Below are 57,671 nucleotides of genomic sequence, written 5' to 3'. Positions count from 1 at the left end.
CGTAACAAACATAAGAAAAGGAATGAGAATAACGAGATTGTTTATCTTAAATAAGACACAAAATTCAATTTTCTGAAGAAGAAAGTATTATAAGCTGTATGGTCGCGTGAGGGATAAGAGCAAACTGCCGAAGCAGTGCGGATAGCCCGACAGCATCCCGATAAAAAGGGGTGTAAACGCAAAGAATATTACCCTTTTTATCGGGATGGTGGCACGCCCAAATGATTTTAAATTTTTTAGGTGTTATTGACTTAAATAATTTTCGATGTAAGTATTCAGTGTTTTTCGCTCTTCGGTTGTGGCATCATTATCCATATCACTATGATTAACAGCTGTGAATTGAACCGTCATTCCGTATTTTTTTTGTTCTTGTTCTGTAGGCAAAACACCTTTGTCTGCGTCATAGTTTTTTGAGCGCAGTGTATATATTTTTGGACTATGAACTCTTGGGAGAGGCATTCTTCGGTTATCCATTGTTATGATCTTGTAAACTAATTTAGGATGTTTTGTGGCAAATAAAGCTGTCATGTCTCCACCATTAGAATGCCCAATCAAAGCAAGATGTTTGAAGTCTAAATCCGGTTTTGTTTTTTTGAATTCATTTAGTACAAACAGAATGTTTTCAGAGCCTCTTTCCCAGTTTGGTCTTCTGGTAATTTTAAAATCTCCTTCCATTGGAAGAAGATCATCCGTTGGCAATTCATGTTGAATACTGATAACAAAATATCCTTTAGAGGCCAAATTCTCTGTTAAATAGGAATATATTTTATTGTCTCCGCCCTTGTTCTCGCCATATCCGTGGCTGAAAATTACGATACGCTGATTAATTATTTTGCTTTCTGTTTTTTGGTGATAAATAGCGACAGGGATTTTTCGGTTTCGTGATGGGTCAAACAATTCTAAACTATCCATTTGAACGGGATAAATTGTATTTGAAATTTGAGTGTTAGATTTCTTGTTTCCGGAACAGCTTGCAAATAATAAGACGAGAAACAGTTTAAAATAGAGTTTGCTCATTTTTGGAGTGTTTTTTATAATTATCAAACCCGACAGATTTTCAAAACCTGTCGGGTGTATTTTGTTTTTCAATTTGAAATTTGAAACCTGAAACTAATTTTTAGTGAGGAAGCTTGTCTTTTATCAAACCGTAAACCCATGTTCCGGCAATGGCACTTACTAAAGTTACGACAATCACTGTTGCGCCTGTACCAATTTGAGCGAACAATGGTCCAGGACATGCGCCGGTAATCGCCCAGCCAAAACCGAATAATAGTCCTCCGTAGATTTGTCCTTTGTTGAACGTTTTGGGTTGGATTTCGATTTTTTCGCCCTGAAGTGTTTTGATATTGAATTTTTTAATCAATTGCACTGATAGTAATCCGACAGCAACGGCACTTCCGATTACGCCATACATAAAGAAAGATTCCAGGTTGAACATTTCCTGAATGCGGAACCAGCTGATGATTTCGGCTTTTACGAATACAATGCCGAAAAAGATACCAACAATTAAATACTTTAGATTTCCGAATGCGGATTCGTTTTGCTGACTTGCGTTGATTCCTTCGCTGTCTGTATTTTTATTTTCTAAACTCATTTTTAAAATTTTAAAGTGAAAGAATATATGGTAATATCAATAATGCCATTATAAAACCGCCAATCATAAAACAGATAGTTGCGACTAATGAAGGCCATTGCAGGTTTGATAATCCCATAATTGCGTGTCCGCTCGTGCATCCGCCGGCATATCGTGTTCCGAAGCCTACTAAAAATCCCCCAACAACAATCATGATGAATCCGCGAAGCGTTAACAGACTTTCCCAGGAAAATAATTGTGCCGGTACTAAACCGGTGTGGTCTGTGATTCCGTAAGTGGCTAATTTGGCTGACAATTCGGGTGTGATGACAACAGCATTTGGATTGGATAGGAAGTACGCACCAATAACGCCGCCAAGAAAAATTCCGAGTACGAAAAATAAATTCCAGCTTTCTTTTTTCCAGTCGTATTTAAAAAAAGGAATATTGGCGGGAATACACATTGCACAGATATGGCGCAATGACGAACTGATTCCGAAAGATTTATTTCCGATAATTAATAAAATTGGAACAGTTAATCCAATCAGCGGGCCTGCAACATACCAAGGCCAAGGTTCTTTTATAATTTCAAGTGTACTCATGTTTTATTGTAAAAATTAAAGTTTTTTTTCACCATATAAGTGATATAAGTAATTATAAGTTGGAGCTTAATTGCCGAGCTTATATTAGCTCATGTAAGCGTTTATGTTTTTTTACCATATAAGTGATGTAAGTAAATATAAGTTGGAGTTTAATTGTCGAACTTATATTAGCTCATGTAAGCGTTTATGTTTTTTTACCATATAAGTTATGTAAGTAATTATAAGTTGGAGTTTAATTGTCGAACTTATATTGGCTCATGTAAGCGTTTATGTTTTTTTACCATATAAGTGATGTAAGTAAATATAAGTTGGAGTTTAATTGTCGAACTTATATTAGCTCATGTAAGCGTTTATGTTTTTTTACCATATAAGTGATGTAAGTAATTATAAGTTGGAGTTTAATTGTCGAACTTATATTGGCTCATGTAAGCGTTTATGTTTTTTTACCATATAAGTGATATAAGTAAATATAAGTAGGAGTTTAAATTGCACCGAATTATATAAGTTCATATTAATTTATAGGGTAAGATTATGTTTTTTTCTATATCCAACTTCATTTAGTAATTACAGTTAGGTTTTACAACGCACCGAAATTAAATGAACTTATATCACTTATATGGTAAAATTAGCTCATAAGCGTTTATGTTTTTTTTCACCATATAAGTGATGTAAGTAACTATAAGTTTGATTTTAGATTGAGCCGAACTTATATGAACTCATATAAATTTAACTAGTTTATAGTTAAACCGCACAGAAATTAAATGAACTTATATCACTTATATGGTAAAAAAAATCAATGTTTACGCTTTCAAAATCTTACTTTGACAAACGAAATCTGATTTTGGAATATCCGTTTTTGCAATCGCTCCAAATCCGCCCTCAATTTCGGTAAAATTTCTGAAACCTCTCGCTTGTAAAATCGAAGCGGCGATCATACTTCTGTAGCCTCCTGCGCAATGTAGGTAAAAATGCTCATTCGGATCAATGTCTTTTACCCAGTCATTAATATAGGCCAGAGGTTTGCTGTACGCATCTTCGATATGTTCGGCTTCGTATTCGGTTTCTTTGCGAATATCGATTATTTTGTCTTTTTGAATGTTTACTTCGCCTGCAAATTGTTCAGCTGAAATTCGGTTTACATAATCTGTTTCCAGACCTGCTTTTTCCCAGGCTTCAAAACCACCTTTCAAATGTCCAATGATTGTATCAAAACCTACACGGCTTAGACGGGTTACGGTTTCTTCTTCCGTGCCAACTTCGGTAACTAGAATAATCGGCTGTTTTACATTGGCAATTAAAGTGCCAACCCAGGGAGCAAAATCACCATTGATTCCGATATTAATAGATTGAGGAATAAATCCTTTACAGAAATCAGCAGCGGTTCTTGTATCCAGAATCAATGCTCCGGTTTCTTCAACAACAGCTTCAAAATCTTTTACATCAATCTCTTTCAATCCATTATGTAAAACCGATTCAAAGGTTTCGTATCCTTGTTTGTTCATGGCTACGTTCATGCTGAAGTAGGCCGGAGGAGGCAATAAGCCATCCGTAACTTCTTTGATGAATTCGGCTTCAGTCATATCGGCGCGCAACGCATAATTGGTAACTTTTTGATTCCCGATAGTCGAAACCGTTTCTTTACTCATGTTTTTCCCGCAGGCGCTTCCGGCACCGTGCGCAGGATAGACGATTACATCATCAGCCAAAGTCATGATTTTGTCTCTTAACGAATGAAATAGAATCCCTGCTAATTCATCCTGTGTCATTCCGGCTGCTTTCTGAGCCAGATCAGGACGGCCGACATCGCCAATAAATAAAGTATCTCCGGAGAAAATAGCGTGATCTTTTCCGTTGGCATCGATCAATAAATACGTTGTGCTTTCCATCGTGTGCCCAGGTGTATGCAGTGCTTTTATTGTAATATCTCCAATTTTAAACTCCTGTTCGTCTTTGGCAATAATACAGTCAAATTCGGGTTTAGCATTTGTTCCGTAAACGATTGGCGCTCCGGTTTCTTTGCTCAAATCAACGTGTCCCGAAACGAAATCGGCATGGAAATGTGTTTCAAAGATATATTTGAGTTTTACGTCATCGCGTTCTAAGCGATCCAGATAAGGCTGAATTTCCCTAAGCGGATCAATAATCGCAGCTTCTCCGTTTGAGGTAATATAGTAAGCACCTTGTGCGAGGCATCCGGTGTAAATTTGTTCGATTTTCATAATTTGGTAATAATAATGGGATAACAAAGGTAGTTTTGTTTTTTCTTAAAATACGTGACTAATGTTACAGAAATTTGTTTTTTCCAAAAAAAATGTTTGGTGGTTTTTACCATATAAGTGATATAAGTAATTGTAAGTTGGGGTTTAAATCGTGCTGAAATGATATGAACTCATATATATGCGCAAAAACTAAAATGAACTTATATCACTTATATGGTGAAAAAATAAATCTGCGTAATTTTACAATTCTACAAAAATCATAAATATGAACACACAAGACTTATTGGATCAAATCGCTTTTATAAAAGAGATTGATAAAGTAAAATACATTCAGCGTAAAACAAAATTGTTTAACAGCGATCGTTGTGAAAATGATGCTGAACACAGCTGGCATCTGGCTTTGATGGCAATTGTACTGGCAGAACATTCCAATGAATCAATAGATGTTTTGAAAGTCGTAAAAATGGTTCTGATACATGATATTGTGGAGATTGATGCCGGTGATGTTTTTATTTACGATACCGTAAAAAATCATTCGAATACTGATGAAGAACGATTGGCTGCAAATCGAATTTTTGGTTTATTTCCAAAAAATCAGGCCGAAGAACTAATTGCAATCTGGGAAGAATTTGAAGCAGGAGAAACCAATGAAGCTAAATTTGCAAAAGCGATGGACAGATTGGAACCTTTATTACAGAACACTTCTAACGATGGCGGAACATGGAAAGAATTTGGTGTAAATTATCAAAAGGTTTACGAAAAAAAGAGCATCATAAAAGAAGGCTCGAAAACCTTGTGGAATTACGCTGAAGGATTGATAGATGAAAGTGTTGAAAAAGGGATTTTGAAGAAAGATTAATTTTTTTTAGCACAATGTTGTCATTTCGAACGAAGAGAGAAATCACATCAGAAACTCCACAAAGAATATCTTCGAATCTTTGTAGAATCCCGCGTGCGATTTCTCCTCCGTCGAAATGACAAACTTTGGCGAAATATCCACAAAAATTAAAATGAACTTATATCACTTATATGGTTTAAAACTTTACAAATAAACTGGTTTTACAGGACAGCAATTCGGGTTTTAATGGGTAAATTTGTGGAACTTCATAAACAAATTACCTTATGGAAGAAATGCTCTTTTATGACCGAATGCAATTCGCCTTCACCATTACTTTTCATTATCTTTTTCCACAGCTTACAATGGGTCTTTCGCTGATCATTGTCTACTTCAAGTGGAAATATCTCAAAACCAGTAACGAACAATACAATCACGCCACCCATTTCTGGATGAAGATTTTTGCCCTGAATTTTGCAATGGGGGTTGTAACCGGAATTCCGATGGAGTTTCAGTTTGGGACCAACTGGGCAAAATTCTCCGAATTGACAGGAGGTATCATAGGTCAGACGCTGGCTATGGAAGGCATGTTTTCGTTCTTTCTAGAATCTTCTTTTTTGGGAATCTTTTTATTTGGAGAAAAACTTCTCGGACATAAATGGCATTTTGTAACCGGAGTATTAATCATGATTGGATCCTGGGCAAGCGGTTACTTAATTATCGCCACACATTCGTGGATGCAGAATCCGGTGGGTTACGAAATTCTGGAAAACGGAAAATTTGTACTGACGAATTTTAAAGCCTTGTTCTTAAATCCGTGGCTTTGGCCTTCTTATTTACACAATCAGGCGGCATCTTTGGTGACAAGTTCCTTTGTTGTGGCGGGAATTGGCGCTTTTTATATTTTGAGTCGGAAAAATGTTTCTTTTGGAAAACTATTTCTGAAAACAGGAGTCATTTTCGGATTGATTTCGAGTCTTTTTGTAGCAGTTCCAACGGGAGATTTACTGGCTAAAAATGTAGTGAAATATCAGCCTGTGACTTTTGCCGCTATGGAAGGAATTTTTCACACAGAAGAAAAAGGCTCTGAAATTGTTTTAATCGGACAGCCCGATGTAAAAGACAAAAAACTGGACAATAAAATCGCCGTTCCTAATATTTTAAGTTTCCTTACCTATGGAAATTGGAATCAGGAAATTCAGGGCTTGGATCAGTTTGAAGAAGACCTGCATCCGACCAATATTTCAGGATTGTATTATGCGTATCATATTATGGTAGGACTCGGAACCGTATTTATCGGTTTGATGGTCATCTCGCTTTTTCAGTTAATCAGAGGAAAATTATTTGAAACCAAATGGCTTTTGTGGTCGCTGATGTTTATGATGCCGTTTCCGTACATAGCGAATACAACAGGCTGGTACACGGCAGAATTAGGAAGACAGCCTTGGCTGGTTTATAATTTAATGCGCACTGCATCGGGTGCTTCGCCAACGGTTTCTTCGGGAAATACCTTGTTTACATTATTGGGTTTTATAGGTTTATACCTTTTGCTCGGAATGCTGTTTTTGCTTTTGATTGGAAAAATTATCAATAAAGGACCGCATCATGTGGAACTTTCAACAGAAAAAATATAAGTATGGAATTTTTTTGGTACGTAGTTTTAATGGGGATTTTGGCCGTTTATATAGTGTTAGACGGTTACGATTTTGGAGCAGGAATTATTCATTTGTTTTTTGCCAATACAGAAAAAGATAAAAAAGCAATTACAAACGCCATTGGTCCGTTTTGGGATGCCAATGAAGTTTGGATTATCGCTGCCGGAGGAGTTTTGTTTTTTGCTTTTCCGACTTTATATGCTTCCTCTTTCAGCGGATTTTACCTGCCTTTGATTATGATTTTATGGCTGTTGATTTTCCGTGCGATTGGACTTGAAATGCGCGGACAGGTACACAATCACATGTGGGAGGCGATTTGGGACAAAGCTTTTGGAATTGCAAGTTTGCTTTTAGCTTTATTCTTCGGAATTGCTTTGGGGAATATCGTTCGCGGTGTAAACCTCGGAATGGTTCAAAATGGCGTTTCAACCCAGGAAGCACATTATTTCTTCCTGCCGTTATGGAATCCGACTTTTAGCCCACAGGCAAATGAATTGGGAATTATTGACTGGTTTACTTTGTTTTTGGGAATTGTAAGTGTTGTGGCTTTAACGATTCACGGTGCCAATTGGATTATTTTTAAAACGAATTCATCTTTGAATCCGAAGCTTAAAAATGTAGTTTTTAAACTGAATATCGTTTTATTGATTTTAGTTTTTATCTCCTTACAAATCTGGCATTTTATCGAACCGGAACCGTTTCATAATTTTATTGAAACTCCAATTCTTTGGTTTTTTCCACTACTGACTTTTGTTGGAATTATAGGATTGTTCAAAGTGCGTTCGTACCAAAAAGATGGCTTCGGATTTTTATTTTCTTCGTTGTTTTTAGTGGGCGGATTTGCCTCAACAGCTGTTTCGATTTTCCCGAATGTTTTGCCTTCAACAAATAAAGTGAATCCATCTTTGACTATCTACAATACAGCTGCCGGAGAATACGGATTGAATGCGGGATTGAACTGGTTTTTTATTGCGTTGTTTTTGGTAATTGTTTATTTTATTATACAGTATCGTGTGTTCAGCGGGAAGATGGATGATGTTGGGTATGGGGAGCATTAGAGATTTCGGCACTTTATTTGCTAAATAAACTATTTATTTTTCAACCAAAACAACTGAAGGGGTATGAGTTTTAAATTACTGAAAAAACTAACTTTGCTTAGTTTAATTGTACTATTGTTGCCTTTTTTTCAGACTTGTTCGGATAAAGAATTAATGAAGAATTCTTTGTTGAAAAATAGCCCGTTGTCAGAAGTTGTTAAAACAAAATCTATACATCAGGATTCTGTTTTAGTAATAATTGATAGTGATTCTAATACAAAAGAATTTCAGTATACATTCAATGAACTTAAGAAAAAAAAACAAGAAACTGTCAATCGATTTTTAAGTTTAAGAGATGAAGCTACAATGAATGGTTATCAATTAGGGATTCAATTTGTACAAAATTTGGAAAGCAATAACTTTTTGGATTCTATAAATGTTCTGGATTTACCATTTTTTCTAATTTTGATAATAACATGCTTACTAATATATTTTTCATTTAAAAAGAAAACGAAAGCTTTACTTATTTTGAGCGTATTAAATTTGCTTCTGTTAGTTGGATATTTATTAATGTATTTTAGTACGGGTTTTTTTGAGGATATTAATCAGGTTAAATTTGGATATTATTTGTTTGTAATAAATTCTATTCTTATAATTATAGAATCTTATAAAATAAGAAATATAAAACACTTCTTATAATTCGGCAATCTTCTTAATGACTATTTTTTCTATAGTTTCAGGTTTTATTCTTCTTGTAATAATCCTGAAATCAGATGTTGTTCGACGAATTTGGCCGATAATTTACGCTTTGTAAAGACTACTATAAATTAACCCGGTTTATTAAACTGCAGGCACGCAAAGAAAATGAAACAGGTGCCGGTTGTCTGAGAGCTGATTTATATGTTCTTTTCATAAATTCAGAACAATAAAAATCCCATGGACAGGTTTCAGACTGAAAAGATGTTGTCAAAGAGAAAACTTTTGCATATCCATAATCTTTGCAAAAAATGAAAAGGATATCTAGGATAAATACAATTTGTACTAGCATTTTTCCTAAGGATTTAATTACAACTGTCAGTTATATTCTATAATTTGAGTTGTAAGAAAAAAAAGAAGTTAATGCTTAATATTGCATATCTAAGAATTTTTCCTGAAGATTCCTAAAGGAAGATTTTTACGCAAACCTTTATTTTCTTATTATTATGTTCATTACTATTTTTACCGACAAGATTAATTTTTACTACAAATCTAAAAATTGGCAGTACCATTTAGATGAAATTAAAGAACTTGGACTGCTCAAAAAAAAGAAAAAATATTTTCTTGAAAACGGTGCCTTTATTGCCGTAACTGCCGTAGCTTATTATTGTATGATTTTTACAGACCTAATAGATTTATACTACATTATTCCGACCCTTATATGTTATGCTTTTATTATAGTCGCAAGATTTGATAACCCTTCAGAATTTGTATATTTCGTATTTGTAAAAGATATTTACAGAAAAGAAATAAAAATAAAAATTACACCAAAAGACCGTGTTCTGATAGGCAAACAGATAGATCATTATCTGGATCTTCAGTTTGAAAGAAATATAAAAAAGACTGCTTAAATAAAAGAATCAAAAATGTATTTATTTGGAATTTTCCATTATGATTTAGTTTTCATAATGGCTGCTTTAATGTATGGTTGTTTTATTACCAGCAGAAAAAAATAATAATGAAAAACTGTGTTATTGTCCCTGAAAAATCCAGTTTTAGAATACCCTAAATAAAGTATAGTTATGCTGTTAAAAAGTTTAATAGCGGGCTGTTTTAGCTATACCTGACCCCAAATCGAAAAAATATGGCCACAACAACAACAACAATTAAAAACAAGATTAAAAACATTAGAGAGTTAAAAAATTACACTCAGGAATATATGGCAGAAAAACTAGGCGTAACTCAGGCAGGCTATAGTAAAATAGAAAAAGGAAAAACTTCTTTGAGTTACGAAAAACTGGTCGAAATAGGACGGATTCTTGATGTGAGTGTTGAAGATATCATCAGTTTTGATTACGACAGATATTTTAATAATTTTAATAGAATCACAGGTAATAACAATGGCAGTATTTTGATTAACACAGAAAATACTTCTACATTAAAAGAACTTTATGAAGACAAAATCAGATTGTTAGAAAAGCTTTTAAGCAGGACAGAAATTGAACTTGGACGATACAAAGAAAAATTTGGGGAAATTTGATGTAACTCCAATTGAAATGCGTTCTGTTTTAGCCCAAATTTACTTTTGGGCTAAAGTTTTTTTAGATGCTGAAAAATGCAATTATACCTTAAGGGTGCGTTAGGAATAAGAAAGTTGTTCTTTTTCTTGTTTCTTTAGTAAGGAAAAAATATAAGTGGATACCCGGTCGCGGGTAACACTCAAAATATACAAAACCGTTTGATGTTTAGGGAATTAAAAGGTGTTTTAGTTTCATCTTTGTCAAAGTATAGAACTCTGACAAAGACTACTCTACAAGTGAAACTAATTCAAAATATTCAAATGAAAAATTTGCGCAAAATGCGTGAAACTATTAAAGTTTAAAATAAAATTTCTTTGGTAATAATATAAATTCCCATTACGAGTACAAACCAGCCAAAAAGCGGTTTTAGTTTAGCACCGTCAATTTTTTTAGAAAGCTGACTTCCAATTACCATTCCGAGGAGAGCCATGGCTGAAACGCTTAATAAAAAAGTATAGTTTATAGTTGTTCCGATGTATAAATCGCCTGCAAAACCAATAGAGGAATTGATAGTGATAATCAATAATGAGGTTCCAACGGCCTGTTTCATGGGTAATTTGGCAAAAAATAAAAGGGCAGGAATTATTAGAAATCCTCCGCCGGCTCCCAGAAATCCGGTCACGATTCCAACTACAAAGCCAATCAGGCTTAATTGCGGATAATTGGTTTCGGAGTTTTTTATTTCGGGCTGGTCTTTTTTAATCATGGAAATCGCTGCAGTAATCATCAAAATTGAAAAGACAATCATAATCAGGAAATCTTTTGAAACCGAATAAGAGGCTATACAAAATAGGGTGGCTGCAATTTGAGGAAAAATAACTTCACGAATCAGTAAAATAGAAATCACTGAAGGAATCGCAAAGTATAATGCCGATTTGAGTTTCAGGTTGCCCATTTTGTAATGGTTGTAACTTCCTGACATAGCCGTTATCCCAACAATAAATAATGAATATGAAGTAGCCTGTTCCGGATTTACCTTAAACAAATAAACAAGAATAGGAATGGTCAATATCGATCCGCCACCGCCAATTAAGCCCAGCGAAATTCCGATAATGATTGAGGCAAAATACCCAAAATATTCCATTGCATTTGTTTTGATGCAAAGGTGGTTTGCAAATTAGAAATCTACAGTAACATTTATCACAGAAGAAGATTTTTTACCACAGATTAAAAAGATTTTGGTATTACTAGATCTGTATCTCGGTTCTAGCGGAATTGAGAATCTATAAAGCATTTAGACTTCGCTCAATGTGACAAAATATAGTTCATGCTAATTCGTGAAATTTGTTTTTAATAGCTCAATTTGGTTTCGGTTTAGTTTTACCAGACCACGCTGTTCCATTTTTTTGAGCAATCTTGAAACGACTTCTCTTGAGGTATTGAGTTCTGTTGCGATTTCCTGATGTGAAAGTTTAACTTCAGAACAGCCACAAGAGTCAGAATGTCTTTTGAGGTAAAATTCCAAACGTTCGTCCATAGAACGGAAAGCAATATTGTCAACTACTTCCAGTACTTCTTCAAAACGGCTTCTGTAAGTTTCGATTACAAATTCGTACCAGGAGCGGTGTTCCATCATCCATTTATCCATCATTTGCAGCGGTATCATCATGACCGAAACGTCTTCGGTTACTTTAGCCATAATCTGGCTTTTTTCGCTTTTTGCTGTACAAATCATCGAAATGGCGCAGGCCTGTCCCGGCTGTAAATAGTACATTAAAAACTCACCACCATCTTCGCCTTCACGATAGATTTTAATTTTTCCTTTGGTAATTAAAACGGTATTTTTAATATACTGTCCGGTTCGCATCAAGATTGTTCCGGCCTTAAAATCTTGTGCGCTCCCGTTTTCTTCAATGGTAGCAATCAGTTCGGGTGAGAAATTTGGAAAGAGGGTTTTTAATGAAGACTGCATGGATGATATTTAAAAATAAACGATACTATTTTAATTTTTTAAATTTTCGTCTTTTCTTCCAGTTGGAAAAAATAAAATCTTAATGTTTTGTTATTACAGATTTTATCAAAAACAAACTAAAATTTATAATTGTTTGCAAAGATAACAGATTTGAATGGTATAAATTATCAGAAAACTATTTTTAAGAGAAGAAAATTTAAAATGACAAAATCCTATTTTCTATCGATTTTATAGACCATTTTTTTAAAAATAGTGAGTAAATTTGTAAAAGACTAACAATTTTACGTTCTCTAAAACGTTTTCTGAGAATAATAATCGAAATCGTATTTTGTACGTATTTTATTTAGTTAAAACCTTTAATTTTACAAAAAACACAATACTATGAATTTATCACAAGAAGATTGGGTTGCTCAGTTTCAGGCTGACGAAAATGCAGTAATACTTGACGTAAGAACTCAAGACGAATTTAACGACGGCTACATTGAAAATGCTGTAAACATCGACATCAATAAAGGTCAGGCTTTTATTTATGAAATAGAAGAGTTAGACAAAAATAAAAATTACTATGTGTATTGCCGATCAGGAGCAAGAAGCGCAAAAGCATGTCAGATTATGAATGAATTAGGTTTTGAAAATGCCTATAATCTGCTTGGCGGTATCCTGGATTGGGAAGGTGATACCGTAAACCCATAAAAAAGTGAAAGAGGCGGTAAAGCCTCTTTTTTCTTTTAAAAACAATTAAATAACCAAACTAAAAATTACCAGATTATGAGTTTTATACCCGAAGAATATCAAATTAAAACCCTTATAAATCAAGATACTTATCTTGTAAACGGAGAATTAAAACAGTGGACAGGACAGACAACACCTGTGTTTTCTACTATTTCTTCTACTGAAAAATACGCACCAACATTATTAGGATCTATTCCCTTCATGGCCGAAAAAGAAGCTGCTGAGGTTGTTGAAGCTGCCAATGCCGCTTACAATAAAGGACAAGGTTTATGGCCAACTATGAAAGTGGTTGACCGTATTAAATGTATGGAGAATTTTGTAAAACAAATGAAGGAAACCCGCGAAGAAGTGGTAAAACTTTTGATGTGGGAAATTGGAAAAAACCTTGGAGATTCGCAAAAAGAATTTGACAGAACGGTAGAATATATTCAGGATACGATTGACAGTTACAAAGAATTAAACAGACGCAGTTCTCACTTTTCGAAAGTACAGGGAGTAAACGCAATGATTCGTCGTGGGCCTCTTGGAGTAGTGCTGTGTCTTGGACCATATAATTATCCCCTTAACGAGACGTTTTCATTATTGATTCCTGCCTTGATTATGGGGAATGCAGTAATTTTTAAACCTGCCAAACACGGTGTTTTGTGTATTTCTCCATTGTTGGAAGCTTTCAGAAGCAGTTTTCCAAAAGGAGTTATCAATATCGTGTACGGAAGAGGCCGTGAAATTGCTTCTCCAATCATGAAATCTGGAAAAATTGATGTTCTGGCTCTAATTGGAAACAGTAAATCTGCAATTGCTTTACAGGATCAGCACCCAAATAAAAACAGACTGCGTTTGATTTTAGGTCTTGAGGCTAAAAACCCTGCCATCATTTTACCGGATGCCGATTTGGATTTGGCTATTCAGGAATGTATTACAGGATCGTTGTCTTTCAATGGTCAGCGTTGTACGGCTTTAAAAGTGTTGTACGTACATGAATCAATTGCTGAAGAATTTAATAAGCGTTTTTCTGAAAAAGTAGATGCTTTGGTATTCGGAAATCCATGGGAAAAAGGAGCTTCTTTGACTCCGCTTCCTGAAGCAGAAAAACCTGCTTATATTCAGGGATTAATTGATGATGCAACAAGCAAAGGAGCAAAAATTATCAATGAAAAAGGAGGAAAGCATTCTGAAAATTATATTTTTCCGGCAGTTTTATTCCCAGTAAATAAAGAGATGAGAGTGTATCATGAAGAGCAGTTTGGTCCGGTTGTTCCAATTATTTCTTTCAAAGATATTAATGAACCTCTTGAAGATATGGCCGAATCAAATTACGGGCAGCAGGTAAGTTTGTTTGGAAAAAACATCAAAACACTGGCACCGCTTATTGATGCTTTGGTGAATTTAGTGTGCCGAGTAAACTTAAACAGTTCTTGCCAGAGAGGTCCTGATGCGTTCCCGTTTACAGGCCGTAAAGATTCTGCTGTAGGAACATTGAGTATTCCGGATGCCTTGCGTTCGTTCTCAATCCGTACGTTCGTGGCTTCAAAAGATATTGACTACAATAATGAAATCCTTCAGGAATTATTAAACAGTAAAGAATCTAATTTCATCAATACCGATTATATTCTATAATTTTTAAGGTTATATATTAATTTTCAAAACCGTCTTTTTCTTTTAGAATCAGACGGTTTTTTTATTTTGCAGGTATTTAAATAATAGTCTGTTTTTTGTCACATTGAGCGGAGTCGAAATGCACAGATGGCTCTCGACTCTGCTATCTATGACGTTTTTATTAAAAAATAGTTCTCGATACAAATTTTCTGAAAAAGCTATTGCATTTTCAGAAAATTCACTCGAACTGACGAGAGGTTGCAATGTCATCTTATATTGATTTTTTTTCTAAAAAAATTAAACCTCGAATTGACAATACTATAAAAACTCAAAAAAAGTGTGTAGTGTTCCGTAAAGTGTGTAATAAATATACACCTTGAATTTAGGTAAATGTTCTAATGCCTTAAGAATCAGTTTTAAAAACTAATGGCACAAGCCTTGCTAAATCAGGATTATAATGATTTTCTCAAATAGAATATACAAACGGAGGAAATTATAAATAAAAGCCATTTAGTTAGAAAATAGATAATACGACCTATAATGAAAAGCGAGACCATTACTTCAGAACAATTTTACGCCTCAACACTTAGTGAAGCCCATAACAATGAACTTACCGTAAAAAGTTCGATTTTTAATTTTCAGAATAAATCAAAAAACAAAAACGAAAAAACCTCAAGTTTATTAGGTATTACTGTTATAATAATGAGTTTTATGTTAATGCTGACAGGAGCCTTTTTTGTATATGAATTTCAGTCTGACTTCGATCAGTTTCATATTGAGAGAATCAATTCTTCATGGGGTTACCCATTTCTGATTTTGACGATTTTATTGTTTTTCTTTCAAACCGGTGTTTTTTTATATAATGTTTACCTGTATTTTCGCTACAAACCAATGGAATCTGTTACAGACGATTTATTGCCAGCCTGTACCGTAATTGTTCCTGCTTATAATGAAGGAAAACTGGTTTGGGATACCTTATTGAGTCTTGCAGAAAGTGATTTTCCTGAACAAAAAATGCAATTACTGGCTATTGATGACGGAAGCAAGGATGATACTTGGTATTGGATGCAGCAGGCGAAAATAAAACTGGGCGATCGTCTTACGATTTTTCAACAGCCGGAAAACAAAGGAAAACGTCATGCTCTGTATCGTGGATTTGAACTTGGTACAGGAGAAATTTTTGTAACGGTTGACAGTGATTCAATTGTAAAAAAAGATACTTTACGAAATTTAGTTACACCATTTGTTCTTGATGAAAAATGTGGTGCAGTAGCAGGAAACGTTCATGTTTTGAACAATAAAAAAGCGATACTGCCAAAAATGCTGAATGTGAGTTTTGTAATGAGTTTTGAATTCGTGCGCTCGGCAGAAAGTATGTTAGGTTCTGTTCTTTGCACACCAGGAGCAGCGGCAGCGTATAGAAAAACTGCTGTTTTTGGATGTCTTGACGAATGGATCAACCAGACTTTTATGGGTGAACCGTCTGATATTGGCGAAGACCGAGCGATGACCAATATGATATTAAAACAGGGATTTCGCGTTTTGTTTCAAAAAAATGCAGTTGTATTAACAAGTGTTCCTGAACAATACACGGGTTTGTACAAAATGTTTATCAGGTGGGGAAGGAGCAATGTGCGTGAGAATATCATGATGGCGCAATATGTTTTCAAGGATTTTAGAAATGAATCTAAGTTTGGCGCCAGACTTTTGTTTATGAATCAATCGCTTAGAATCCTGCTTACGATTCCATTTTTACTTTTTATGTTTTTCCTTATAGCCACTCATCCGTTACTGTTTTTAAGTTCAACATTTTTAGGTATATTGATTGTATCGAGTTTCCCGGTTTTGTTCTACGCAAAAAGATATAGTTTATCAGAAGCTTTTTGGGCGTATTCATATAGTATTTTTTACACTTTTACACTATTCTGGATTGCTCCATACGCATTGGTTACAGCAAATAAAAGAGGCTGGCTGACCAGAGGTTTATCTTAAGCTAAATATTAGGTAAAAATAAAGTAAATTAGAGCCGTTTGTTTCCTATTGATTCAGACGGTTTTTTATTTCTTAAAATGATTATCAAACAAGTTAAAACATCAGAAACCTGGCAAGTCAGGCACGAAGTCATGTGGCCGGATCAGCCTTTTGAATTTGTTCAGTTAGAAGAAGATAATTCAGGCTTACATTTTGGTGTTTTTATAGATGAAAAATTGGTTTCAATTGTATCCTGTTTTATTTCAGATAATGAAATGCAGTTTAGAAAACTTGCTGTTTTACCCGAATATCAAGGTCGTGGAATAGCTTCTGAATTGCTGAATTATATTTTTGAATTGGCCAGAAAAAAAGAATTAAGAAGAATCTGGTGTAATGCAAGAACCAATAAAAAATCTTTTTATGAAAAGCTGGGAATGAAGGATACTTTTCAAATTTTTAGTAAGGCAGGTCAGGAATTTACAATAATGGAGATTTGTATGTGATTTTTAAAGTGTGAAAAAAATCTTAATTGGATGCAAATTTTAGAACAGGTCAATTAAATATGTTAATTTAACCACAGACAAATTAATAATTTAGTTTCCTATGGAGAATTCAAAAATTAAAGCTTTTATACCACTTTTATATCTTGTTTGGTCCGATGATCTTTTAACCCAAAAAGAGTTTACAACCCTGCGTGAATTTATTACTTCTCTAACGCTGCTTTCTTCGGAAGAACAGCAATACCTCCTTTCTAAAGTAGATATTTCTAACCCGCCTTCGCGAAATGAACTCACTCAATGGAAATTGGATATTGAGAGAAGCATTAAGGATACTTCGTCTATAAAATCGATTTTTGATATCGCCACAGCACTTTCAGATAAAAACCTGGATATTTCGTCATTGGAATCCGATTTTACAAAACTTGAAAATGATCTGGGAGTTTTGGGAGAAGAATTAATTCAGAATTTCAAAACCAAAGGTGATTTCCTTACCGCTACAACTAAAACTACCGATAATTTTGATATTTTGAAATTAACTGAAATTCTTGATGGAGGACAGGCTGCTATTATCAAAAAAGTAAAATCGGTTATTTCGAGACCTGAATTCGCTTATGAAACTTCAACAGATATAAATGTTTATCGGCAAAAAGTATATGACTGGTGCAAGATTTTAGCCGATGAAAACCTCGGAAACATGGCGTATCCGAAACAATACGGCGGAGGCGAAAACATAGCCGATTACTTTGCTATTATGGAAACGCTGAGTTATCACGATTTGAGTCTGGTAATAAAATTTGGGGTACAATTTGGACTTTGGGGAATGAGCGTTCAGTCATTGGGAACCGAAAAACATTATGCAAAATACCTTAAAGATATTGGTGAATTAAAACTGCCGGGCTGTTTTGCAATGACCGAAACACATCATGGCTCCAACGTAAAAGGACTGGAAACTACAGCAACGTATAATCATGCCGATTCCACTTTTACCATTCACACACCGCACGAAAAAGCACAAAAAGAGTATATTGGAAACGCAGCCGTCCACGGGCAAATGGCAACTGTTTTTGCTAAACTGATTATCGACGGTCACGATTACGGCGTAAACGCTTTTGTAGTTCCGTTGCGTGATACAAAAGGGAATACGTTAAAAGGTGTTACTATTGGCGATTGCGGACATAAAATGGGACTGAATGGTGTTGATAACGGAACTATAAGTTTTGATAACCTGATAATTCCAAAAGAAAATATGCTCGATCGTTTTGCTTCTGTGAATGACAAAGGCGAGTTCGAAAGCCCAATTCCGAGTGATAACAGACGTTTTTTTACCATGCTGGGTACTTTGGTAGGAGGTCGAATCGGAATTCCCCGATCAGCATTGGCAGCGGCAAAATCAGGACTTACAATTGCCATTAGATACAGCGACCAGCGAAGACAATTTGGCCCCGAAGGAGGTTCTGAGGTACCAATTTTAAATTACAGAATGCATCAGCGCAGATTGCTTATTCCGTTAGCCAAAACGTATGCGGTGCATTTTGGTCTGCAATATTTGACGAACCGTTTTTTAAACAGAACCGAATCTGAAATGCAGGATATTGAGGCTTTGGCTGCCGGAATGAAATCCTACTCGACCTGGAGTACCAGGGATATTTTGCAGGAATGCCGTGAGGCCTGTGGCGGAAAAGGATATTTGTCTGAAAACCGAATTGATGCTTTAAAAAATGATACGGAGATTTATACCACTTTTGAAGGAGATAACACTGTTTTGATGCAATTGGTAGCAAAAAATCGTTTGTCTGAATTCAGAAAATCATTTGGGGAGATGGGCTCTCTGGGAATTATCAATTACGTATATGAAAATGCTAAAGTGGCTTTCGCCGAAAAAAATCCAATAGTAACCCGAAGAACAGATGATGATCATTTACTGGATTATCAGTTTCATTTGCAGGCTTTTCAACACCGTGAAAGAACAATTTTGGCATCTGCTGCTAAACGTATAAAAAAATTGGTTGACAGTGGCTTAGAAGCTTATGATGCTTTTAATGTGGTGCAGCACCAAATGATTGAGGTTGCCATGGCTTATTTAGAACGTGTAATTTTAGAGCAGTTTCAAATTGCAATTGAGAAAACAGAAGATTCAAAAATAAAAGAAGTTTTATTGAAATTGAATCAGTTGTATGCGCTTTCACAAATAGAAAAAAATAAAGCCTGGTATTTGGAGGACGGATACATGGAAGCTGTAAAAACCAAAGCAATTCGTAAAATAGTCAATCAGCTTTGCTGGGACGTCAGACCCGATGCCGTTTCTTTGGTAAATGCTTTTGGTATTCCTGAAAGCTGTCTGGCAGCACCAATTGCTGTTTAATATTTTATTGGTTTTTAAAATAGTTTAAAACTATGCACTTTAATACATTTTGCTTTCAGCTTATAAAAAAGTTTTTTAACTACAAATTGACGCAAATTAATTCGTGAAAATTTGTGCAATTTGCGGTTAAAATAAAAAGTTTCAACTTTGCAGACTTCAGTTTGCTAAACCAAATTCAGTTCATAGTGGTTTATTTTTTAGCAGTTAATGTAGAGCCTACAGAGGCTATTATAACAAATGCTACCGCTAAAATTTCATAAAAACTTAAATGTTCCTGCAAAAAAATAAAAGCGCAAAGAGAAGCTGCGGCAGGCTCCAGACTCATCAAAATACTAAAAGTTCTGGGAGGAAGCTGTCCAAGGGCTTTCATTTCTAAACTAAATGGAATAGCACTTGACAAAAGCGCAAGTGCTGTTCCTAAACCTAAAAGTTCAGGTGTAAGATTATTTAAACCATTTCCGAAAAATCCAAAAGGGAGAATTAGCAAAGCGGCAAAGAGCATTCCGGTAGTTACTGCATCTCCGTCATTCATTATTTTAGAAATTTTTCCGCCTAAAATAATGTAGGCTCCCCAAAAACCTCCGGCGATAAGTGCAAAAACAACTCCTAAAGAATCTATCCGGTCATTGGACCAGGGAGCAATTAAAACAATTCCGGCTCCGGCCAGTAAAATCCAACAATAATCAATTAATCGTTTTGATCCCCAGATGGCGACCAATAAAGGACCAATGAATTCTAATGTTACTGCTAATCCAATCGGAATTCTTTCAATAGCCATGTAAAAAACTAAATTCATGGCACCCAGCGAAAAACCATACGGAATCACTATTTTCCATTGTTTTGCAGTAATTTTTTTCAAATTTGTCCTGTAAACGACAAATAAAATTAAAGCAGATATACCAATTCTAAGGGTTGCAGTTCCTGCAGCTCCAATTGCGGGGAAAAGGGTTTTAGCAATTGCCGCACCGCACTGTACACTTATGATAGCTAATAATACAGCAGGTATAGGCGAGAGGTTGATTTGTTTGTTTTTCATGGAAATTTTAAGAAAGGGCGACAAAATTACAAAAATAATCTTAGTCGTTTTCAAAAGAATTACCAGCTTCCTTTTAAACCTTCTTTTAAAGCATTGTTGTATTTTTCTAAATCAAAACTGTATAAATCGGGAGCTTTATGAGCACCTCCTTTACGTGATTCATCTAATTTTATTAAGATGTCATAACGCAATATTTTTCGATAGAAATTACCTCGGTTTAGTTTTTTTCCTAAAATTGCTTCGTATAATTTTTGAAGTTCAGGCATTGTAAATTTCTCCGGAAGGAGGTTGTAACCTATAGGATGATTGTTTAGTTGTTCACGAAGCGTAAGTAGTGCTTTGTCAAAGATGGTTCTGTGGTCCATCATAAAAGCCGGCAGATTTTCTATAGATTGCCATTCAACAGCTGTTGAATATTGATCAATTACCAGTTTTACGTGTGAATGTTCTGCCAGTGCATAATATCCAATAGAAACAAAACGCTGTTTGTTCCATATACTATCATCGTGTGCTTCAAAAGCGCTTTCGGAACGATTTAGGTTACCAAAAGTGTAAAATTGCTGTAGGTAAATATTTTCTGTTCCGGTTCTGTCTTTTAGAATACGAACAGCTGCATCATCAACATTTTCTGTTTTTTTTACATAACCACCCGGAAGTCCCCAAGAATCCAAATCCTTCATTTTTACAGTTAAAACGTGAAGAGAATTTTCATAAAAACTAAAAATAGCACAGTCAATAGAAAGTGTCGGAATATATTGTTTCCAGTTCTCTTCTGATTTTTGCTCTAGTATTTTCTTTAATTCCATGGAGTATAATTAGCTTCAAATTTACTCTTTTGAGTGTTATAATTCAAATAATTAAAATTTTTTCTGACTTTTTTCTTTCAAATAAAAAAAATATTTGTTAAACTTTTTTTTGCAGTGAAGTTTTTTGATTTTGCTAAACGTGCGATTTTGATACAATTCATTTTATCAATGATTGCAATACTTTACGCAAACGAGGTAGCATTGTTTTTTCTCTTTCCTAACTCCTTAATAATATTTCTTCTTTATTGTTTTTATGATTTTTTATGCTTGTAAATTATATGATTATGAAAATTTTTAAGGGATTTATTTGCTGATATGAAAAAATGTAATTAATATTGCTTCATAATGAAGCAATGAAATTTTACAATCAACTAAACTAACTTACCACTTATGAAAAAGATGATTCTTTCAGTAATTTGCATGGCATTTTTTCCTGCTTATGAAGCGTATTCTCAAGAAGAGAAACAGCAACAAAAGCCTTTGGATTCACTAAAAAATCCCGCAAAAATCGTTGAGACCGATACCAAAGAAGAAAAAAATAGAAATGTAATGCTTAATGCGGCCAACAATACCGGACCGCGTGATGTGAATATTGGTTTGCCATCAACTGTTGGTGGTATAACAATACAAGAAAATGATTTGCCTGTAGTATATTACTTCTGGCCAGAATTGCCAAACAGAACCTGGAGACAAAGTAAAAGTTTAGAAAAAACGGGTTTATTAAAGATTGGCGAGGCTGCTATCACAACAGGAGATTTAGGTTTTGCGGTTAATTCATACACAAGATTAGGATCTGATAAATTAGAAATAAACGGAAATTTTTCAGGTTCAAGTTTCGGATGGATGAAAGGAGATTTAAATGTTTCTGGGCCATTGTCTAAAGGCTGGTCTTATACTATGGGAGCTTATGCGAATTTTGATCCTAACTCTTTCGATTTAAAATTTGCCAAATATTCTGACAGAACACAAATTTACAGAGCCGGATTGACTAAGAAATTTAATAATGGTAAAGGACAAATTAGCTTTTTGTATAAATATGCCAACTCAGCTTCTTTAAGTAATTATGCCGTTTTTAGATATAAAGAAGGCGGAAAAGTCGAAGAATATAATGATTTTAAAATTGGCCGTGATTCCTACATTGTAAATGATGGAACTATGAAATTCAAAGATATTCTGACTGGCGAAACCAAATTTGCCGATATGGGCGGAAGCGATGCCGCTACCACTTCACATACTTTTGATCTTCTGGGAAATTATGATTTGGCAAACAACTGGAAATTTAATTTCTCTACTCGTTTTCGTTATGCTGAAGCTTCTCAGCTAATTGCGATTCCACTTGGAATTTTTCAAGCCGGTGCAACAGATAATTTTACATACAAATCAAACGGTAATGCCTACGTAGGAAATGTAAATTCGATGTTAGGATTATACACAGACGGAGTGCCTACAAAAACAGCTTTATCTCGATTTGAAATCACTAAAAATGTAGAAAAGCACAAATGGAGATTTGGTGTAACAGAATACTATTATCAGGTTGACGACTTTACTTCAAGCAGATCTTTCTTTAATCAGACAGTAAGTGCAAATCCTGATAAATTAGTTCGTAATACTCCGGGCGGAACTTCAAATACAGACGCTGACGGATTTTACAATTACAATGTTGGAGGCGAATATCACAATGGTTTTGAGAATAAGTTATCCGGTTACTTCTCAGACAACTGGACGGTTAACGATCGTTTGAGTTTGACTTATGGGGTTAATTTAAGATACCACAAACTAAAAGGTGATTATTACCTTACACCAAGAACAAGAGATTTAGTATTTGATCCAAGTCAGAAAACTTATTTTGATAACAATTGGTTTCATTTAGGGGGATCTATCAATGCGGTTTATAAAGTAACCAAGAAAGCTGGGATTCTTGCCGATTTTACTTACACAGAAAAAAATGGACAGTTAGAAAGTTATTCAGGAGCTGCAGAACCTAATATGGCAAAAACTAAAAGTCCGTTAGGAGCTTTTGGATTGTATTTCAATCATGAAAAATTCAGCCTTGTGTCTCAGGCAACTTACTTAACAAGGAATAATTATCAGGCAAGGTTAAACTTAGTAAATCCTGCTGATGCAAGTCAGTCAGAAGTAGCGACGGTTTTCTATGATATTCAGACTTTGGGCTGGACAACAGATATTGTAGCATCTCCATTTAAAGGATTCAGTCTTCACTATTTAATTACCTTTCAGGATCCGGTTTATAAAAATTATGATTTCTCTGCTTTTGGAAATAACTATTCTTACAACGACAAAAACGTATTGGAAATTTCTAAAGTTTTGATGGAAATTGACCCAAGTTATACTTACAAAGATTTCAAATTCTGGGCAAGTTTCAGATATTTTAGTAAGCAATATGCAAATCAGACTAATGCGTTATATTTTGCTCCCAGATGGGAAACTTTTGGAGGTGTAAACTACAAAATCAACAAACATTTTGATATTGGTTTGACAGCAGTAAACTTCTTAAATCAGACAGGAGCTAAAGGAACGATCAACGGAGCTGAATTAATTACAGATGCTTCGGGTTATTACGATCAGCTTTTGGTTGGATCTTACATCAGACCTTTTACTTTGGAAGCTTCTCTTAATTTCAGATTCTAAATTTTATTTCGATGAAAAAAATAATTATAACTGCTGGTTTCGCTTTTTTCATAAGCGTTACCATGCAGGCTCAGCAAGGAAACTTTACGATTGTAAAAAATAACAAAGGTGCAGATTTGGGATATTCTCCTGAATCCGGCATCAAAATTCTAACCGTTAGCGGAAAAAAATTTAAAGATTTAAATAAAAACGGCAAACTAGACAAATACGAAGACTGGCGCCTTTCGGCAGATGAAAGAGCCAAAGATTTAGCTTCAAAAATGTCTGTTGAACAAATTGCAGGTTTAATGCTTTATAGCCGTCATCAGGCTTTGCCTGCGGGAGTTTCAGGTTATAATGCAGGAACGTATAACGGAAAAATATTTCCGGAAAGTAATGCAAAAGCTTCAGATTTGACCGATCAGCAAAAAGCATTTCTGAAAGAAGATAATTTGCGTCATGTATTGATTACAAAGGTGCAAAGTCCGGAAGTTGCCGCTTTATGGAACAACCAAATGCAGGCTTTTGTAGAAGGAATTGGATTGGGAATTCCGAGTAATACCAGTACAGACCCGCGTCATACGGCAAATGTAACGTCTGAGTTTAATGGCGGAGCAGGAGGAGAAATCTCGATGTGGCCTGATGGTTTAGGAATGGCTTCTACTTTTGACCCGAAAATTGTAGAACAGTTTGGACAAATTGCGGCCAAAGAATATCGCGCGTTAGGAATTGCAACTGCTTTATCGCCTCAGATCGATTTGGGTTCTGAACCAAGATGGTATAGAATTTCAATGACCTTTGGAGAGAGTCCGGCCTTAACCAGAGATATGGGAAGAGCGTATATTGATGGTTTTCAAACTTCATACGGAAAAGACGAGATTAAAGACGGCTGGGGGTATAAAAGTGTGAATGCCATGGTGAAACACTGGCCAAGCGGTGGTGCCGAAGAAGGCGGTCGTGACGGACATTGGGCATACGGAAAATTTGCGGTTTATCCGGGAAATAATTTGCAGCAGCACATTGATCCTTTTGTTAACGGAGCTTTCAAATTAAAAGGAAAAACGAGTAAAGCTTCGGCGGTAATGCCTTACTACACCATTACTTTCGATCAGGATAAAAAATACAATGAAAATGTAGCCAACGGTTACAGTAAATATATCATTACAGATTTATTAAGAGATAAATATGGTTATGACGGCGTAGTTTGTACAGATTGGCTGGTAACCGGCGATGAAGGAAAAACACCTAATCTTTTTGCCGGAAAACCGTGGGGTGTTGAAAATCTTTCTATTAATGAAAGACATTACAAAGCGATTGTTGCAGGCGTAGATCAATTTGGAGGAAACAATGATAAGAAACCTGTTTTGGCTGCTTATGAAATGGGAATCAAAGAATTTGGTGAACCCTTTATGAGAGCACGTTTTGAAAGATCTGCCGTTCGTTTATTAAAGAATATTTTTAGAGTGGGGCTTTTCGAAAATCCATATTTAAATGTTGCCGAAACAAAAGCAATTGTTGGAAATCCTGAGTTTATGAAAGCGGGTTATGACGCTCAGTTAAAGTCGGTTGTGTTGTTGAAAAACAAAGCTGCAGTTCTTCCTGTAAAAGAAAAGAAAACGGTTTTTATTCCGAAGATTTATACTGCTTCAACCAAAGACTGGTGGGGCGTTGCGAGTCAGCCAAAGTTAGAATATCCTGTAAATCTGGAATTGGTTAAGAAATACTATAATGTAACCGACGATCCGTCAAAAGCTGATTTTGCAATTGTTTTTGTAACTAGTCCGCAAAGTTTAGAAGGCGGTTATGATTTGAATGACAGACAAAACGGTAGCAATGGTTATGTACCGATTTCTCTTCAATACGGAACTTACACTGCAGCAGAGGCAAGAGCAAAAAGTATTGCTGCCGGAGATCAGGTTATTGATCCAACAATCACAGACAGAACCTATAAAAATAAAACAGTTACAGCAGCAAACACTATGGACTTAAGAACAATTTTAGACATAAATGAAATGATGAAAGGCAAACCTGTTATCGTTTCGATTACGGCTTCAAAACCAATGATTTTTAATGAATTCGAAAAAAAAGTTGATGGAATTGTTTTAAATTTTGGAGTTTCTTCTCAGGCGGTTTTGGATATTATTTCAGGAAAAGCCGAACCTTCAGGATTACTTCCGGTACAGATGCCAGCGAATATGGAAACGGTTGAAAAGCAATTTGAAGATGTTCCTTATGATATGATTCCGCATAAAGACAGTGAAGGAAATGTTTATGATTTTGCTTATGGACTGAACTGGAAAGGGGTTATAAAAGATGCCAGAACGGAAACTTATAAGAAAGAATAGTTTAATCACGCAAAGTAGCAGTGTTTTTTTGTCATTTCGACGAAGGAGAAATCTTCATAAGTAGCTCCGATCCTAAAAGAAGCGAATCTTTGTCGAGTTTCTCGCGGAGATTTCTCCTAACGTCGAAATGACAAACTTAATGTGATAAAAAAAAACTTAAATATGACTTTGCGTCTTTGCGAGAACCATAAAAATTAGCTCAAATCTTACTAAATCTGCGTGAAACAATAAACAGCAACACTATGAAAAATAAAATCAAATTAGTATTAGCGTTCTCTATGTTTTTAAGCATTTCTGTAAATGCCCAACAAACAATAAAATTATATCAAGGAAAAGCACCGGGATCTGAAAACTGGACACAGAAAGAAGCCCAAATGTATTCGGATTTGTTTAAAACTGAGGTTGTTTACAATGTAAGTGATCCCTCTTTATTGGTTTACCAAGTACCAAAAGGAGTAAAAAATACCGGAACAGCCATTGTAATTGCTCCCGGCGGAGGTTTCCAGAGTTTGTCGATTAACAGAGAAGGAAAAGAACTGGCTGAAATTTTAAGTAAAAAAGGTATTACGGCTTTTGTTTTAAAATACCGTTTGAACAAAACTGAAACCAATGATCCTGCAAGAGAAATGATGGATAAATTGAAAGACAGGGCTGCTTTCGAAAAAAACGCTTTGGCAACTATAAAATTAGCAGCCGAAGATGGAAAAAATGCTTTGAATTACGTTCGTACAAATGCTTCAAAATACGGAATCGATGTTAAAAAAGTCGGTATAATAGGGTTTTCAGCGGGAAGTACCGTGGCGATGGAAACCGTTTTGGTAAATAAACCGGAACTGCTTCCTGATTTTGTAGCTAATATTTACGGCGGTCCTAGACCGGAACTTTTAAGTGTTGCTGTACCCGATAAAAAGATTCCAATGTTTGTTTGTGCAGCAAGCGACGATCAATTGAAACTGGCACCAAGAAGTATTCAGATGTACAATAAATGGTTAGAAGCCGGACAAAGTGTCGAACTTCATATGTACTCAAAAGGAGGACATGGTTTTGGAACAGGAAAACAAAATTTGCCTGTTGATTCTTGGGAAATCCGTTTTGAAGAATGGTTGAAATTGCAAGGATTTTTAAATTAATCTATTTGGTTGTAATTATTAAAAACGTCAGTTCGAGTGTTTTTTGTGCAGAGAAACGAAACAAAAAATGTATCGAGAACCGTTTTAATAATAATTTTTCTGTTCTCGATACCATCCCGATGAAAAATCGGGATCACTCGAACTGACGAAAAATTATCATCAAAAACGATTACACCCAACGGGTTTAAATTAATAAAAAACTATTTAAAACTATATATTATGAAACATACAATTATAAAAACAGCCAGAGTTACGCTTTTAACAGCGTTGGTGCTTTCTAATTTGTCTTGGAATACAATTCCGAATGACGAAACGAATCCACCAGTTTTGACTGTCAAAGGATTTAAATTTTTCGATTTCAACAGAAACGGAAAATTAGATATTTGGGAAGATACACGTCTTTCTGATAATCAAAGAATTGATGCGATTATCAAACAAATGACCAATGCAGAAAAAGTAGATTTACTGATTGGAACTGGTATGCCGGGAATCGAAGTTTTGACAGGGCCTGTGGGGGACTCTAAGCAAGGTTTGGTTCCGGGAGCTGCCGGCGGAACTGCTGCTTTTGAGCGTTTCGGAATTCCTGCTACGGTTGTAGCCGATGGTCCGGCAGGTTTAAGAATTGCGCCAACGAGAGAAAATGATTCGAAAACCTATTATGCAACGGCATTTCCGGTTGGAACAGCTTTGGCTTCAACCTGGAATAAAGCACTTTTGGAAGAAGTGGGTAAAGCAATGGGGAATGAAGTAAAAGAATATGGAGTTGATGTTTTATTAGCGCCGGCTTTGAATATTCACAGAAATCCATTGAACGGAAGAAACTTCGAATATTATTCTGAAGATCCATTGATTTCAGGGAAAACGGCAGCAGCCATCGTAAACGGAATTCAGTCGCAGGGCGTGGGAACTTCTATTAAACATTTTGCTGTAAATAATGAAGAAAGCAACCGTTTAACGATCAATGCACACGTTTCTGAAAGAGCTATTAGAGAATTGTATTTAAAAGGTTTTGAAATTACGGTTAAAGAATCGCAGCCGTGGACGGTAATGTCTTCCTATAATAAACTGAACGGAACTTATACGTCTGACAGAAAAGATCTTTTAACTCAGGTTTTAAGAGACGAATGGGGTTTTAAAGGAATTGTAATGACTGATTGGTTTGGCGGTTTTCCGGGTTTTGAAACCATTTCAAAAGGTTCAAACTCTGATGTTGTACAGCAAATGATTGCCGGAAATGACTTATTGATGCCGGGAATTCCAGTTCAGAAAAAAGCTTTGTTGGCTGCCTTAGATTCTGGGAAATTATCGCAGGAAGTAGCAAATGTAAATGTGAAAAGAATTTTAGAATATGTTTTCCGTACACCCACTTTTGCAAAATATAAATACAGCGATAAACCAAACCTGACTAAAAATGCTGAGGTAACAAGAAATGCTGCTGCTGAAGGAATGGTTTTGCTTAAAAATACAAACAATGCTTTGCCTTTTGCAGATAAACAAAAAGAGGTTTCGGTATTTGGAGTTACTTCCTACGCCTGGATTACAGGAGGAACAGGGAGCGGAAGCGTAAATAATAAACACACCGTTTCTCTTTTAGAAGGTTTAACCGCAGCGGGTTATAAATTAGATAAAGAATTGGTTGATTTGTATAAACCTCACGCTGAAAAAGAAGTTGTTGCTGAAAAGGAAAGAAGAAGAGCGAGAGGAGTTTTGGCTTTGCCGGAAAGGCTTCCTGAACTAAAAATGGACGATGCTTTCTTTGCTAAAAAAGCGGCAAGTTCAGAAATTGCATTTGTAACTTTAGGAAGGAATTCCGGAGAAGGAGGAGACAGAGTTGTCGATAATGATTTCAATATGGCAAATGAAGAGATTGAAATGCTGGACAAAATTTCAAAAGCATTTCATGCCAAAGGAAAGAAAGTTGTCGTTATTTTAAATATTGGCGGCGTGATCGAAACTGCTTCCTGGAAAGATAAAGCAGATGCAATTTTACTGGCCTGGCAGCCTGGTCAGGAAGGCGGACATTCAGTTGCTGATGTGGTTTCCGGAAAAATTAATCCATCAGGAAAATTAACCATGACTTTTCCTGTGAAATATTCCGATACACCATCGGCTAAAAACTTCCCCGGATTTCCAGTTGATAATCCGAAAGAGGTAACTTACGAAGAAGGCGTTTATGTTGGATACCGTTATTTTAATACCTTTAATGTTAAACCTTCTTATGAATTCGGATTCGGAACTTCGTACACAACATTTGATTATTCAGGTATAAAATTAAGTTCTTCAACTTTTAAAGATAATCTGACGGTTTCTGTAACGGTAAAAAATACCGGAAAAGCAGCAGGGAAAGAAGTCGTACAATTATATCTTTCGGCTCCGGCAAAATCAATTGATAAACCAAAAGAAGAATTGAAAGCTTTTGCAAAAACAAAAGAACTAAAACCTGGCGAAAGTCAGACTTTGCAATTGATACTTAATCCAAAAGATCTGGCTTCGTTTTTAGAAAGTAAAAGTGCCTGGATTGCTGAGGCAGGAACTTATAAAGTACTTGTTGGAGCATCTTCATTAGATATAAAAAATACAGCTGAATTTTCAGTTGCTAAAGAGATTACGGTCGAAAAGGTTAAAAAAGCATTTGAATTAGATTCTAAATTCACAGAGCTTAAGCCGTAATGAATTACAATTTTGTTGGTTAAAAAATGAAGGACTGATGCATCAAATAGCATTGAAAAAGTTCTTCAAATAAGTAGAATTGAAAAAATAAAAAAGAGCGAAAATATTGTGTTTTCGCTCTTTTTTTAATTATTATCCTCCTTGCAGTCACAGAAAATCAAATTTGACTAAAATAATTTAAAAAAAACATTGGGTGTAATTCGTTTCTGACGATAATTTTTTGTCAGCACGAGTGATCCCGATTTTTCATCGGGATGGTATTGAGAACAGAAAAATTATCATTAAAAACGGTTCTACCTATGACGTTTTTGTTTAACTAGGGCTTTGACTCCGCTCAGCCTGACAAAATAAACGTCATCTTATATTGCTTTTTTTTTTAAAAATTAAACCTCGAACTGACGTTTTTAATAATTACACCCAACGGGTTTAAAAAAAACTGGCTCTTCGCCTAAAACAGTGGATTTCAAAAAAGACAATTTCTCAGTGAAACATAAAAAAATCTGCTAAATCCGCTAAATCTGCGGGAAGTAATTTAAAATTTATCCCGCAGATTTGGCAGATTTAGCAAATTCCGTAGCTGCCGAAAATTGATTTTCCATTAATTATGGCGAAGAACCAAAAAACTTTATTTAATCGCTTTTTTAAAGCTTTTCCGAAAAGAGAGACTTTTCTGTATGCTCAGGAATTAAGAGCGATTTTTCGAAATCATAAAAACTAATTTTCTGGTTGTTAAAAAACTTCAGTTTAATTTAGCTATTTTAGATTCCGCCAAAAAATAAAACTAACAATCTAACCACCAAAAAATATTTTTATGAGTTTAACTTTTAATGAAATCAAACCAAAAAAACATTATGAAATTTTAGACGGACTGCGTGGAGTAGCAGCTATTTTAGTAGTTGCATTTCATGTTTTCGAAACATTTGCATTAGGAAACCGTTTTAAACAAATTATCAATCACGGTTATCTTGCCGTAGATTTCTTTTTCCTGTTATCCGGATTTGTTGTAGCCTATGCGTATGATGACCGTTGGGAAAAAATGACGCAATGGGAATTTTACAAAAGACGTTTAATCCGCTTGCAGCCTATGGTGATTATGGGAATGATCATTGGGGCAGCTTTGTATTATTTTCAGGCTTCGGATAATTTGTTCCCGGAAATTGCCGGAATGCCGGTATGGAAATTACTGTTAGTGATGCTAATTGGATTTACACTGATTCCTGTTCCTCCATCAATGGATATTAGAGGCTGGAGTGAAATGCATCCGCTTGACGGGCCCGCCTGGTCACTTTTTTTCGAATATATTGCCAATATTTTATACGCTTTGTTATTCCGTAAATTTTCAAATAAAGTACTTGGTATTTTTGTTTTACTATTTGCCGGAATGCTGATTAATTACACTGTTTTGGGACCAAAAGGCGATGTCATTGGCGGATGGTCGTTAAATCTTGAACAAATGAATATCGGTTTTACACGTTTGTTGTATCCTTTCTTTGCCGGAATTTTACTTTCCCGTTTAGGAAAATTAATCCATATAAAAGGAGCTTTTTGGGTATGTAGCTTATTAATTGCAATTGTTTTGGCGATTCCGAGAATTGGAGACGAAAACAGTCTTTGGATGAATGGTCTGTATGAATCTTTTTGTATTATTCTTGTGTTTCCTCTGATCGTATCAATTGGTGCCGGAGGCGAAATAAAAAATCAATTATCACTTAAAATCTGTAAAGCTTTGGGCGATATTTCATACCCGCTTTACATTATACATTATCCTTTGATTTATTGGTATTCTGCCTGGGTTGTAGATAATAAAATTTTATTAGCGGATGGGTATTTAGTAGGAATAGGAGTTTTAGTTATGAGTATAATCATCGCTTTTTTATGTTTGAAATTATATGATGAACCGGTTAGAAATTGGCTCCAGAATAAATTCCAAAAACGTAAAGTTGTTGTTGCAGAATAAAAAATATTCGATTTGAATTTTATAACTTTAAGAGATATTAAAAAAGGGATGAACATATTTGTCATCCCTTCTTTTTAATATAAAAATTTCTACAGATTTATTCTAAAACCAATGCTCCCAAGGCTTCTTTGCTAAAACCTTTTAATTCAGTAGTTTTTCCGGCTTTAATTTTAGCCACCCAGTTTGGATCTGACAAAAGAGGTCTTCCAACGGCAACCAAATCAAAATCACCTCTGTCGAAACGTCTGTTTAATTCTTCCAAAGAAGTTGGCTCAGAACTTTCTCCTGCAAATGCACCAAAGAAATCACTTGAAAGACCAACAGATCCTACTGTGATGGTTGGAGCTCCTGTAACTTTTTTAGCCCATCCGGCAAAGTTAAGGTCAGAATCTTCGAACTCAGGTTCCCAGAAACGTCGCTGAGAACAGTGTAAAATATCAACTCCCGCATCAACAAGAGGTGTAAGCCAGGCTTCTAATTCCTGTGGATTTTTTGCCAGTTTATAATTGTAATCAGAAGGTTTAAATTGAGAGAATCGCATAATCACGGCAAAATCATTACCCACTTGTTTTCTGATTTCCTTGACTACTTCAATAGCAAAACGATTACGCTCCGGTAAAGTTTTTCCACCATAAATATCGTCACGCAAATTGGTTTCAGCTCTAAAAAACTGGTCAATCAAATACCCGTGTGCACCATGAATTTCAATGGTATCAAAACCTAATCTTTTTGCATCAGCTGCAGCTTTTCCAAAAGCTAGAATTGTTTCTTCGATATCTTTTTCAGACATTGTATTTCCATTACTGAAATCAGGTCTGTTTAATCCTGACGGACCTTCAAAAGGTACTGGAGGAACCCATCCGGAGTGATGATTATCCATAATTCCCATGTGCCAGATTTGCGGTCCCATAGAACCACCGGCTGTATGCACTTCATCAATAACTTTTTCCCATCCTTTTAAAGCTTCGCCATAAAAGTGAGGTACGTTTGCATCGTTTGATGATGAAGGTCTGTCAATAACAGTTCCTTCAGATAATATTAACCCAACTTCACCCTCGGCTCTTTTTTGGTAATAAGCAGCGACTTCATCAGTTGGAATTCCGTTTGGAGAGAATGAGCGCGTCATTGGCGCCATTACGATTCGGTTTTTTAGATTTAACGTTTTTAAGTTAAATGGAGAAAACAGGTTGTTTGTACTCATAGTAATTTACAAATTAGATTGAATTAATTTACTGAGTGCTTCAAAGGCACCTTCGTTGCGTTTGTAGTAGGTCCATTGTCCAACACGTTTAGATTCTATAAATCCTGCACGTTGCAAAATAGACAAGTATTCAGAAACTGTAGATTGTGTAAGACCTGCTTTGGCTTGAATTTGCCCAACACAAACCCCATGTTCAAATCCTGCAGTAATTTGATCCGGGAAGTTGAGTTCAGGTTCTTTTAGCCATTCCAGCATTTGTAATCTGGACTTGTTAGACAATGCCTTAAAAATTTCAATTTGTTCCATGATGCAAATATATCGACTTTTCCCGATATGTCAATTAATTAAAAATAATTTTACGATTAGTGTATTTGGATTAGAATAAATAAAAGTTGTTAACTCTGTTGAGAAGTGGAATATTCACTTCCAAAAAGAGAGTGTTGCGCTTCACAGAAAATGCATAATTATGGACATAAGCATTCAATATATTCGGTAAAGGCATTTTCCAAAGTTTAGATATCAATCCTGCATTTGCATGATATTTATTATTTGAAAAGGTATAAAGCAAGAAATTAAAGATTGATATGAATCCGCATACTTCTTTGCTTTTACAAAATAAGAAGTATGCAGAACCCTCTTATAAATCATTATGTTGTAAATTTAATTATTAAAGAGCAAAACCTTCAAATTATTTAATTTCCTGCCATTTACCTTCTATAAAATCTGCAGAACGTTTGCCTCTGCTGCTTTTATCATCATTATAAGATAAAAAAACGCTTACTGTGCCTTTTTTGGTGTCTATGACCTGGCTTACTGTTACACCGTCTTTTTCTATCCAGTTTAGAAAAAACTGAGATTCTCCAATTTTTTTATAGCTTACATTCTCATCTCCTTCGGCTGTTTTTCCCGACTCATCTCTTGTTTTCCAGTGCAGACTTTTCTCGGATGTATAATATACTTCAGCTTCAAATTCCGGATAAATTAGTTTTGCTTTTTTACCTGTTAAGGAAGCTGTTTCAATATTTATATCTTTTACAGATTCTGTAACTTCTGCTTTATCTGACTTTTGATTACAAGAAACAGTACTTATTGTAATAAAGGCTAAAAGGGTAATTAATTTTAGATTCATTTTGAGTTGTTTTAAAGTTAAATTTAAATTTAATTTTTAAAGGATAAATTTTATCAAATAAGAGACCTGCAACTTTATTGTATCGCATCATTTACAAGCTGACTGTCAACAAACTGCTCAAAACTGATGATTTTACCTTCTTTAAGTTTCCAGATATGAACCACCCTCGCTTCAAATGATTTTCCTGTAATTTTATAGGTTCCGCTATAAGTGCCATAGGCTGCAACTTTATCTTCATGCCAAATATAATCTTCAGGCGTAAATTTATAATCGATCCATTCACTTCCCAATCTGGCAAAAACATTTTTAAAAATACTTTCTAACCCAATATAAGTTCCTGCATAGGGAAAACCTTTGGCTTCTGTCCATGAAATTTCATCGGCAGCGAATGCCGACAGATTTTTGCCATTTTCTTCCGAGGTTTTTCCTTCGTAAGTGCTTTTTATAATTTCAAGATTTGTCATTGCTGTTCTGTTTTAAAAACAGCCTGTCAATATTTTTTTATATGTCAGGCTGTATCTGTTATTTACCATTTCATTTCTCCTGTATTTACTTTTGCTCCAATCGCCAGTGCAGTTTCGAAAGTAAGTCCCGGATATTGAGTTTTCACAGCCTGAATTAAATCCTCAGAAGTTTTATTTACTTTTAATGCTTCTTCATAAAATTGAATATATTCTTTTGTGTGATTTACGGCAGAAATATCAAATGGCGAATTGGTGTCTGCATGCGCCGGAATAACAATTTTAGGATTCAGAGCTGTGATCTGGTCTAAAACCGAAATCCAGCTGTTTCTCGCTTCGCTTGTCTGTGCATCTGCCATCCAGAGATTAAATGTAGTTCCAAAAATAGTAATGCCGCCAAGAACTGCTTTTATAGACGGAATCCAGATAAAAGTTTTATTTGGAAAAGATTCCAGACCTTTGATTTCTAATTTATGACCTTCTAATTCAATGCTGTTTCCTTTTAAAACCTGAGGAAGAATAACATTTGATGTAATTTTATTTCCTAATCTTTCGCCCCAGACTTCTAATTTTTTTTGAGCAGTTGTTTTAATATGCTCTACTGTTGCAGGCGAAGCGTAAGCAGTAACTTCCGGGAAATACTTTTTAAAAATTTCCAATCCAAAATAAAAATCAGGATCGCCGTGAGAAACAAAAATAGTGGTCAGTTTTTTGCCACTGTTTTTAATTTCTTCAGCCACAATTTCGGCTTCAGCCAAAGTAAATTGGGCATCGATCAAAACGGAATCATTTTTTCCTGAGATAATTACAGAGGCAACGCCAAAACTATTTTCTGATGCATTAAAAACTTTCAGATTCAGATCTTCAGCTTCAATATTTTTAAATTTTTTTTCTTGTGATTCCATAGTATATAAAAATTAAAATAGTAATAAAAGTGATGTGATAATTGTCTTTTTACAGCAAATAAAACAATGCAAATATGAAGCCTTATACGGTCTCAAAACATTAAACTAGTTTAATAAAAGCAGTGCATCAATTTGTTTTGTAATATTTTCAAAAGAAGCGTAACCTTGTTCCAGGATATATAATTTATCGTCTTTTTGTGCCAGTAAAGTAGGATATGAACCTGTATATTGATTCGCTAAAGCAAATGTCTGCTGTGTTTCTTTTTTTAATTCTTCGCCGTGAAATGCTTTTAAAAATTCTGTTTTATCCAAATCGAGCTTATCGCAGATTTCCAGATAAGTCTGATCGGTATTTAAATCTTTACCCTGCCAGTATCTTGCTTTTTGAACTTCAATTGTAAAAGGAATAACTTTTGAAGTCCATAATTTAGTTACCGTTACAATAGCTCTTGAAGGAACTTCGCTGTCAAGAATAATATCTTCATTTTCTATAAAATTGAAATAATCTTTTCCAAATTCGGTTCCTGTAATCTGCTGTATCTGCGGATCGTGTTTTTTGATATAAGCGGCTATATGTTTAGATTGTTTTCGGGCATTTGTACCAGTCCACATTCCGGCAGGCAGAACATCAATATCAAACTTATCTTTATATTTTTCGTGCAGTTTTGCGGTATTTGTACTGTTACCATAACACCAGCCGCAAAGGGGATCCATTATATAAATTAATTTCATTTTTTTAAACTTAATGATTAAATTCTTATGCAAAGATGTGATCAAATCGATCTCCAAAACATTAAAGTAGTTTAATAAATATTTTATTGAGGCTGTTTGTTTAAAGTAATTTTCTTTCGGATGTTGCTCAGAAAAACATTGGTAATTCCCAGATAAGCTGCTATTTGAATATTGGATAAACGCTGCGCGATCTGTGGATATTTTTCTAAAAATTCTATATAACGTTTTTCTGCTGTCTTGCTCAGGTTATCTATCATTCTGCGCTGCAGGGCTACATGTGTTTTCTGCGTCATGATCCTGAATAATTTTTCAATCTGGGGTATGCTCGAATAAGCAGACTCTTTATCTTTTTTGGAGATGATTAATACCTCACTGTCTTCGAGCGCTTCTATAAAAAGCTGCGAAGGAATTTCATTAGTGAAACTGTCTATATCTGTTATCCACCAGTTTTCAGCTGCAAAATAGAGAATCTGTTCAAAACCATTCTGATCGATATGGTAAACCCGAAAAAGCCCTTTGGTAACAAAACCTTCAAATTTGCAGATCTCTCCTTCCCTGAGCAGAAAACTTTTTCGGGAAACTGTTTTATGCTCAAACAAATCACAGAATGCTCCTATTTCTGATTCTGAAAGTGAAATGTGCGAGTTGATATTTTTGCTGAGTAAATCTGTCATTTTCGGTTTGGATAAAAAGAATTAAAGTTAAAAAAAATATTTCTTTACTAGCTTCATTACAAACTCCCTGTTCAAAATTTATTGACAGGCAGAGCATGAAGGCGCATCTCTTTTGAATATGAACCGAAATTGTCTCAATCCTCTTTGGTGTGAAATTTTTAGTAAAAGATGGCGTGTAGGTTATTAGAGATCAAATTATTGGGTTATGAGAGTTAGATTTTCTGACTACAAATAAAGCAATTACGAAAATCAGTTGTACTCATAACTTTTCTGTGCACTCTAATTTTGTGAGGTTTTTAAAGTAACGGTAACCATCTCGATGGCAGTTTATGGGATCAATTTATGACAAACAATCTGTTTTCAGAAAATATAATGATTAATTTTCAGCCATTCTTTACAATCATTAGTCCAAAACTGACTGGTATCTTTTACTCCCAAGCCAAAACCATGACCGCCAATTTCATAAATATGTAATTCGGCAGGGATATTTTTTCTCTTTAAACCCAAATAATAATTGATACTGTTTTCGGGTAAAACAGCACTGTCATCTGAAGCATGTACTAAAAAAGTTGGGGGTGTTTGCGGTGTAATTTTTTTATCGTTCGAAAAATTATCAATAAGTGCCTGCGACGGATCTTTACCTAATAAATTAGTTTGTGAACCTTTGTGAGTTATGTTATTTTCCATTGATATCACAGGATAAATCAGTATTGAAAAGTCTGGTCTTGCACTAGTGTTAAAATTTGATTCATATACTTTGTCATCAAAATGTGTTGCCAGAGTTGATGCTAAATGTCCCCCGGCAGAGAATCCTATTGTGCCAATTTTTTTCGGATCAATGTTCCATTTTACGGCATTAGACCTCATATAACGAATAGCTTCCTGAGCATCTTGCAAGGGACCAACAGATTTGTTTTTCATGATTAAATCGCTGGGTAATCTATATTTTAAAACAAAGGCAGTGATTCCTAAAGTATTTAACCATTCAGCTACTTTAGTTCCTTCTTTGTCCATTGATAAATGCGAATATCCGCCGCCGGGAAAAATAAGAACTGCAGTCTGATTGGATTTTGCTTCTTTTGGAAGAAAAACACTTAATGTTGGAACAGTAACGAAGCTTGTTCGTTGAATTTTGCCTTCTTTTAGATCTTCTTTTTCTTTGTAATCAGGGGCGTTAATTTCATCAGGTATTTTATTCCAAAGAGGTAAAATTTCATTTTGAGAATGTAAATTAGTGATGATTCCAAATAGTGAAAAAGATAAATACAAGCTCTTTTTTAATTTAATTTCTGCAAATGTTTTCAAATTTAATAGGTGTTAGATTTTTAAATACTTAAGTACTCCATGAGTATTGTATGATTAGTTGAGGTATAATTTAAAGAAGAGATTTTTTGTTGAGAAATCAATAATAAAAAATCTCAATAAGAGGTTTTATGTGTTATTATATCAATGTTTTAAAAGAATTTTTAACTGGGTTTGATTTAACAAAAGTATTATTTATTATGTAATATTATATCTGTTTTTTTACTATATATGTTTAATTTGTGGCGTGAAATAATTTTTTAAGTAATTTATTTGGAATATAAGTATTTAAACTTATATTTGTGCAATCGATTACATTATTCGGTTTCTGTTGTAATTAATTTATTTTTGAAATTTTTTAATTTAACAACGAAATCGATTTACATAAAATGTAGAAACATTAGTTTTTAAATTAATTTAAAGGTTTTTTATAACCAAAACAAACATAGTTACTATGAGTCAAACCAACAAATCTATTGGAAATTATCGCTGGAGTATTTGCGCATTGTTGTTTTTTGCAACAACCATTAATTATTTAGACAGACAAGTTCTTTCGTTGACGTGGAGCGATTTTATTGCGCCAGAATTTCACTGGACGAATAATGATTATGGAAACATTACTGCGTTGTTTTCTATTTTTTATGCTGTTTCTTTATTGTTTGCAGGAAGATTTGTGGATTGGCTGGATACTAAAAAAGGATTTTTATGGGCTATTGGAATATGGTCTTTAGGAGCGTGTTTACATGCATTTTGTGGTATTGCAACTTCAGGTATTATCACAGGAGACTGGTTTGTAGGTTTTGAAGGTGCAAAAGATGCAATTCATACAGTAAATGACACAGCATTGGTAATTAATGTGAGTGTTACCCTGTTTATTTTTGCACGTTTTGTTTTGGCTGTTGGAGAAGCCGGGAATTTTCCTGCTGCAATTAAAACCACTGCCGAATATTTTCCTAAAAAAGACAGAGCATTTTCAACCAGTATATTTAATGCCGGAGCAACAGTAGGAGCTTTGGCTGCGCCTATTACTATTCCTTTCATTGCTAAGGCTTTTGGTTGGGAAATGGCATTTATTATCATTGGAGCTTTAGGTTTTGTGTGGATGGGATTTTGGGTTTTTATGTATGACAAGCCTGAGAAACACCCAAAAGTTAACGCTGCAGAATTAGCTTATATTCAACAAGATGATATTGCAGACAGTAAAATAGCAGGTTATGTGCCTGAAACCAAAACAAAGGTTTCTCTTGCTGATTGTTTTAAATACAAACAAACCTGGGCTTTTGCTTTTGGTAAATTCATGACAGATGGTGTTTGGTGGTTCTTCTTGTTCTGGACTCCTGCTTATTTAAGTTCGGTTTACGGAATGGATTCTACAGAAGCTGCCTTGCCCTTATTTGTTTTATACATGATTACTTTATTATCAATTATTGGAGGATGGCTTCCAACTTATTTTGTTGAAAAGAAAGGTATGAATCCTTATGAAGGAAGAATGAGAGCGATGCTGATTTTTGCATTCTTTCCGTTATTAGCTTTAATCGCACAGCCTTTAGGGTATATCAGTTACTGGATTCCGGTAATCATTATCGGTATTGCCGGAGCAGCTCACCAATCATGGTCTGCTAATATTTTTACAACTGTAGGGGATATGTTTCCTAAAAAAGCAATCGCAACCATTACAGGTATTGGAGGTTTAGCCGGGGGTATTGGTTCTACTTTGATTAATAAAGGATCAGGATTACTGTTTGATTACAGTAAAGATACAAATATGTCATTTATGGGCTTTGAGGGTATTGAAGCCGGATATTTTATTATTTTTTCAATCTGTGCTGTTTGTTATTTAACAGGCTGGATTGTTATGAAATCTTTAGTGCCGAAATATGCACCTATTACAGATCTTTAAAAAGATTTATGCTGACTAGACTAACCAACCAAACCAACCGAAATTATGAACCAAACCAACGCAGCGATAGGGAAATATCGCTGGACAATATGTAGCCTCGTTTTTTTTGCTACTACCGTAAATTATTTAGATCGAAATGTAATCAGTTATCTAAGACCTTTTTTGGCAGAGGCTTTTCATTGGACTCCGGAACAAGAGGTAATAGATTATTCTAATATTGAATTGGCATTTAAAATTGCCTATGCATTTGGAATGCTGGTTGCAGGTGGAGTTATTGATAAACTAGGTACAAAATTAGGTTATGCAATCGCAACGGGTTTATGGAGTTTAGCAGCGGTTGGTCATGCATTTGCAACGGGTACAGGAGGATTTATAATTGCGCGAATATTTTTAGGAATTACAGAGGCAGGGAATTTTCCTGCGGCTATAAAAGCTACAGCCGAATGGTTTCCTCAAAAAGAGCGTGCTTTGGCAACAGGAATCTTTAATTCGGGAAGTAATATTGGAGCTATAATTGTTCCGTTATCGGTGCCTTTTATTGCTGAAAATTATGGCTGGCAATGGGCTTTCATTGCTACCGGAATTATCGGTTTTGTATGGCTGGCCTTGTGGTTTGTTTTATATGAAGTACCCGAAAAGCAAAAACGTTTGTCGCAAGCAGAATTTGAATATATTAATGCTGATAAAACTGATGTAATTGAAGCAGAAGATACAGAGAAGGTTTCTTGGTTTAAATTGTTGACTTTTCGTCAAACCTGGGCTTTTGCAATTGGAAAATTATTAACAGATCCTATTTGGTGGTTTTATTTATTCTGGTTGCCTGATTTCCTGATGAAACAATACAAACTTTCGGCTACTGAAATTATTTGGCCATGTGCATTGGTTTATGTGATTGGAAGTATTGGAAGTGTTTTTGGAGGCTGGCTTCCATTAAAATTAATTGAAAAAAACTGGCCTGCTTATAAAGCTCGTAAAACAAGTATGTTGTTGTATGCATTTGCTGTCTTGCCTGTATTGTTTTCTCAATATTTAGGAACTATTAATATGTGGTTGGCTGTTTTGGTTATTGGGTTAGCAGTTTCAGCGCATCAGGCCTGGAGTGCTAATATTTTTACAACAGTATCTGATATGTTTCCTAAAAAAGCAACTGCATCAGTTACCGGAATAGGGGGTATGTTTGGAGCTGTCGGTGGATTTTTACTTACTTTAGTGGTGCAAAAAAATATGTTTGTTTACTATACTAAATTAGGTAAAATTGAAACAGGTTACTTTATTATGTTTTGTATCTGCGGAGCTGCTTATTTATTAGCCTGGCTTATCATGCATATTTTAGTTCCAAGAATGAAAAAGGTAGAAGTGTAGATATTACACAAATAAATTTTCATTTGTATTATGATATTTAAATATAAAAATATAATTTTGTGCAATCGATTACATTAAATAAAAATTATGACAAAATATAGTTCAAGATACGCATCAAGCCCGGAAGCCGTAAAAAAATATGATACTCAGGAATTAAGAAATGAGTTTCTGATTGATGATTTGATGCAGGAAGATGAAGTGGTACTGGTTTATTCTCATTATGACAGATATATTACAGGTTCTGCGGTTCCTGTAAAAGGAGATTTAGCTTTAGAAACTATTGATCCGCTAAAAGCACCTTATTTTTTAGAGCGAAGAGAATTAGGGATTATTAATGTTGGAGGAAGTGGTTCTGTTGTTGTTGAAGGAACATCTTATGAGTTGGGTTTTAAAGATGCTTTGTATATCGGAAGCGGTAATAAAGAAGTGATTTTTAAAAGTGATGATAAAAATAATCCGGCAAAATTTTATTTAAATTCGGCTCCTGCACATACTAATTATCCAATTGTAAAAGTAAGTTTGGAAGAAGCTAATAAATTACAATTAGGAACGATGGAAACTGCAAATCATCGTACCGTAAACCAAATGATTATTGGAAGTGTAGTGACTACTTGTCAATTACAGATGGGTATGACAGAATTGCGTCCGGGAAGCGTTTGGAATACAATGCCGGCACACGTACACGATCGTCGTATGGAAGTTTATTTCTATCTTGATATTCCGGAAAATCAAGCGGTTTGTCACTTCATGGGGCAGCCACAGGAAACAAGACATATCTGGATGAACAATCATCAGGCAGTTATTTCTCCGCCTTGGTCTATTCACTCGGGTTCTGGAACAAGTAATTATACTTTTATCTGGGGGATGGCAGGTGAAAACTTAGATTATGGAGATATGGATGTTTGTAAAATCACAGATTTAAGATAAGAATCATGATAGATTTATTTGATATAAAAGGAAAAGTTGCCCTTATCACAGGAAGTACTCACGGATTGGGAATGGCAATGGCAAAAGGATTAGGTCAGGCCGGTGCAACAATTGTGGTAAACGGAAATTCTTCTCAGCAAAAAATTGATGATGCTGTGGCAGCACTTCAAAGTGAAGGAATCAATGCGGTTGGTTATAAATTTAATGTAACGGAAGAAGAAGAGGTTAAATCAGCTGTTGCTAAAATTGAAAGCGAAGTTGGGCCAATTGCTATTTTAATTAACAATGCCGGAATTATCAAAAGAATTCCTTTGTTGGAAATGGAAGTTGCTGACTTTAGAGAAGTAATCGATATTGATCTGGTAAGTCCTTTTATTGTTTCAAAACATGTTGCAAAAGGAATGATCGAAAGAAGACAGGGAAAGATTATCAACATTTGCTCGATGATGAGCGAATTAGGACGTAATACTGTTTCTGCTTACGCTGCTGCAAAAGGAGGTTTGAAAATGCTGACTAAAAACATGGCTACAGAATGGGCAAAATATAATGTTCAGATTAACGGAATCGGACCGGGTTATTTTGCTACAGAACAAACAAAACCTATCAGAGTTGACGGACATCCGTTTAATGATTTTATCATTAGCAGGACTCCTGCTGCAAAATGGGGAGATCCGGGAGATTTAGCCGGTGCAGCAATATTTTTATCTTCCAAGGCCAGTGATTTTGTTAACGGTCACATTTTATATGTTGATGGCGGAATCCTTGCTACAATTGGAAAACCATCAAACGAAGATTAATTTTCTATTATATTAAAAGACATGAGCTCTAATAAAACTTTCATAAACGATAATTTTTTACTTGAAAATAAATACGCTGAAGAATTATATCATAATTACTCCAAAAATCAGCCTATTATTGATTATCACAATCACTTAAATCCACAGTTTATTGCCGAAGATAAAATTTTCGACAACATTACAAATGTTTGGATTAACGGTGATCACTACAAATGGCGTGCAATGCGTACATTAGGAGTAAATGAACAATTTATTACAGGAAATGGTGCTGATAAAGATAAGTTCTTAAATTGGGCAAAAACAGTTCCGTATACAATGCGTAATCCTTTGTATCACTGGACGCACTTAGAGTTGGCCCGTTATTTTGATATTTATGAGCTGCTGAATGAAAAATCAGCAGAAAGAATATATGAAGAAGCTTCTGCAAAAGTAAATTCGGCAGAATACAGCACACGCAACTTACTTAAAAAAGTAAATGCAGAGCTGGTTTGTACTACAGAAGACCCAATTGATACTTTAGAGTTTCATCAAAAATTAAACAGTAATCCTTTTGAAACTAAAATGAGTACGGCTTTCAGGCCTGACAAAGCCATTTTAATAGAAAATGAGGGTTATAATGCTTATCTGGACACGTTGGGGGACGTGTCCGGAGTAGCAATTAATACGTATGCTGATTTACGTGATGCGCTTAGAAAAAGAATTGACTTTTTTAATGCAAACGGATGTAAATTAAGTGATCACGGTTTGGATCAGATTTATTTTGAAAATTTTACTGAAGCAGAAGTAAATGCCATTTTCAAAAAGAAAAGAGAAAACCAAACAATTACTCCGGAGGAAGCGTTGAAATTTCAAAGTGCTGTCTTATTGTTTTTATCTGAAACGTATCATGAATTGGGATGGGTTCAGCAATTTCACTTAGGAGCCTTACGTAACAATAATGCACGTATGCACAGAATTTTAGGACCTGATACAGGATGGGATTCTATTGGAGATTATCCACAGGCTCAAAAATTATCTGCTTTCTTAAATGCGTTAGACAGTAAAGATAAATTAACAAAAACGATTATTTATAACTTAAATCCTGCTGATAACGAAGTAATGGCTACCATGATTGGTAACTTTAATGACGGAAGTGTGAGAGGAAAAGTACAGTTTGGATCAGGATGGTGGTTCTTGGATCAAAAAGACGGTATGACCAAACAATTAAACGCCCTTTCAAACATGGGATTGATTAGCTGTTTTGTTGGAATGCTGACAGATTCAAGAAGTTTCTTATCTTTCCCAAGACATGAATATTTCAGACGTATTCTTTGTAATCTTTTAGGAGATGAAATTCAGAGAGGAGAACTTCCTGCTGATATGGAATGGATTGGAAAAATGGTTTCTGATATTTCCTATAACAATGCAAAAGAATATTTTAAATTTTAATTATTTAAGAATTGTAAAATTGAAAGATTGTAAAATTGAAAGATTTAAAGATTGAAGAATTCAACGATTAAACCCTTCAATGATTCAGCAATTAAACGATTCAACGAATAAATGTTTAAACAATAATATAATATGAGTAAAGTAGTTGCATTTGGCGAAATAATGTTGCGTTTTTCAACTGAAAGACATTTGCGTTTTTCTCAGTCTACAGCATTTACGGCATCTTACGGTGGTGGTGAGTTTAATGTTTGTGTTTCTTTGGCAAATTATGGTCTTAACGCTGAATTTGTAACAAGATTGCCCGAAAACGAAATTGGTTACTGTGCAGTACAGGAGATGCGAAAAATGAATGTTGAATCTAAAAGTATTGTTTACGGCGGAGAACGTTTAGGAACTTATTATTTAGAAACAGGAGCAGGAACCAGAGGGAGTAATGTGGTGTACGATCGTGCACACAGCTCGATGGCAACGATTCAAAAAGGCGATGTTGATTGGAAGAAAGTACTAAAAGGAGCTACATGGTTTCATTTTAGCGGAATATCGGCAGCTATTTCACAAAGTGCAGCAGAAGCCTGTCTGGAAGCGGTTCAGGTAGCACATGAATTAGGATTGACTATTTCATGTGATTTGAATTACCGATCAAAATTATGGCAATACGGTAAAACGCCAAGCGAAGTTATGCCTGAGTTATTAAAATACAGTCACGTTATTTTAGGAGATATTGATACAGCGTATTTTATGTTGGGAATTCCTAAAGTAAATCCTGATTATAAAGACGAGAAATCATTACCGGCTTTATATTCTAAGTTGTATGAGCTTTGTCCGGACTTAAAAACGGTGGCAACTACATTGCGTTATTCGGTTAGTGCTTCTCACCAAAGAATTGGAGGAGTTTTATTTGACGGAAAAACAATTTTTAATGCCGCTGTACAGGAAGTAACGCCTGTAATTGACAGAGTAGGTAGTGGTGATGCATTTATGGGAGGATTAATCTACGGATTAGTTGAATATAAAGAAGATAAACAAAAAGCATTAGATTTTGCAGTAGCGGCTTGTTGCTTAAAACATACTATTGCCGGAGATTATAATTTAGTTACGTTAAAAGAAGTTGAAAATATGGCTGGAGGAAACTCTGCCGGATTAGTATCAAGATAAATAAAAGTATGGCAAAGTATTCAAGAATTGAAGTAGCTCAGACGATGAATGACAACGGGATGGTTCCTTTGTTTTTTCATTCGGATATTGAAATCAGTAAAAAAGTATTAAAAGCCTGTTACGATGGTGGATCCAGATTAATGGAGTTTACCAGCAGAGGTGATTTTGCTTTTGAGGTTTTTGGAGCATTAAATAAATATGCCCTGGCAGAATTGCCTGGAATGATGTTGGGAGTTGGTTCTGTTACTGATGCTGCTGCAGCTTCATTATACATGCAGCTTGGTGCTAATTTTATTGTAACTCCTGTATTTAGAGAAGATATTGCAATAGCGTGTAACCGTAGAAAAGTGTTATGGTCTCCTGGTTGTGGAACGCTGACAGAAATTGCAAGAGCTGAAGAATTAGGCTGCGAAGTGGTAAAATTGTTTCCTGCTGATATTTATGGTCCGGAGTTTATTAAAGCAATAAAAGGACCATGCCCGTGGACGACTATTATGCCAACAGGAGGTGTTTATCCAACTGTAGAAAGTTTGTCTTCATGGTTAAATGCCGGTGCTACCTGCGTTGGCCTTGGTTCACAATTAATTTCAAAAGATTTGTTGGATAAGCAGGATTTTGAAGGATTAAAAAATAAAGTAAGCGATGTGTTAAACATCATAAAAGATATCAGAAAAAATAAATAAGGAATAATTAATTTGTTCCTTATTGTAAAGCAGTTTTTTTTAGAGTTTTAAAGGTTGTAATTGAACATTACGCTTGAAAAATAAAGTTTGTCACTCCTCACAGCAAACTTTATTTTAACATTTACAAGTGTAATGTTTCTTTTACAATAACAAAACAGGTAAGGGATTAATGAGGTTATTTATAACACTTTTAGAGAAGATTTAAAATGAAAAAATTAAATAGAGTAAATACAGGATTAGAAAAATTACAGCCTGTAAAAGTAGTTCAGTTTGGAGAAGGTAATTTTTTGAGAGCTTTCGTTGATTACGCTTTTCATAAACTAAATAAAGAAGTTGATTTTAATGCCGGTATTGCAATTGTTCAGCCATTGAAAGATGGTATGGTAAACATGATAAACGATCAGGATGGTCTTTATACTTTGTTTATGAATGGTATCAAAAAAGGTGAAAAAATACAAGATATCCAGTTAATTGATAACATTGTAAAAGCGATAAACCCATATAGTAATTTTGCTGATTATTTAGCTTTGGCTAAAGAAGAAGAACTTCAGTTTATTGTTTCAAATACTACCGAAGCCGGAATTGAATTTGTAGCTACTGATACTCCGGATATGCAGCCTCCAGCAGCATTTCCTGCAAAACTGACTGTTTTGTTGTATGAAAGATTCAAACATTTCAATGGAGATGCTTCAAAAGGTGTGACTATCATTCCTTGTGAATTAATTGATTACAATTCAGAAGCTTTGAAAAAATGTATCTTACAATATTGTGAATTATGGAAGTTGGAAGAAGCATTTGTAACTTGGGTATCTGATGCTTGTACGTATCACAGTACTTTGGTTGACAGAATTGTACCTGGGTATCCAAGAGCTGAAATTGAAGACTACAACAGTAAATTAGATTATCAGGATAATTTAATTGTGGCTGCTGAACCGTTCTTCCTTTGGGCTATTGAAGGTGGTGATGCTTTAAAAGAAAAGCTGCCTTTCCATAAAACAGATTTGAATGTAAAAATTGTTGACGATATTCGTCCATTCAAAATGATTAAAGTTCGTATTTTGAACGGAGCACATACTGCAATGGTTCCTGTTTCACTTTTATTTGGTAACAAATTAGTAATGGAAACAGTTAATGGAGGTTTTACCGGGCCGTTTGTAGATAATGTTATCAGTGAAATTAGTGAAACCCTTCCTATGGATAAAAACGAAATCACTGCTTATGCTGAAGAGGTAATGGATCGTTTTAAAAATCCATTTATCAAACATGCATTGGCTGATATTGCTTTAAACTCTATCTCAAAATTCAAAGTAAGAGTTTTACCAAGTTTATTAGGATATTATAATGAAAAGGCAAAACTTCCAACAAGTCTGACTTTTTCATTAGCTTGTTTGATCCAGTTTTATAAAGGAACATGGAACAATGAAGTATTGCCGGTAAAAGATACTCCGGAATTAGTTGAGGCATTTAAAAATGCATGGGAATTAGAAGCATTGGATGCAGTTGTGGCTAAAGTTTTGGCTAACATCGAGTTCTGGGGTGAAGATTTAACAAAAATTAACGGTTTATCTGAAGCATTAGTGGTAGCTTTAACTGAAATTGAAGCTAATGGAATTGAAAAAGGTTATGCTAATTTCAGCGCTAAAAACTAATTAAAACCTTTTTAAAATTATTATCATGCAAAAGAAATTAATAAAAGTAAATCCAATTGATAACGTAATTGTTGCTTTAACCGATTTGGTACAAAACGAACAAATTACATTTGAAGGAACTACAGTTTCACCAACAACTGATGTTAAAGCAAAACATAAAATTACAGAGAAAGATTTTGCAATTGGTGATGAAATTATAATGTACGGCGTTTTGGTAGGGAAAGCTGTACAACCTATAAAAAAAGGAGAAGTAATTACCACCGAAAATGTAAAACATCAAAGTGAAAAAGTTTTTGGTAAAAACGGAAATTTAGGTTGGACTCCACCAAATGTAGATCGTTGGAAAGACAAAACTTTCAACGGATACCACCGTGCAGATGGTCAGGTTGGTACCAAAAACGTTTGGCTATTTATTCCATTGGTTTTTTGTGAAAACAAAAATATCGAAAAACTGAAAGATATTTTTGAAAACGAATTACTACCAAAAAAAGAAGTTTCTTACAAAAACTTATTACGCTCTTTAATTGAAGAAAAAAGCGTAGAAGAAGTTGCTGAGAAAAATTCAAATGAAAACCTTTTAGATAATATCGAAGTAAAATTCATTAATCATCAAGGTGGTTGTGGTGGAATTCGACAAGATTCAGAATTGTTGGCAAAACTGCTTGCAGGATATGTAAACAATCCAAATGTTGCCGGTGCAACTGTTTTAAGTTTGGGTTGCCAAAACTTGCAAGTAGACATTTTCAAAAATGCATTGAAAGAAATGAGCCCGAATTGTGATAAAGAAATTTTGATCTATGAGCAACAACAAATTGGAACTACCGATCAAATGTTTCAAATGGTGATTAAAGATTCTTATGAAGCTATTAAAAGAGCCAATAAAATCGAACGTAAACCTGCTCCTGTTTCAAAAATAAGTATTGGTTTGGAATGTGGCGGATCCGACGGATTTTCAGGAATTTCTGCAAACCCGGCATTGGGAGTTGTTTCAGATATTTTCGCAGCTTTGGGAGGGAAAACCATTTTGGCAGAGTTTCCGGAATTATGTGGAGTTGAGCAAGAATTGATGAACCGATGTGTGGACGAAGAAAAAGCAGACAAGTTTTTATCTTTGATGAAAGCTTTTGAAAAATCAGTTGTAGATGCAGGTTCAGGCTTTGATATGAACCCATCACCGGGAAATATTAAAGACGGATTAATTACAGATGCCATGAAATCTGCCGGTGCATCTAAAAAAGGAGGAACTGCACCTATTGTAGATGTTTTGGATTACGGCGAATACATTTCAAAACCAGGTTTGAATCTTTTAAATACACCAGGAAATGACGCCGAATGTACCACAGGATTGGTTGGCGCGGGAGCAACAGTTGTTTTATTTACCACAGGTTTAGGAAATCCGATGGGGAATCCGGTTGCACCCGTTGTAAAAATTGCTTCAAACACGGCATTAACTAATAGAATGTCAGATATTATCGATTTCAATGCTGGAACTGTGATTACTGGTGAAAAAAACATAACCGAAGTTGGAGCAGAAATCGTAGATTATATTATAGAATTGGCAAGCGGAAACGTAGAAACAAAAGCAGATCAGCTGAAACAAGATGTATTTATTCCTTGGAAAAGAGGAGTTTCTTTATAAAATTTTCATCATATAAGTTATAGCAGTAAATTTTATATACCATACTTAGTAAAAAAGGCAGTTCGTTTATGAGCTGCCTTTAATTTTTTAAGTTGCAATGTAATTATGCCCAAAATGAAAATTAGATAACTTATAGGATGAATTAAAATTAAAAGATAGTTCTTGCTGAAGATTTACGAATGTGTAATTCCGGTGCGAGAACTACCTTTTTTTCGATTTTGACAGCATCGGTTTTGTCAACTTGTTCTAAGAAAACCTTGGCGGCCATTTTTCCCATCTCAAGTGGAGACTGATCCACTGAAGTTATAGACATTTCCATAAATTTGGTAAAAGGTTCGTTACTGAATCCAGCTACACAAAATTCATTAGGGATGTTAATGTTTCTTTCGTTTAATTCCTGAATGGCTCCTAAAGCGGCAAAATCACTTGAAGAAAATATGGCGTCCGGAGGAGTTTCGAGTTGTAATAGTATGTCTAGGGCTTCTTTTCCTGATTCTACGCTACTTTTAACAGGAATAACATATTCTTCCTTAAAAGGTATTCCGCTATCCAATAAGGCTTGTTTGTAACCTAAAAATCTGTTTTTGAAAATTTCAAGAGACTGGTTTCGGGAAAAATGAGCGATGTTTCTGCAGCCTTCGTTGATTAAGTGTTTAGTGGTAAGGTATCCTCCTTTAAAATCATTAATTGTAACAGAACTTACTCCTTCAATATGTCTGGTTCTGTCAAAGAAAATCAAAGGGACATTTTTTTGTAATACGTTTTGAAAGGCATCGAAGTTTTGGTCAGTAACATCTGTAACAGACATTAGGATACCGTCTACCTGTGCATCAATTAAAGCATGAAGGTTTTCATTTTCTCTGATGGGGTCATCATGAGTCTGCGAAATAATAACATGATATCCATGTGGATAAAGTTCTTCTTCGATTCCTCTAATTACCGTTCCAAAAAAATTATTATCAACGCGGGGAACGATAATGCCAATATTGTTGCTTCTTCCGCTTTTTAAGGCAAGGGCTAATTTGTTTTGTTTGTAACCCATCATATCAGCAGTTTCCTTAACTAATTCGCGAGTGCTTTTTTTTATTTTAGGGCTGTTATTTAAAGCTCTTGAGACAGTAGCAGCAGTAATGTCAAGTCTTTTGGCAATATCGTATATAGTGGTTTTTTCGCTCATTCAAAAAAAATTTAGCACAAATGTACCTTTTTTTTGAATAATCCAATATAAAATGTTATCGATTGCTAAAATCTTCTTTTTTTAGCTTTAAAAGTAAATAATAACAATATTCTGTTCTTTTTGTTTGTGTGAAATACAATTGTTTTTTATCAGGAATAAAGGATTAAAACAATTATAGTTAAATAGGAGGTGAGAAGAGATTGAAGATGTAAGTTTAAAGTGTTTCTGTTAGGTTTAAATTTACTTTAAAAATAAGATAGGATAAAGCGGTAATTAAGCTCTTGTTCTGGATGTTGATTTGCGAATATGCAGTTCAGGTGCTAAAACTACTTTCTTTTCAATTTTTATAGTATCCGTTTTGCCAACCTGTTCTAAGAAAACACGTGCTGACATTTTTCCCATTTCGAGAGGAGACTGATCAACAGAGGTTATGGACAGTTCCATAAACTTGGTGAAAGGCTCATTACTAAAGCCGGCAACACAAAAATCTTGAGGAATATTGATGTTTCTTTCTCTTAATTCCTGAATGGCTCCTAAAGCGGCAAAATCACTTGAAGAAAATATGGCATCGGGTGGCGTTTCTAATTCTAATAAAATATTAATGGCATTTTTTCCGGCTTCAACACTACTTTTAGACTGAATAACATATTCTTCATTAAATGTAATTCCGTTATCCAGTAAAGCTTGTTTGTAACCTAAAAACCTGTTTTTGAAAATTTCTAAAGATTGGTCTCCGGATAAATGTGCGATACTTTTACATCCCTGATTAATTAACTGTTTGGTAGCAATATAACCGCCTTTAAAATCATTTATAGTGACTGAACTTACACCGTCTATGTGTTTGCTTCTGTCAAAGAAAATTAAAGGAACATTCTTTTGTAGTACATTATGAAAAGCCTTGTCGTTTTCATTGGTAACATCTGTAACCGACATTAAAATACCATCAACCTGAGCGTCGATTAATGTGTATAGGTTTTCATTTTCTCTTTTCGGATTTTCGTGAGTCTGGCAAATAATAACCTGATAACCATGCGGATAAAGTTCTTCTTCTATGCCTCTAATCACAGATGCAAAAAAATTACTGTCAATACGGGGCACAATAACACCTATGTTGTTACTTCTCCCACTTTTTAAAGCTAAGGCCAATTTGTTTTGTTTGTAGTTCATTGAAGCGGCTGTTTCAAGTACTAATTGTTTGGTGCTTTCTTTTATTTTAGGATTGTTGTTTAGTGCTCTTGAAACCGTAGCTGCAGTGATATTTAGTTTTTTTGCAATATCATAAATGGTTATTTTTTCGCTCATTCAAAAAATTTATTTTGATTATTTTAACACAAAAATACATTTTTTTTGGATATCCAAACATAAAATGTTATCGATTACCAAAAATCTTTTACTTGTTAAATAAAATAGCACAATAATAAAAAAATGTGTTTTTTTTTATTGGAAGTGTAATTAAAATTATAAATAAAAATAAATACATGATTTTTTTTGAAATTAATTTGTTGTTTTCATTCTATTTTTCTACTTTCGTGTAATCGATTACATAGTTAATGAAATCTTAATTCTAAAAAAGAAATACTACAAAATGAGTGTATATAAAGCTTTGAGGGTGAATTTAGCATTTTTAATTGTGGCTTGTGTTGCAGTTTTAGTGTCATGCGGTAGTAAAATATCAGAAAAGGCAGTTGATAATCCATGGGCAAGAATGGATTTGATAGTGAAGAATATTCCTCAGACGAATTTTTTGAATAAAGATTATAATGTAAAAGATTTTGGTGCAGTTGCAGATGGTGTAACATTTAACACCATTGCTTTTGAAAAAGCGGTAAAAGCTTGTACTGCAAACGGAGGAGGGAGAGTAATTGTTCCGGAAGGGAAATATTTAACCGGGCCGATACATTTAGAAAATAATGTCAATTTACACTTAGAAGATAATGCTGAAATTTTGTTTAGTACAAATCCAAAAGACTATCCAATAGTTCATACTTCTTGGGAAGGAACAGAGTTGATGAATTATTCACCTCTTATTTATGCTAAGAATAAAACCAATATTGCTATAACCGGTAAAGGTATTTTGAATGGTCAGGCAAATAATAGTAACTGGTGGGTTTGGTCTGGTGGAAAAAATTATGGCTGGGAAAAAGGAATTCCGTCGCAAAATGATCCGGCGAATCGTGAGGTTTTAGTTGATATGGCTGAAAAAGGGGTACCTGTTTCAGAAAGAATTTTTGGAGAAGGACGTTATTTAAGACCTAATTTTATTGAAGTATTTGAATGTAATACTGTTCTAATTAAAGATGTTAAGGTAATTAATGCTCCTTTCTGGATTTTACACCCAATAAAATCCAATAACATAATTATAGACGGAGTTACGGTAAATAGTCATGGCCCTAATAACGATGGATGTGATCCTGAATATTCGCAAAATATTATTATTAAGAATTGTGTTTTCAATACCGGAGATGATTGCATAGCTATAAAAGCAGGAAGAGACGCCGATGGAAGACGTGTAGCAATACCAAGTAAAAATATTATTGTACAAAATTGTAAAATGATAGATGGTCACGGAGGTGTTGTTATAGGGAGCGAAATATCCGCCGGAGTAAATAATGTTTTTGTTGAAAATTGTGTAATGGATAGTCCAAATCTGGACAGAGCGATTCGTATAAAGACAAATTCCAGACGCGGAGGAATTATTGAAGATGTTTATGTAAGAAATCTGGAAGTAGGAACTGTTAAGGAATGTGTTTTGAAATTAAACATGTTTTATAATGTATATGGTTCTCAAACAGGAAATTTTATTCCGGTTATCAGAAATATAAGTCTGGAGAATGTAAAAGTAAAAAAAGCAGGTAAATATGGAGTTTGGGCAGAAGGTTATAAAGAATCTCCGGTCGAAAATGTAACGCTAAAAAATGTAGTTATCGAAAAAGCGGACTCAATTTACTTATTGAAAAATATTAAGAATTTTAATTTTATAAATACCTATATCAATGAAAAAAAAGTAGAATCAATTAAAAATTAAAAAATTAACTATCAATTAACTATTAAAACCAAATTATGAACATTAAACAATTATTGAAAAAAAGAATGAAATGCAATCTTGTGTTTTTATTCTTTCTTAATTTTCTGTTGAGTAGTGGAATGTATGCCCAGTCAACAGTTATAGAAGGTAAGATTACTGATGCTAGTGGGCTTTCCCTGCCTGGAGTGAATATTGTGGAAAAAGGAACTAAAAACGGTACATCAACTGATTTTGAAGGGAGTTTTAAAATAAATGTTTCAAACAGCAAAGCAATTTTAGTAATTAGCTATTTAGGATTCCAGACTCAGGAAGTGAGTGTTGCCGGAAAATCTAAAGTAAATGTTAGTCTTGCAGAGGAATCAAACACACTTACTGAGGTTGTAGTAGTGGGGTATGGTACCGCAAAAAAATCTGATGTTACTGGAGCTATCAGTACCATTAAGCCTGAGGCTATTACAGAAAGAAATGTTAGTAGTCCTCTTGAAGCTATTCAGGGAAGTATGCCGGGGGTGCAAATTTCATCTAATTCAGGACGTTCAGGGGATGGATTTAAAATGGTTATACGTGGTAACAACTCTTTAGGCGGATCAAGTCCATTATATGTAGTTGATGGTGTACCAACGGATAACATTGATTTTCTAAATCCTCAGGATATTGCCCGTATGGACATATTAAAAGATGCTTCATCATCTGCAATCTATGGATCCAGAGGATCTAATGGAGTTGTAATTGTAACCACTAAAAGTGGAACAACTGCTAAATCAGGTATAAATGTATCGTTTGAATCATCTTACGGAAATAAAGAAGCTGCACGTTTACCAAAAATGATGAATGCAGAAGAATGGTGGAAATTTCACCGTACTGCATATATGACTGCTAATCCAGTAAATCAAACACAACAACAATTATTGGATGCTTCCTCTGTTAGAAGTGCCTTGATGGTTGAAAGAGCGAATAATGGATATAGTTTTGATTGGTATGATGCTGTTTTACAGACAGGTATGACATCGAATAATTATTTAAATATTTCAGGAAGAGGAGAAAGTGGTTTGTCATATAATCTTGCTTTTGGTATTCAAAAAGACGAAGGTTTAATAGCAAAAGATTCAAATGATAAATACAGTTTTAAGTTAGGAGTTAATCATAAAATCAATGATAAATTCTCTACAGGAGCAAACGTTACGATCGCAAGGGTAGAAACAGAATTAGGTAGTGATTTGGCAATGCAGGAGGCTTTTCGTTTAAGTCCTTTATTGTCGCCATGGGCAGTAGATGCAAATGGTAAAGATATTGTAGGACAATTATTTTTCTTACCTGGAAAATTAACATTACCAGGTAGTACTGCTTTTGTAATTGATAAAACCAGTACGGTAAACCCATTAGTAGAAATTGCAAATTCTGAGCAAAACAGAAATAAATGGCAAACTATTGGTAATGTCTATTTACAATACCAGCCTCTTAAGTGGTTATCATTCAAAACTACTTTTGCAGCAGGTTTTGAAAATGAAGAAATTGGTAAAGCATACGGTGTAGAATCAAATGCGGGTGTTGGATTGAATGGAAGAAGATCGGCATCATTACAGCATACTGAAAATTTTAATTACACATGGGATAATCAAATCGATATTAAAAAAACATTTAATGAAGTACACGATTTTAGTGCATTATTGTTACAAAGTGCTTATTCTAATGTAGATAAATATGCATACGCATTTTCTAACGGAATGCCATTTGATACTGGATATTATGATTTAAGTGCAGGAATACAAGGCAGTTATCTTTTTGCAGAAAGTGATCCAACAAAGCGAGTAGTACCATTCAGAAAAACTACGTTAAATTCTTATGCTGTTCGTTTCAATTATGCATTTAAAGACAAATATTTATTAACAGCAACAAATCGTTGGGATGGTGCTTCAGTTCTTGCAGAAGGTGTAAAATGGCAAAGTTTTCCTTCGGTAGCCTTAGGTTGGAAAATTAGTAAAGAATCCTTTTTGCAAAACAGCAATGTTGTTTCAGACCTTAAATTGAGAGCAAGTTTAGGATACACAGGAAATAACAATGTGCAGCCATATACTACGCAGCAATTATTAGATCAACAAACTTTTTATGCTAATGGTACCAATTTAGTTACCGGATGGGAATCACAAAATTTAGCAAATACAGGTTTAACCTGGGAAAAAACACGCGAGTTAAACTTAGGTCTTGATTTCGGTTTTTTATCGAATCGTATTACAGGTAGTGTTGATGTTTACGACCGTTTATCAGAGATGTTAATATCCAATAGACAATTGCCTTATGAATATGGTGTACCTAGTGGTCGTACAATTTCTAATGTTGGATCAGTTAGTAATAAAGGGGTGGAAGTACTCTTGACTACAAAAAACATTCAAACAGAAAAATTGAAATGGGAAACGACATTTACTTTTACTAAAAACGTAAATAAACTGGAATCTATTAATGGTCAGGATAAAGTTGATGATATTGGAAATAATTTATTTATTGGTAAACCATTAAATTCAAACTACAATTATGTTTATGATGGTGTTTGGCAGGAAAGTCAAGCGGCAGAAGCAGCGACATACAATATGTTACCAGGTCAGGCTAGGCCAAAAGACTTAAATGATGACGGCAAATTTGATGCTTTAGACCGTACTACTATTGGAAATCCAAATCCTGAGTGGCAAGGTAGTGCCTATTCAAAATTAACGGTAGGTAATTTTGACTTCAATTTCTCTGTTCTTTGCAGCCAGGGGCAAACAGTATTGAGTACTTTTCATCAAAACTTTGCTAACGTAAGTGACCGTGGACGTCAAAAAATGGCAATGGATTACTTTATTCCAACAAATGGTGGTGGTATTGAGGCTAATGCATCCAATGCATACCCTCGTCCTGGACCGGTAGCAACTGGAGCAGGTGCTTTCTGGGGAAGTAATTTTGCTTACTATGAAGATGTTTCATTTATAAAAATCAAAAATATATCTTTAGGATACACGCTTCCTTCAGAGTTGATAAAGAAATTAAAAATGAGCAGTTTAAGAATTTATGTTAATGTATTAGATCCGTTTGTATTTACTGATTATAAAGGATATGATCCGGAGTGGGCAAGTGCTTCATTAGGAGTAAACCGTCCTGCTTCAATAACAACACAATTAGGATTAAGTCTTAAATTTTAATTAAAGAAAAAATGAAAAAAATAATAATATTATTAGGACTTGTCGTTACTATTTTTACTTCTTGTAGCGATTTTTTAGAAGAAGATGTACGTTCAAGCGCTTCTGCAGATGAAACCTATAAAACTGCTGCCGGATTCCAGCTTTTAGTAAATACTACATACGCAAAATTAAAAACAGTTTATGGTGGTGAACCATGGTTGTTTTGCTCCGGTACTGATATGTATGCAGAAGGAAGAGGCCAGGAACCGGCAGGTTTGAGCCAGTATTCTCAATTGATTCCAACATCAAGTAATGTTGAATATTTATATAGAGAATGTTACAAAGCTATTCAGGCTGTAAATAAGACTGTTTATTACTCTACAGTTACTGAACAAACTTCAAGTATCCCTGTGTTAGTTGGAGAAGCTAAATTTATTAGAGCAATGTCTTATTTTTTACTTGTACAGACCTATGGAGGTGTGCCTATTGTTGAGGAAGGAAATTTTACAACAGATAATGAAGCTTTTAATAG

The 57,671-nt window shown here is 34.7% G+C and carries 46 protein-coding genes (1 of these 46 cut by a window edge); 28 read left to right on the top strand and 18 right to left on the bottom strand.

What is annotated here, in order from left to right; genetic code table 11:
* Nucleotides 1-243 precede the first annotated feature (243 nt).
* The 4 genes from FLV_RS08140 to FLV_RS08125 form a co-directional block, all read right to left on the bottom strand.
* Complete coding sequence (locus FLV_RS08140; protein ID WP_243232736.1) at nt 244-1,017, bottom strand: alpha/beta hydrolase family protein; 774 nt, start codon at nt 1,015-1,017, stop codon at nt 244-246.
* A gap of 100 nt (nt 1,018-1,117) precedes the next feature.
* Entirely contained in the window at nt 1,118-1,594 is a 477-nt protein-coding gene (locus FLV_RS08135; protein ID WP_243232734.1) for a DUF6691 family protein, read from the bottom strand.
* 10 nt (nt 1,595-1,604) lie between these two features.
* Nucleotides 1,605-2,174: a YeeE/YedE family protein gene (locus FLV_RS08130; protein WP_243232732.1), complete on the bottom strand. Its 570-nt coding sequence runs from the start codon at nt 2,172-2,174 to the stop codon at nt 1,605-1,607.
* A gap of 800 nt (nt 2,175-2,974) precedes the next feature.
* Nucleotides 2,975-4,393 (bottom strand): MBL fold metallo-hydrolase, encoded by a 1,419-nt coding sequence (locus FLV_RS08125; protein WP_243232730.1) that lies wholly within the window; start codon nt 4,391-4,393, stop codon nt 2,975-2,977.
* 265 nt (nt 4,394-4,658) lie between these two features.
* Between FLV_RS08125 and FLV_RS08120 the strand changes: the two genes are divergently transcribed.
* The 6 genes from FLV_RS08120 to FLV_RS08095 all read left to right on the top strand — a co-directional run bounded on the left by FLV_RS08120 (nt 4,659) and on the right by FLV_RS08095 (nt 10,156).
* Nucleotides 4,659-5,252 (top strand): HD domain-containing protein, encoded by a 594-nt coding sequence (locus FLV_RS08120; protein ID WP_243232728.1) that lies wholly within the window; start codon nt 4,659-4,661, stop codon nt 5,250-5,252.
* Nucleotides 5,253-5,515: 263 nt separating this feature from the next.
* Nucleotides 5,516-6,862, top strand: coding sequence for a cytochrome ubiquinol oxidase subunit I (locus tag FLV_RS08115; RefSeq protein ID WP_243232726.1), 1,347 nt, complete (start codon nt 5,516-5,518; stop codon nt 6,860-6,862).
* Nucleotides 6,863-6,864: 2 nt separating this feature from the next.
* Nucleotides 6,865-7,941, top strand: a complete 1,077-nt coding sequence (gene cydB / locus FLV_RS08110; RefSeq protein WP_243232724.1) for a cytochrome d ubiquinol oxidase subunit II — start codon at nt 6,865-6,867, stop codon at nt 7,939-7,941.
* Nucleotides 7,942-8,004: 63 nt separating this feature from the next.
* Nucleotides 8,005-8,619 carry a hypothetical protein gene (locus FLV_RS08105; RefSeq protein WP_243232721.1) on the top strand — a complete coding sequence of 205 codons (615 nt, stop codon included), beginning with the start codon at nt 8,005-8,007 and terminating at the stop codon, nt 8,617-8,619.
* Nucleotides 8,620-9,122: 503 nt separating this feature from the next.
* Entirely contained in the window at nt 9,123-9,527 is a 405-nt protein-coding gene (locus tag FLV_RS08100; RefSeq protein ID WP_243232720.1) for a hypothetical protein, read from the top strand.
* A gap of 233 nt (nt 9,528-9,760) precedes the next feature.
* Nucleotides 9,761-10,156, top strand: coding sequence for a helix-turn-helix domain-containing protein (locus FLV_RS08095; protein ID WP_243232719.1), 396 nt, complete (start codon nt 9,761-9,763; stop codon nt 10,154-10,156).
* Between the two features lie 338 nt (nt 10,157-10,494).
* On the opposite strand, the gene FLV_RS08090 is transcribed toward FLV_RS08095, so the two are convergent.
* Both FLV_RS08090 and FLV_RS08085 read right to left on the bottom strand, forming a co-directional pair.
* On the bottom strand, nt 10,495-11,280 hold the full coding sequence (locus tag FLV_RS08090; protein WP_243232718.1) for a sulfite exporter TauE/SafE family protein: 786 nt from the start codon (nt 11,278-11,280) through the stop codon (nt 10,495-10,497).
* A gap of 186 nt (nt 11,281-11,466) precedes the next feature.
* The gene (locus FLV_RS08085) at nt 11,467-12,108 is read right to left on the bottom strand and encodes a Crp/Fnr family transcriptional regulator (protein ID WP_243232716.1); all 642 of its coding nucleotides are present in this window, start codon (nt 12,106-12,108) and stop codon (nt 11,467-11,469) included.
* Between the two features lie 381 nt (nt 12,109-12,489).
* Here FLV_RS08085 and FLV_RS08080 point away from each other — a divergent pair, with 381 nt between their 5' ends.
* From FLV_RS08080 to FLV_RS08060, 5 genes are all read left to right on the top strand, one after another.
* Nucleotides 12,490-12,801: a rhodanese-like domain-containing protein gene (locus FLV_RS08080; RefSeq protein ID WP_243232714.1), complete on the top strand. Its 312-nt coding sequence runs from the start codon at nt 12,490-12,492 to the stop codon at nt 12,799-12,801.
* A gap of 75 nt (nt 12,802-12,876) precedes the next feature.
* Complete coding sequence (locus FLV_RS08075) at nt 12,877-14,457, top strand: NADP-dependent glyceraldehyde-3-phosphate dehydrogenase (protein ID WP_243232712.1); 1,581 nt, start codon at nt 12,877-12,879, stop codon at nt 14,455-14,457.
* Nucleotides 14,458-14,976: 519 nt separating this feature from the next.
* Nucleotides 14,977-16,428, top strand: a complete 1,452-nt coding sequence (locus FLV_RS08070) for a glycosyltransferase (protein ID WP_243232710.1) — start codon at nt 14,977-14,979, stop codon at nt 16,426-16,428.
* Nucleotides 16,429-16,505: 77 nt separating this feature from the next.
* Nucleotides 16,506-16,910 carry a GNAT family N-acetyltransferase gene (locus tag FLV_RS08065; RefSeq protein WP_243232708.1) on the top strand — a complete coding sequence of 135 codons (405 nt, stop codon included), beginning with the start codon at nt 16,506-16,508 and terminating at the stop codon, nt 16,908-16,910.
* A gap of 100 nt (nt 16,911-17,010) precedes the next feature.
* Nucleotides 17,011-19,269 (top strand): acyl-CoA dehydrogenase, encoded by a 2,259-nt coding sequence (locus FLV_RS08060; RefSeq protein ID WP_243232706.1) that lies wholly within the window; start codon nt 17,011-17,013, stop codon nt 19,267-19,269.
* A gap of 190 nt (nt 19,270-19,459) precedes the next feature.
* Here FLV_RS08060 and FLV_RS08055 read toward each other — a convergent pair whose 3' ends face one another.
* Together FLV_RS08055 and FLV_RS08050 are read right to left on the bottom strand one after the other, a co-directional pair.
* Entirely contained in the window at nt 19,460-20,305 is an 846-nt protein-coding gene (locus FLV_RS08055; protein ID WP_243232704.1) for an EamA family transporter, read from the bottom strand.
* A 59-nt stretch (nt 20,306-20,364) separates the two neighbouring features.
* On the bottom strand, nt 20,365-21,111 hold the full coding sequence (locus FLV_RS08050; protein ID WP_243232702.1) for an NUDIX hydrolase: 747 nt from the start codon (nt 21,109-21,111) through the stop codon (nt 20,365-20,367).
* Between the two features lie 390 nt (nt 21,112-21,501).
* Here FLV_RS08050 and FLV_RS08045 point away from each other — a divergent pair, with 390 nt between their 5' ends.
* The 5 genes from FLV_RS08045 (at nt 21,502) to FLV_RS08025 (ending at nt 31,841) form a co-directional block, all read left to right on the top strand.
* Complete coding sequence (locus FLV_RS08045) at nt 21,502-23,760, top strand: TonB-dependent receptor (RefSeq protein WP_243232701.1); 2,259 nt, start codon at nt 21,502-21,504, stop codon at nt 23,758-23,760.
* A gap of 11 nt (nt 23,761-23,771) precedes the next feature.
* The gene (locus FLV_RS08040; protein WP_243232700.1) at nt 23,772-26,084 is read left to right on the top strand and encodes a glycoside hydrolase family 3 protein; all 2,313 of its coding nucleotides are present in this window, start codon (nt 23,772-23,774) and stop codon (nt 26,082-26,084) included.
* Between the two features lie 242 nt (nt 26,085-26,326).
* Nucleotides 26,327-27,214, top strand: coding sequence for an alpha/beta hydrolase (locus tag FLV_RS08035; protein ID WP_243232699.1), 888 nt, complete (start codon nt 26,327-26,329; stop codon nt 27,212-27,214).
* A 219-nt stretch (nt 27,215-27,433) separates the two neighbouring features.
* On the top strand, nt 27,434-29,884 hold the full coding sequence (locus FLV_RS08030; protein ID WP_243232698.1) for a glycoside hydrolase family 3 C-terminal domain-containing protein: 2,451 nt from the start codon (nt 27,434-27,436) through the stop codon (nt 29,882-29,884).
* An 811-nt stretch (nt 29,885-30,695) separates the two neighbouring features.
* Nucleotides 30,696-31,841, top strand: a complete 1,146-nt coding sequence (locus FLV_RS08025; protein ID WP_243232697.1) for an acyltransferase family protein — start codon at nt 30,696-30,698, stop codon at nt 31,839-31,841.
* A 97-nt stretch (nt 31,842-31,938) separates the two neighbouring features.
* Here the strand turns inward: FLV_RS08025 and FLV_RS08020 are convergent, their stop codons facing one another.
* The 8 genes from FLV_RS08020 to FLV_RS07985 form a co-directional block, all read right to left on the bottom strand.
* Complete coding sequence (locus FLV_RS08020) at nt 31,939-33,042, bottom strand: NADH:flavin oxidoreductase (protein ID WP_243232695.1); 1,104 nt, start codon at nt 33,040-33,042, stop codon at nt 31,939-31,941.
* Between the two features lie 6 nt (nt 33,043-33,048).
* Nucleotides 33,049-33,348, bottom strand: a complete 300-nt coding sequence (locus FLV_RS08015) for an ArsR/SmtB family transcription factor (protein WP_243232693.1) — start codon at nt 33,346-33,348, stop codon at nt 33,049-33,051.
* Between the two features lie 382 nt (nt 33,349-33,730).
* Nucleotides 33,731-34,171 carry a MoaF-related domain-containing protein gene (locus FLV_RS08010; RefSeq protein WP_243232692.1) on the bottom strand — a complete coding sequence of 147 codons (441 nt, stop codon included), beginning with the start codon at nt 34,169-34,171 and terminating at the stop codon, nt 33,731-33,733.
* 74 nt (nt 34,172-34,245) lie between these two features.
* Nucleotides 34,246-34,635 carry a nuclear transport factor 2 family protein gene (locus FLV_RS08005; RefSeq protein WP_243232691.1) on the bottom strand — a complete coding sequence of 130 codons (390 nt, stop codon included), beginning with the start codon at nt 34,633-34,635 and terminating at the stop codon, nt 34,246-34,248.
* Nucleotides 34,636-34,697: 62 nt separating this feature from the next.
* A complete protein-coding gene (locus FLV_RS08000) occupies nt 34,698-35,537 on the bottom strand; it encodes an MBL fold metallo-hydrolase (RefSeq protein ID WP_243232690.1) in 840 nt (279 codons plus the stop codon).
* 105 nt (nt 35,538-35,642) lie between these two features.
* Nucleotides 35,643-36,269 (bottom strand): DsbA family protein, encoded by a 627-nt coding sequence (locus tag FLV_RS07995; protein WP_243232689.1) that lies wholly within the window; start codon nt 36,267-36,269, stop codon nt 35,643-35,645.
* Nucleotides 36,270-36,352: 83 nt separating this feature from the next.
* Nucleotides 36,353-36,943 (bottom strand): Crp/Fnr family transcriptional regulator, encoded by a 591-nt coding sequence (locus FLV_RS07990; protein WP_243232688.1) that lies wholly within the window; start codon nt 36,941-36,943, stop codon nt 36,353-36,355.
* A gap of 360 nt (nt 36,944-37,303) precedes the next feature.
* On the bottom strand, nt 37,304-38,248 hold the full coding sequence (locus tag FLV_RS07985; RefSeq protein ID WP_243232687.1) for an alpha/beta hydrolase: 945 nt from the start codon (nt 38,246-38,248) through the stop codon (nt 37,304-37,306).
* A gap of 451 nt (nt 38,249-38,699) precedes the next feature.
* Here FLV_RS07985 and FLV_RS07980 point away from each other — a divergent pair, with 451 nt between their 5' ends.
* The 9 genes from FLV_RS07980 to FLV_RS07940 all read left to right on the top strand — a co-directional run bounded on the left by FLV_RS07980 (nt 38,700) and on the right by FLV_RS07940 (nt 49,785).
* Nucleotides 38,700-40,145, top strand: coding sequence for an MFS transporter (locus FLV_RS07980; protein WP_243232686.1), 1,446 nt, complete (start codon nt 38,700-38,702; stop codon nt 40,143-40,145).
* A 45-nt stretch (nt 40,146-40,190) separates the two neighbouring features.
* The gene (locus tag FLV_RS07975; RefSeq protein WP_243232685.1) at nt 40,191-41,507 is read left to right on the top strand and encodes an MFS transporter; all 1,317 of its coding nucleotides are present in this window, start codon (nt 40,191-40,193) and stop codon (nt 41,505-41,507) included.
* An 87-nt stretch (nt 41,508-41,594) separates the two neighbouring features.
* Nucleotides 41,595-42,434 carry a 5-dehydro-4-deoxy-D-glucuronate isomerase gene (kduI, locus tag FLV_RS07970; protein WP_243232683.1) on the top strand — a complete coding sequence of 280 codons (840 nt, stop codon included), beginning with the start codon at nt 41,595-41,597 and terminating at the stop codon, nt 42,432-42,434.
* Between the two features lie 5 nt (nt 42,435-42,439).
* Nucleotides 42,440-43,231, top strand: a complete 792-nt coding sequence (locus FLV_RS07965) for a gluconate 5-dehydrogenase (protein ID WP_243232681.1) — start codon at nt 42,440-42,442, stop codon at nt 43,229-43,231.
* 21 nt (nt 43,232-43,252) lie between these two features.
* A complete protein-coding gene (uxaC, locus tag FLV_RS07960; RefSeq protein ID WP_243232680.1) occupies nt 43,253-44,659 on the top strand; it encodes a glucuronate isomerase in 1,407 nt (468 codons plus the stop codon).
* A gap of 132 nt (nt 44,660-44,791) precedes the next feature.
* Nucleotides 44,792-45,814, top strand: coding sequence for a sugar kinase (locus tag FLV_RS07955; protein WP_243232679.1), 1,023 nt, complete (start codon nt 44,792-44,794; stop codon nt 45,812-45,814).
* An 8-nt stretch (nt 45,815-45,822) separates the two neighbouring features.
* Entirely contained in the window at nt 45,823-46,497 is a 675-nt protein-coding gene (locus FLV_RS07950) for a bifunctional 4-hydroxy-2-oxoglutarate aldolase/2-dehydro-3-deoxy-phosphogluconate aldolase (protein ID WP_243232677.1), read from the top strand.
* A gap of 206 nt (nt 46,498-46,703) precedes the next feature.
* Nucleotides 46,704-48,146, top strand: coding sequence for a tagaturonate reductase (locus FLV_RS07945; RefSeq protein WP_243232668.1), 1,443 nt, complete (start codon nt 46,704-46,706; stop codon nt 48,144-48,146).
* Between the two features lie 25 nt (nt 48,147-48,171).
* Nucleotides 48,172-49,785 (top strand): UxaA family hydrolase, encoded by a 1,614-nt coding sequence (locus FLV_RS07940; RefSeq protein WP_243232666.1) that lies wholly within the window; start codon nt 48,172-48,174, stop codon nt 49,783-49,785.
* A gap of 148 nt (nt 49,786-49,933) precedes the next feature.
* Here the strand turns inward: FLV_RS07940 and FLV_RS07935 are convergent, their stop codons facing one another.
* Nucleotides 49,934-50,962, bottom strand: a complete 1,029-nt coding sequence (locus FLV_RS07935; protein ID WP_243232664.1) for a LacI family DNA-binding transcriptional regulator — start codon at nt 50,960-50,962, stop codon at nt 49,934-49,936.
* Between the two features lie 273 nt (nt 50,963-51,235).
* Complete coding sequence (locus FLV_RS07930; protein WP_243232662.1) at nt 51,236-52,264, bottom strand: LacI family DNA-binding transcriptional regulator; 1,029 nt, start codon at nt 52,262-52,264, stop codon at nt 51,236-51,238.
* A 283-nt stretch (nt 52,265-52,547) separates the two neighbouring features.
* Between FLV_RS07930 and FLV_RS07925 the strand changes: the two genes are divergently transcribed.
* The 3 genes in view from FLV_RS07925 to FLV_RS07915 are tightly spaced (at most 35 nt apart) and all read left to right on the top strand, a layout consistent with a single transcriptional unit that may run on beyond the window.
* Nucleotides 52,548-53,987, top strand: a complete 1,440-nt coding sequence (locus tag FLV_RS07925; protein WP_243232660.1) for a glycoside hydrolase family 28 protein — start codon at nt 52,548-52,550, stop codon at nt 53,985-53,987.
* 35 nt (nt 53,988-54,022) lie between these two features.
* A complete protein-coding gene (locus tag FLV_RS07920; RefSeq protein ID WP_243232658.1) occupies nt 54,023-57,160 on the top strand; it encodes a SusC/RagA family TonB-linked outer membrane protein in 3,138 nt (1,045 codons plus the stop codon).
* An 11-nt stretch (nt 57,161-57,171) separates the two neighbouring features.
* Nucleotides 57,172-57,671 carry the beginning of a RagB/SusD family nutrient uptake outer membrane protein gene (locus tag FLV_RS07915; RefSeq protein ID WP_243232657.1) on the top strand. Its footprint extends 1,147 nt past the window's final position, so the window shows 500 of its 1,647 coding nt (coding positions 1-500); its start codon is at nt 57,172-57,174; its stop codon lies beyond the right edge, outside the window.

It is taken from the genome of Flavobacterium pectinovorum (genome assembly GCF_022802975.1).
Lineage (GTDB): Bacteria > Bacteroidota > Bacteroidia > Flavobacteriales > Flavobacteriaceae > Flavobacterium > Flavobacterium pectinovorum_B.
Note: the sequence above shows the minus strand (reverse complement) of the source record. Positions and strands in the feature narration are given on the sequence as shown.

What these genes read in the sequence shown, in the direction of transcription:
- FLV_RS08140 (WP_243232736.1), bottom strand. Translation starts at nt 1,017, where the DNA reads ATGAGCAAACTCTATTTTAAACTGTTTCTCGTCTTATTATTTGCAAGC.
- FLV_RS08135 (WP_243232734.1), bottom strand. Translation starts at nt 1,594, where the DNA reads ATGAGTTTAGAAAATAAAAATACAGACAGCGAAGGAATCAACGCAAGT.
- FLV_RS08130 (WP_243232732.1), bottom strand. Translation starts at nt 2,174, where the DNA reads ATGAGTACACTTGAAATTATAAAAGAACCTTGGCCTTGGTATGTTGCA.
- FLV_RS08125 (WP_243232730.1), bottom strand. Translation starts at nt 4,393, where the DNA reads ATGAAAATCGAACAAATTTACACCGGATGCCTCGCACAAGGTGCTTAC.
- FLV_RS08120 (WP_243232728.1), top strand. Translation starts at nt 4,659, where the DNA reads ATGAACACACAAGACTTATTGGATCAAATCGCTTTTATAAAAGAGATT.
- FLV_RS08115 (WP_243232726.1), top strand. Translation starts at nt 5,516, where the DNA reads ATGGAAGAAATGCTCTTTTATGACCGAATGCAATTCGCCTTCACCATT.
- cydB (WP_243232724.1), top strand. Translation starts at nt 6,865, where the DNA reads ATGGAATTTTTTTGGTACGTAGTTTTAATGGGGATTTTGGCCGTTTAT.
- FLV_RS08105 (WP_243232721.1), top strand. Translation starts at nt 8,005, where the DNA reads ATGAGTTTTAAATTACTGAAAAAACTAACTTTGCTTAGTTTAATTGTA.
- FLV_RS08100 (WP_243232720.1), top strand. Translation starts at nt 9,123, where the DNA reads ATGTTCATTACTATTTTTACCGACAAGATTAATTTTTACTACAAATCT.
- FLV_RS08095 (WP_243232719.1), top strand. Translation starts at nt 9,761, where the DNA reads ATGGCCACAACAACAACAACAATTAAAAACAAGATTAAAAACATTAGA.
- FLV_RS08090 (WP_243232718.1), bottom strand. Translation starts at nt 11,280, where the DNA reads ATGGAATATTTTGGGTATTTTGCCTCAATCATTATCGGAATTTCGCTG.
- FLV_RS08085 (WP_243232716.1), bottom strand. Translation starts at nt 12,108, where the DNA reads ATGCAGTCTTCATTAAAAACCCTCTTTCCAAATTTCTCACCCGAACTG.
- FLV_RS08080 (WP_243232714.1), top strand. Translation starts at nt 12,490, where the DNA reads ATGAATTTATCACAAGAAGATTGGGTTGCTCAGTTTCAGGCTGACGAA.
- FLV_RS08075 (WP_243232712.1), top strand. Translation starts at nt 12,877, where the DNA reads ATGAGTTTTATACCCGAAGAATATCAAATTAAAACCCTTATAAATCAA.
- FLV_RS08070 (WP_243232710.1), top strand. Translation starts at nt 14,977, where the DNA reads ATGAAAAGCGAGACCATTACTTCAGAACAATTTTACGCCTCAACACTT.
- FLV_RS08065 (WP_243232708.1), top strand. Translation starts at nt 16,506, where the DNA reads ATGATTATCAAACAAGTTAAAACATCAGAAACCTGGCAAGTCAGGCAC.
- FLV_RS08060 (WP_243232706.1), top strand. Translation starts at nt 17,011, where the DNA reads ATGGAGAATTCAAAAATTAAAGCTTTTATACCACTTTTATATCTTGTT.
- FLV_RS08055 (WP_243232704.1), bottom strand. Translation starts at nt 20,305, where the DNA reads ATGAAAAACAAACAAATCAACCTCTCGCCTATACCTGCTGTATTATTA.
- FLV_RS08050 (WP_243232702.1), bottom strand. Translation starts at nt 21,111, where the DNA reads ATGGAATTAAAGAAAATACTAGAGCAAAAATCAGAAGAGAACTGGAAA.
- FLV_RS08045 (WP_243232701.1), top strand. Translation starts at nt 21,502, where the DNA reads ATGAAAAAGATGATTCTTTCAGTAATTTGCATGGCATTTTTTCCTGCT.
- FLV_RS08040 (WP_243232700.1), top strand. Translation starts at nt 23,772, where the DNA reads ATGAAAAAAATAATTATAACTGCTGGTTTCGCTTTTTTCATAAGCGTT.
- FLV_RS08035 (WP_243232699.1), top strand. Translation starts at nt 26,327, where the DNA reads ATGAAAAATAAAATCAAATTAGTATTAGCGTTCTCTATGTTTTTAAGC.
- FLV_RS08030 (WP_243232698.1), top strand. Translation starts at nt 27,434, where the DNA reads ATGAAACATACAATTATAAAAACAGCCAGAGTTACGCTTTTAACAGCG.
- FLV_RS08025 (WP_243232697.1), top strand. Translation starts at nt 30,696, where the DNA reads ATGAGTTTAACTTTTAATGAAATCAAACCAAAAAAACATTATGAAATT.
- FLV_RS08020 (WP_243232695.1), bottom strand. Translation starts at nt 33,042, where the DNA reads ATGAGTACAAACAACCTGTTTTCTCCATTTAACTTAAAAACGTTAAAT.
- FLV_RS08015 (WP_243232693.1), bottom strand. Translation starts at nt 33,348, where the DNA reads ATGGAACAAATTGAAATTTTTAAGGCATTGTCTAACAAGTCCAGATTA.
- FLV_RS08010 (WP_243232692.1), bottom strand. Translation starts at nt 34,171, where the DNA reads ATGAATCTAAAATTAATTACCCTTTTAGCCTTTATTACAATAAGTACT.
- FLV_RS08005 (WP_243232691.1), bottom strand. Translation starts at nt 34,635, where the DNA reads ATGACAAATCTTGAAATTATAAAAAGCACTTACGAAGGAAAAACCTCG.
- FLV_RS08000 (WP_243232690.1), bottom strand. Translation starts at nt 35,537, where the DNA reads ATGGAATCACAAGAAAAAAAATTTAAAAATATTGAAGCTGAAGATCTG.
- FLV_RS07995 (WP_243232689.1), bottom strand. Translation starts at nt 36,269, where the DNA reads ATGAAATTAATTTATATAATGGATCCCCTTTGCGGCTGGTGTTATGGT.
- FLV_RS07990 (WP_243232688.1), bottom strand. Translation starts at nt 36,943, where the DNA reads ATGACAGATTTACTCAGCAAAAATATCAACTCGCACATTTCACTTTCA.
- FLV_RS07980 (WP_243232686.1), top strand. Translation starts at nt 38,700, where the DNA reads ATGAGTCAAACCAACAAATCTATTGGAAATTATCGCTGGAGTATTTGC.
- FLV_RS07975 (WP_243232685.1), top strand. Translation starts at nt 40,191, where the DNA reads ATGAACCAAACCAACGCAGCGATAGGGAAATATCGCTGGACAATATGT.
- kduI (WP_243232683.1), top strand. Translation starts at nt 41,595, where the DNA reads ATGACAAAATATAGTTCAAGATACGCATCAAGCCCGGAAGCCGTAAAA.
- FLV_RS07965 (WP_243232681.1), top strand. Translation starts at nt 42,440, where the DNA reads ATGATAGATTTATTTGATATAAAAGGAAAAGTTGCCCTTATCACAGGA.
- uxaC (WP_243232680.1), top strand. Translation starts at nt 43,253, where the DNA reads ATGAGCTCTAATAAAACTTTCATAAACGATAATTTTTTACTTGAAAAT.
- FLV_RS07955 (WP_243232679.1), top strand. Translation starts at nt 44,792, where the DNA reads ATGAGTAAAGTAGTTGCATTTGGCGAAATAATGTTGCGTTTTTCAACT.
- FLV_RS07950 (WP_243232677.1), top strand. Translation starts at nt 45,823, where the DNA reads ATGGCAAAGTATTCAAGAATTGAAGTAGCTCAGACGATGAATGACAAC.
- FLV_RS07945 (WP_243232668.1), top strand. Translation starts at nt 46,704, where the DNA reads ATGAAAAAATTAAATAGAGTAAATACAGGATTAGAAAAATTACAGCCT.
- FLV_RS07940 (WP_243232666.1), top strand. Translation starts at nt 48,172, where the DNA reads ATGCAAAAGAAATTAATAAAAGTAAATCCAATTGATAACGTAATTGTT.
- FLV_RS07935 (WP_243232664.1), bottom strand. Translation starts at nt 50,962, where the DNA reads ATGAGCGAAAAAACCACTATATACGATATTGCCAAAAGACTTGACATT.
- FLV_RS07930 (WP_243232662.1), bottom strand. Translation starts at nt 52,264, where the DNA reads ATGAGCGAAAAAATAACCATTTATGATATTGCAAAAAAACTAAATATC.
- FLV_RS07925 (WP_243232660.1), top strand. Translation starts at nt 52,548, where the DNA reads ATGAGTGTATATAAAGCTTTGAGGGTGAATTTAGCATTTTTAATTGTG.
- FLV_RS07920 (WP_243232658.1), top strand. Translation starts at nt 54,023, where the DNA reads ATGAACATTAAACAATTATTGAAAAAAAGAATGAAATGCAATCTTGTG.